This is a genomic window from Pseudomonas sp. GW821-FHT11G12 (genome assembly GCF_058808055.1).
Window position 1 is genome coordinate 578,529 of sequence record NZ_JBXARH010000003.1, and the last position, 57,671, is coordinate 636,199.

Annotated in this window: 42 protein-coding genes (2 of these 42 cut by a window edge); 7 read left to right on the forward strand and 35 right to left on the reverse strand. The window is 62.6% G+C overall.

Translation table 11 applies throughout. The annotated features are described in order from the left end of the window. The 11 genes from pgaD to AC1RR7_RS13985 form a co-directional block, all read right to left on the reverse strand. Positions 1–413 carry the 5' portion of a poly-beta-1,6-N-acetyl-D-glucosamine biosynthesis protein PgaD gene (pgaD, locus tag AC1RR7_RS13935; RefSeq protein WP_096821852.1) on the reverse strand. It extends 118 nt beyond the left edge of the window, so only the first 413 of its 531 coding nucleotides appear in the window; it begins with the start codon at positions 411–413; its stop codon lies beyond the left edge, outside the window. Further along, positions 410–1,765, reverse strand: a complete 1,356-nt coding sequence (gene pgaC / locus AC1RR7_RS13940; RefSeq protein WP_096821851.1) for a poly-beta-1,6-N-acetyl-D-glucosamine synthase — start codon at positions 1,763–1,765, stop codon at positions 410–412. The genes pgaD and pgaC overlap by 4 nt, the downstream gene beginning before the upstream one ends. 1 nt (position 1,766) lies before the next feature. Continuing rightward, on the reverse strand, positions 1,767–3,764 hold the full coding sequence (gene pgaB, locus AC1RR7_RS13945) for a poly-beta-1,6-N-acetyl-D-glucosamine N-deacetylase PgaB (protein ID WP_273539686.1): 1,998 nt from the start codon (positions 3,762–3,764) through the stop codon (positions 1,767–1,769). A gap of 12 nt (positions 3,765–3,776) precedes the next feature. Then, positions 3,777–6,260, reverse strand: coding sequence for a poly-beta-1,6 N-acetyl-D-glucosamine export porin PgaA (pgaA, locus tag AC1RR7_RS13950; RefSeq protein WP_493157728.1), 2,484 nt, complete (start codon positions 6,258–6,260; stop codon positions 3,777–3,779). 258 nt (positions 6,261–6,518) lie between these two features. Beyond that, positions 6,519–8,030, reverse strand: coding sequence for a YdgA family protein (locus tag AC1RR7_RS13955; RefSeq protein WP_493157730.1), 1,512 nt, complete (start codon positions 8,028–8,030; stop codon positions 6,519–6,521). Between the two features lie 200 nt (positions 8,031–8,230). Further along, entirely contained in the window at positions 8,231–8,866 is a 636-nt protein-coding gene (locus tag AC1RR7_RS13960; protein WP_096821847.1) for an NADH:ubiquinone oxidoreductase subunit N, read from the reverse strand. 93 nt (positions 8,867–8,959) lie between these two features. Next, a complete protein-coding gene (locus AC1RR7_RS13965) occupies positions 8,960–10,402 on the reverse strand; it encodes an efflux transporter outer membrane subunit (protein WP_096821846.1) in 1,443 nt (480 codons plus the stop codon). Next, on the reverse strand, positions 10,399–11,286 hold the full coding sequence (locus AC1RR7_RS13970; RefSeq protein WP_102620551.1) for an efflux RND transporter periplasmic adaptor subunit: 888 nt from the start codon (positions 11,284–11,286) through the stop codon (positions 10,399–10,401). Before AC1RR7_RS13970 ends, AC1RR7_RS13965 begins: the two co-directional genes overlap by 4 nt. Further along, positions 11,283–11,492, reverse strand: coding sequence for a DUF1656 domain-containing protein (locus AC1RR7_RS13975; protein WP_007957657.1), 210 nt, complete (start codon positions 11,490–11,492; stop codon positions 11,283–11,285). Before AC1RR7_RS13975 ends, AC1RR7_RS13970 begins: the two co-directional genes overlap by 4 nt. Further along, on the reverse strand, positions 11,489–13,552 hold the full coding sequence (locus AC1RR7_RS13980) for an FUSC family protein (protein ID WP_493157732.1): 2,064 nt from the start codon (positions 13,550–13,552) through the stop codon (positions 11,489–11,491). The genes AC1RR7_RS13975 and AC1RR7_RS13980 overlap by 4 nt, the downstream gene beginning before the upstream one ends. Further along, the gene (locus AC1RR7_RS13985; protein ID WP_173861332.1) at positions 13,549–13,977 is read right to left on the reverse strand and encodes a MarR family winged helix-turn-helix transcriptional regulator; all 429 of its coding nucleotides are present in this window, start codon (positions 13,975–13,977) and stop codon (positions 13,549–13,551) included. Before AC1RR7_RS13985 ends, AC1RR7_RS13980 begins: the two co-directional genes overlap by 4 nt. Before the next feature lie 203 nt (positions 13,978–14,180). On the opposite strand from AC1RR7_RS13985, the gene AC1RR7_RS13990 reads away from it, so the two are divergent. Together AC1RR7_RS13990 and AC1RR7_RS13995 are read left to right on the forward strand one after the other, a co-directional pair. After that, positions 14,181–14,459, forward strand: coding sequence for an antitoxin of toxin-antitoxin stability system (locus AC1RR7_RS13990; RefSeq protein WP_096821982.1), 279 nt, complete (start codon positions 14,181–14,183; stop codon positions 14,457–14,459). Next, positions 14,456–14,737 carry a type II toxin-antitoxin system RelE/ParE family toxin gene (locus AC1RR7_RS13995; RefSeq protein WP_096821842.1) on the forward strand — a complete coding sequence of 94 codons (282 nt, stop codon included), beginning with the start codon at positions 14,456–14,458 and terminating at the stop codon, positions 14,735–14,737. The genes AC1RR7_RS13990 and AC1RR7_RS13995 overlap by 4 nt, the downstream gene beginning before the upstream one ends. 3 nt (positions 14,738–14,740) lie before the next feature. Here the strand turns inward: AC1RR7_RS13995 and AC1RR7_RS14000 are convergent, their stop codons facing one another. Next, entirely contained in the window at positions 14,741–14,986 is a 246-nt protein-coding gene (locus AC1RR7_RS14000) for a DUF2789 domain-containing protein (protein WP_085712632.1), read from the reverse strand. Between the two features lie 130 nt (positions 14,987–15,116). After that, a complete protein-coding gene (locus AC1RR7_RS14005; protein WP_102620548.1) occupies positions 15,117–15,578 on the reverse strand; it encodes an aminoacyl-tRNA deacylase in 462 nt (153 codons plus the stop codon). A 195-nt stretch (positions 15,579–15,773) separates the two neighbouring features. Between AC1RR7_RS14005 and AC1RR7_RS14010 the strand changes: the two genes are divergently transcribed. Both AC1RR7_RS14010 and AC1RR7_RS14015 read left to right on the forward strand, forming a co-directional pair. After that, positions 15,774–16,304 carry an NfeD family protein gene (locus AC1RR7_RS14010; RefSeq protein WP_096821839.1) on the forward strand — a complete coding sequence of 177 codons (531 nt, stop codon included), beginning with the start codon at positions 15,774–15,776 and terminating at the stop codon, positions 16,302–16,304. 2 nt (positions 16,305–16,306) lie between these two features. Then, a complete protein-coding gene (locus tag AC1RR7_RS14015) occupies positions 16,307–17,065 on the forward strand; it encodes a slipin family protein (protein ID WP_007957673.1) in 759 nt (252 codons plus the stop codon). Here the strand turns inward: AC1RR7_RS14015 and AC1RR7_RS14020 are convergent. From AC1RR7_RS14020 to AC1RR7_RS14050, 7 genes are all read right to left on the reverse strand, one after another. Beyond that, positions 17,031–18,005, reverse strand: a complete 975-nt coding sequence (locus tag AC1RR7_RS14020; protein WP_493157776.1) for a sulfotransferase family protein — start codon at positions 18,003–18,005, stop codon at positions 17,031–17,033. The two genes, AC1RR7_RS14015 and AC1RR7_RS14020, sit on opposite strands and share 35 nt — an antisense overlap. Next, positions 17,993–18,778, reverse strand: coding sequence for an aspartyl/asparaginyl beta-hydroxylase domain-containing protein (locus tag AC1RR7_RS14025; RefSeq protein WP_493157735.1), 786 nt, complete (start codon positions 18,776–18,778; stop codon positions 17,993–17,995). Before AC1RR7_RS14025 ends, AC1RR7_RS14020 begins: the two co-directional genes overlap by 13 nt. Further along, the gene (gene cysC, locus AC1RR7_RS14030; protein ID WP_493157737.1) at positions 18,775–19,380 is read right to left on the reverse strand and encodes an adenylyl-sulfate kinase; all 606 of its coding nucleotides are present in this window, start codon (positions 19,378–19,380) and stop codon (positions 18,775–18,777) included. Before cysC ends, AC1RR7_RS14025 begins: the two co-directional genes overlap by 4 nt. Next, entirely contained in the window at positions 19,364–20,878 is a 1,515-nt protein-coding gene (locus AC1RR7_RS14035) for a TolC family protein (RefSeq protein ID WP_457381759.1), read from the reverse strand. Before AC1RR7_RS14035 ends, cysC begins: the two co-directional genes overlap by 17 nt. Positions 20,879–20,925: 47 nt before the next feature. After that, a complete protein-coding gene (locus tag AC1RR7_RS14040; protein WP_493157739.1) occupies positions 20,926–28,224 on the reverse strand; it encodes an Ig-like domain-containing protein in 7,299 nt (2,432 codons plus the stop codon). Positions 28,225–28,276: 52 nt separating this feature from the next. Beyond that, positions 28,277–29,113 (reverse strand): sulfotransferase family protein, encoded by an 837-nt coding sequence (locus tag AC1RR7_RS14045; RefSeq protein WP_282188249.1) that lies wholly within the window; start codon positions 29,111–29,113, stop codon positions 28,277–28,279. Between the two features lie 145 nt (positions 29,114–29,258). Further along, complete coding sequence (locus AC1RR7_RS14050) at positions 29,259–30,854, reverse strand: glycosyltransferase family 39 protein (protein WP_493157742.1); 1,596 nt, start codon at positions 30,852–30,854, stop codon at positions 29,259–29,261. Between the two features lie 242 nt (positions 30,855–31,096). Here AC1RR7_RS14050 and AC1RR7_RS14055 point away from each other — a divergent pair, with 242 nt between their 5' ends. Continuing rightward, the gene (locus tag AC1RR7_RS14055; RefSeq protein WP_102620539.1) at positions 31,097–31,684 is read left to right on the forward strand and encodes a phage tail protein; all 588 of its coding nucleotides are present in this window, start codon (positions 31,097–31,099) and stop codon (positions 31,682–31,684) included. A gap of 56 nt (positions 31,685–31,740) precedes the next feature. Next, entirely contained in the window at positions 31,741–32,052 is a 312-nt protein-coding gene (locus AC1RR7_RS14060) for a DUF6916 family protein (RefSeq protein ID WP_096823021.1), read from the forward strand. Positions 32,053–32,062: 10 nt separating this feature from the next. On the opposite strand, the gene AC1RR7_RS14065 is transcribed toward AC1RR7_RS14060, so the two are convergent. The 15 genes from AC1RR7_RS14065 to AC1RR7_RS14135 form a co-directional block, all read right to left on the reverse strand. Then, positions 32,063–32,557 carry a GNAT family N-acetyltransferase gene (locus tag AC1RR7_RS14065; RefSeq protein WP_273536316.1) on the reverse strand — a complete coding sequence of 165 codons (495 nt, stop codon included), beginning with the start codon at positions 32,555–32,557 and terminating at the stop codon, positions 32,063–32,065. An 11-nt stretch (positions 32,558–32,568) separates the two neighbouring features. Further along, the gene (locus AC1RR7_RS14070) at positions 32,569–34,665 is read right to left on the reverse strand and encodes a site-2 protease family protein (protein ID WP_493065921.1); all 2,097 of its coding nucleotides are present in this window, start codon (positions 34,663–34,665) and stop codon (positions 32,569–32,571) included. Then, positions 34,666–35,985 (reverse strand): efflux RND transporter periplasmic adaptor subunit, encoded by a 1,320-nt coding sequence (locus AC1RR7_RS14075; RefSeq protein WP_493157745.1) that lies wholly within the window; start codon positions 35,983–35,985, stop codon positions 34,666–34,668. Next, a complete protein-coding gene (locus AC1RR7_RS14080; protein WP_493157747.1) occupies positions 35,982–36,761 on the reverse strand; it encodes an efflux RND transporter periplasmic adaptor subunit in 780 nt (259 codons plus the stop codon). Before AC1RR7_RS14080 ends, AC1RR7_RS14075 begins: the two co-directional genes overlap by 4 nt. Before the next feature lie 83 nt (positions 36,762–36,844). Continuing rightward, positions 36,845–38,296, reverse strand: coding sequence for an efflux transporter outer membrane subunit (locus AC1RR7_RS14085; RefSeq protein WP_493157749.1), 1,452 nt, complete (start codon positions 38,294–38,296; stop codon positions 36,845–36,847). Further along, entirely contained in the window at positions 38,293–39,363 is a 1,071-nt protein-coding gene (locus AC1RR7_RS14090) for an HlyD family secretion protein (RefSeq protein WP_192559439.1), read from the reverse strand. The genes AC1RR7_RS14085 and AC1RR7_RS14090 overlap by 4 nt, the downstream gene beginning before the upstream one ends. An 18-nt stretch (positions 39,364–39,381) precedes the next feature. After that, positions 39,382–40,917, reverse strand: a complete 1,536-nt coding sequence (locus AC1RR7_RS14095) for an MFS transporter (protein ID WP_493157751.1) — start codon at positions 40,915–40,917, stop codon at positions 39,382–39,384. Positions 40,918–41,019: 102 nt separating this feature from the next. After that, positions 41,020–41,937, reverse strand: a complete 918-nt coding sequence (locus AC1RR7_RS14100) for a LysR family transcriptional regulator (RefSeq protein WP_011331856.1) — start codon at positions 41,935–41,937, stop codon at positions 41,020–41,022. Positions 41,938–41,995: 58 nt separating this feature from the next. After that, the gene (locus AC1RR7_RS14105) at positions 41,996–42,862 is read right to left on the reverse strand and encodes an ABC transporter permease (RefSeq protein ID WP_096823033.1); all 867 of its coding nucleotides are present in this window, start codon (positions 42,860–42,862) and stop codon (positions 41,996–41,998) included. 20 nt (positions 42,863–42,882) lie between these two features. Next, positions 42,883–43,743 (reverse strand): ABC transporter ATP-binding protein, encoded by an 861-nt coding sequence (locus tag AC1RR7_RS14110; RefSeq protein WP_085712610.1) that lies wholly within the window; start codon positions 43,741–43,743, stop codon positions 42,883–42,885. Between the two features lie 5 nt (positions 43,744–43,748). Next, positions 43,749–44,774: an ABC transporter substrate-binding protein gene (locus AC1RR7_RS14115; RefSeq protein WP_096823034.1), complete on the reverse strand. Its 1,026-nt coding sequence runs from the start codon at positions 44,772–44,774 to the stop codon at positions 43,749–43,751. An 18-nt stretch (positions 44,775–44,792) separates the two neighbouring features. Continuing rightward, entirely contained in the window at positions 44,793–45,689 is an 897-nt protein-coding gene (locus tag AC1RR7_RS14120; RefSeq protein WP_096823035.1) for a TauD/TfdA dioxygenase family protein, read from the reverse strand. A 287-nt stretch (positions 45,690–45,976) separates the two neighbouring features. After that, positions 45,977–47,344, reverse strand: coding sequence for an HlyD family type I secretion periplasmic adaptor subunit (locus tag AC1RR7_RS14125; RefSeq protein ID WP_096823036.1), 1,368 nt, complete (start codon positions 47,342–47,344; stop codon positions 45,977–45,979). Further along, positions 47,334–49,490 carry a type I secretion system permease/ATPase gene (locus tag AC1RR7_RS14130; RefSeq protein ID WP_096823037.1) on the reverse strand — a complete coding sequence of 719 codons (2,157 nt, stop codon included), beginning with the start codon at positions 49,488–49,490 and terminating at the stop codon, positions 47,334–47,336. The genes AC1RR7_RS14125 and AC1RR7_RS14130 overlap by 11 nt, the downstream gene beginning before the upstream one ends. A gap of 34 nt (positions 49,491–49,524) precedes the next feature. Continuing rightward, positions 49,525–50,877 carry a TolC family outer membrane protein gene (locus AC1RR7_RS14135; protein WP_096823038.1) on the reverse strand — a complete coding sequence of 451 codons (1,353 nt, stop codon included), beginning with the start codon at positions 50,875–50,877 and terminating at the stop codon, positions 49,525–49,527. 358 nt (positions 50,878–51,235) lie between these two features. On the opposite strand from AC1RR7_RS14135, the gene AC1RR7_RS14140 reads away from it, so the two are divergent. Then, positions 51,236–57,671, forward strand: the beginning of a protein-coding gene (locus tag AC1RR7_RS14140) for a LapA family giant adhesin (RefSeq protein ID WP_493157753.1). It continues 9,797 nt past the right edge of the window; 6,436 of the gene's 16,233 nt are visible here — the first part of the coding sequence; the start codon lies at positions 51,236–51,238; the stop codon falls past the right edge of the window.

Genomic DNA, 57,671 nt, shown 5'->3' on the forward strand with positions numbered 1-57,671 from the left:
TGCGGCACCACATGGCTGACGTCACCGTCCTGATTGTTGTGGATGGTGATGACGCCCGGGCTGCGAAGCTTCTGCAGGCGGTCATCGCACAGCTTGAAGCTTTTGCTCAGGCCATCATCGTCAACCACCGGAGCCGCCAGGCGACGCTGAGCAAAACTGCGGCTCTTGCGTTGTTGATAACGCGCCCAGGAAATCAGAATGACGGCGTTGACCAGCGCCACCCACAGGTAGATCTGCAAGGTCCCCAGCGCTTCGAACGCCGAGTTATCGATGCGCGGCCCGCCGGCATGGGTTTCGATCAGCGGCCACAGCCCGCGCACCAACAGATACAGCAGGCCAACCCAGGCCAGCACCGTGAGGAACACATCGACCACCACCAGGAATGGTCGCTGGCGGGTCCGGATGATTTTCATTTGATGACCTCCTCTTCGTCGTCCCCGACCGGTTTGATACCCCGGTCCGGGCTGACCCAACGCGCACGCTTCTGATGCTGGCCGAACAGCACCTTGGGAAAACTGACCAGCGTGGTCAGCAGGCTGATGAACCAGAACACCAATGGATACCAGACCACCCAGAACATGGTCTTGCCCAGACCCGGCTCGTAGCGCCGGTCGATGATGATGCTGACCGCGAACTGCACCAGGCAGACAAACGCCAGCAGCAACCCGGTAAACGCCGGCGGCATCAGGTGATGCACGGCGATCGCTTCAGGCATGACCATGAATTTGCCCATCACCCAGAAAATCACCGACAACAGGAAAGTGAACGCCCAGCCGGTCGACAGGCAGTATTCGAACAGCAGCGGCCACAGGTAACGGTGACGGTATTGCCAGATGCCGCGAATGTTCTTGAACAGCACTTCGGCACCGCCCTGGGCCCAGCGCAGGCGCTGCTTCCACAGCCCGCCCAGGGTTTCCGGCATCAGGATCCAGCACAGGGCGCGGGGCTCGTAGAAGATGCTCCAGTGGTCCAGTTGCAGTTTCCAGCTGATGTCGATGTCTTCGGTGATCATGTCCGGGCTCCAGTAGCCGACCCGGTTCAGCGCCGTGCGGCGAAACGCGACGATCACACCCGACACAGTGAAAATCCGCCCGAACACTCGTTGGGTGCGTTTGATCAGCCCGATGATCGACGAGAACTCGCCGACCTGAACCCGCCCGACCAGCGTCGAACGCGTGCGGATCCGCGGGTTACCGGTCACCGCGCCCAGTCGCGCGTTGTCGAGCATCGGCGCCACGAGGTAAGCCGCCGTGTTCGGCGCCAGCAGCGCATCACCGTCGATGCACACCAGATATTCACTGCGTGCAGCGATGGCGCCCATGCGCAGTGCCACGGCCTTGCCCTGGTTCTCCGCCAGGTGCAGCACGCGCAACCGTGGATCTTCCTTGGCCAGCGCATCCAGTACTTGTGCGGTGTTGTCCTTGGAGCCGTCGTTGATCGCGATGACTTCGATGTTCGGGTAATGCTGGGCCAGCGCCGCGTGAATGGTGTCGGCGGCGTTGTCGCCCTCGTTGTAGCAAGGGATCAGGATCGAAATCAGCGGTTCGCCTTCCAGCGGTGGCGGCAGCGTGTCGTCCTTCCACGGCCAGTGCCGCTCCCAGTGCAGCCAGAAATACAGGCCGCCGGAAATCCACAACCCGGACATGAACAGCGGGTAGAAGAACACGAAGTCCATCAGGAATTGCCCGGTGACCAGGAAGATCAGCCCCAGCGGGACGCCGAGGACAATCGCCAGAACAAGCAGGGCCAGCAGTCTATCCAGCATGTCATGGGTTCCATTTGTTGGAGAGCGCAGGCCGCACGGTTTTCAGGTCCGGCAGGTTCTCGAGGAAGTTGTCCGGGTAGTAGCCGAAACTCGTCGCGCCCTGACGCTTGAGGCGGCCCATCCAGTCGGCCAGTTGTGCACCTTCGATGTCGGCCTGGTCCTTTTTCGTCCAGTCCCGGGCCTGCAATTCGAACACCGTGCGATCCAGCGCACCGGGGCGCTGTTTGATCTTCGCCACCAGTTCTTCCAGCCACGGGCCGGATTGCGCATGGGTCTGCTTTTCCATGAGCGGCATGGCCATCGGCGCCGTCCAGTCGTAGCTCACGAGGAAGTCGTCGAGGTTCTGCGCGAACCACGCTTCGCTTTGTGGATTGAGCACCGGCTCGGCAAAGATGTTGCGTGCGGTCAGCACTTGCGGGCCGCGAATCGCGCGGACCTTGGCGGTCAGTTCGTTGGTGAAGTCGATCAGGTAGCGGCTCTTGAACCGTGTCCAGCGCTGCATGGCTGCCGGATCGTCGCGCAGGGCGGCAATCGAGCCCGGCAGACCGTGGGCGGCATAGGCCTTGAGAGCCTCGGGGCTGGCGTCCTCGAAGTCCGACAGCACGGCGTCGTCGTGGTAGAGGATGCCGTCGACCGAGGTCAGGCGCGCCACGTCTTCGTAGATTTCACCAATGATCCGCCGCACTTCGGGGTCGAACGGCGACAGCCGCTTGTACTGATCCGGGTCGACCGACGTGGTGCCGGTCTTCGGATCCCAGCGCGTGACCCGTGGCAGCTTCGAATCCAGCGCAAAACTCAGCACCGGCATCCAGGCGAACACTTTCACGTGAGCCCGAGTGCGCAACTGCCAGGCGACACGGTCGAAAATGTCGGCACGCATGGGCAGATGACGGTTGGGGAAGTACAGCGAATGCACTAGGCCATCGCCTTTCGGATCGGCGAAGGCTTGCAGGAACACCGTGTTGGCGCCCATGTCAGCCATGCGCTGGATCAGTTTGCCGAGGTTCACTTCCTGTTGCGCAGGATCCGGGTCGTAGACGTTGTCCAGGTCCACATGCACCACGCGCATGGCGAAATCGGACTGCACCGCCACGATGCTGTTGGCGAAATGCTCGCCGTCCGGGTCGGAGGCGACGAGGAATCGTGGGCTGCTCATCAGGTTGTCTAAGGCATCGAGACCGTCGTCGAGGGTCAGGGCCATTTCATAACCCTGCTCGCTCACCACGGTCAGCGAAGTGCCGTCCGCCGTACCGTATGGCCAGACCCAGATACGCGGTTTCTTGCCGGTGGCCTTGCGGATTTTCTCCGAAATGGTGGCCACGTCGGTGCGGATCCGCGCCTGGAAATCCGCCTCGGTTTCATAGCGTTTGGTCACCGGATCGTAGCGCCGGGTCGCGGCGGCCGGCTGCAGGTTGCCTTGCGGGTTGGCGAGGATGCCTTTGTGGCTGGCATCGGTGTGAGCGGCGATTTCCACGAGGCCGGATTGCGAGATTTCGCGCACCTGATCCCAGGTCAGGAAGTCAGAGCGCTGACGCGGAGTGCCGGCGAAATCCACCGGTTGATTCAGCGGTGTGTCGATCCACACGCCGACCGGCGCCAGCAGCGCATGCCAGTTGTAGGCACGCAGCACCGGCAGCACACGGGTGTAGAAGCTCGCATAACCGTCGTCGAAGCTGAGCAGGATCGCTTTGGGCGGCAGTTCCGGCCCGCCCTTGCGCGCGGCCATGATCTGATCGACCGTCACCGGCTTGTAGTTGTTTTCCCGCAGCCACGCCAGTTGCTCGATCATGCGCTCGGTGCGCACCGCCACCACCGCCTGATCGGGATCACGGTCTTCGATGTCGTGGTAGGCAATGCCCAGCACGTGGTTTTTCGGCCATGGTTTTTCATTGGCCGCCACCGGGCGCTCGGACGGCGGTGCGAAGGCCGGAGCTTGCTGGGCGCAGGCGCTGACCAGCAGCACTCCCAGCAGAAGGATGAAACGCGAAATAAAAGGCATCTTCAAACTCTTCTAGAAGCGGAAAGTGAGGTCGACGAGCAGACGCAGATCGGTTTCCCGGTCACCGTCGTAGGGCCGGTTGATCACACTGAACAAACCGCCCACCTCGAACACGTCGTTCCAGGCATAGCGCTGGCCGTAGCCCAGCAACGCCATGCCGCCGGTGCCGTGGTCACGCTGGCTGTACGTACCCGCGCCGGCCTGGAACTGCTGGCTCCAGGAGGTTTCGTAGCGGTGGTAGAGCACGTGGTTGACGTTGACCGTCGGCATCACGCTGAGATCCGCCTTCGGGTTGTAGTACGGCACGTCTTCGGAATTGGAGTTGTGGCTGGTGGCGACTTCCAGACCCGCGTCGACCTGCACGTGGGTGGTGCTGTAGACGCCTTCGCGCCCGGTCAGCAAGGCTTCGACGCGGTTGTTGCCGTCACTGAAATGCGACGGGCTGACCGACAGTTTCCACTCGCGGCTTTCGTTGGCGCGCCAACGGATGAAACCGCTGCCGCCGTTGGCCTTTATGTCGCTGTTCAACGCGCGCAACGGGGTGTCGGCCGACAGGTATTCAAGGCTGCCGCCGTACTGCCAGTTGTCGTTGATGTCCCGGGCAATTGCCAGACGAGCGCCTTGCTTGTCGCCGTAACCGTAGGAATGGTTGGAGACTTCGGCTTCAAGGGTCATGTCACGGGTGCGGCGCTCCAGGCCGACGCGCTGGAAGCGGTGGTTGCCGGTGCCTTCGGCGAAGTCGCCGGTGGCATAGCCGACCCCGGCGAACACACGCCAGTCTTCATCGATCGGCGGGCTGTACAGCGTGCTCTGGATGCCGAAGTCCCGACTGCCGCTGACCGCGCCGGCATTGCCGCCGCTGCCGCCATTGGCCTTGCCGCCGTAGGCTTCGACGCGCAGCTCGGACATGTCATGCACTTCGCGCTCGCGTGCGGCGCGCTGAACCTGGCGGTTGTCCGGGAAACGCTCGACGACGTCGTCGGTCAGCGCATCCATCTGCCGCCACTCTTGCAACGTCATGGCCGTGCGGGCCTGAGCGACTTCCAGGCCCATGTCCCGTGGTACCACGCTCTCGACTTCCTTGAGCTGGCTTTCTGCGCGACGCGGCCATTGGCGGGCCAGGTACAGATCGGCCTGGGACAGGCGCAAGCCGATGTTTCCCGGCGCCTGATCGACCAGCGTCTGCAAGCGATCCTCGCCGTGGGGCAAGTCCGCGCCGTAGGTACCGGCAGCCTGTGCCGAGAGCAATTGCGCGTCCATCCAGTCGTCGCTGGGGTTGCCGATTGGCAGGCCCTTGAGTTCGACGCGCGGTTTCTCGTTTTTGGCCAGGTCTTCGGCGACCTTGCGTGCCTCGTCGGCCCGGTCGCTCTCCAGCAGCGAGTAATACAGCGCGGTGGTGTCTTCGAGGCGATCGCCGGCATCGGCGTCCGGCGCCGAGAGCACCTGGCGATAGAGATCGGTGGCGACTTCCGGTTGCCGTCGATCCAGATAAGACGCGGCGACCCAACGCAAAGCGTAGGTCGGAATCTTCACGCCTTCCGCTTGCAGCTTCTGGTATTCGGTGATGACGTCGGCAGTGCGCGCCCGGGCCTTGAGGGCGCCCATGCGGTCGATGCGCCAGCGGGTCACATCGTCGTGGGCGCTGGCGTCGGGGGTCCAGGTGGCGAGCAGTTTGTCGTAGTCGGCCAACGCACGGTCGGCGATCACATAACGTTCTTTTTCGCTGCGGGTGGCGAATTCGGCGAGACGCACGCGTTCGGCGGCCAGATCGCCTTCGAGACGGCGCAGCGTCACCGGATCGATCAGCCCCGGACGCTGGTTGGCCAGGCGTAGCGCAGGCTCAGGCAGACGGGCTTTTTGCAGAGCGACCACGTACTCACGGGCAACTTCCGGTTTGCTGCCGGCACGAGAGAAGGCCTGATCGTATTCGAACAGCGCGTCGTATTGCTTGCCGGCGCGGGTCAGGGCATAGCCCAAGGCGAGACGGCGGGAAGGATCGTCAGGTTTGGCCGCCACCAGCGTCTTGGCGCGAGTGACTGCCTCGTCGGGTTTGCCGGAATCAGCCTGGGTCAACGCCAGACCGAGTTGCAGGTCGGCATTGTTCGGTTCCAGCGCCAGGGCCTTGGTGTAGACCTCGGAGGCCTGATCCCAGCGCTTGAGATTGCGATAGGCGCGGGCGGTGGCGGTCAGGGCCTGGATCGGCAATGCGCGGCCGCGTCCCTGGGTCTCGTAGACCTGCACCACTTCGGCGTCGAGCCCGGCCCAACTGGCGATTTGCAAGTGATCGCTGACCTGCCCGGTGGAAGCCTGGGCCGGCGGCACTTGACGCAAAGCGGTCAGCGCAGGCGTGTAATGCCCTGCCCGGGCGTCGAGCACCATTTGATCGTAGGCCGTATCGGCCAACGCGAGTACCGGCCAGAGCAACTGGCTGCACAGCGCGACTCGAAACAAAGGGCGTAAACCACGATGTAATACGGGAACATCAGTACGCGGCATTCGTCAGCATCCTTACATGGCCAGCCGGGTTGCAATGCCCCCCCTTGCCCAATTCGTAACGGAGGCCAAGTCAGAATCACTTGGCCAAGCTTATCCAAGCAGTCTTGCACGCAAGCGTAGACCAATATTCAGAACACAATATTTGTTCAGATTCGTGACCGGAAACGCTGGCGCGCGCCGCAAACGCAGAGTCCAGACAGCAAAACGCCCGGCGTCTGCGGGAAGCAAAGGCCGGGCGTTGAGGTGTAGCGAGGGGTTTTACTGTTCCTGGCTTACGTTGACGCCAGCGAATTTGCTCATCAGGAAACCGACGAACTGCTCGACGGTCATTGTCTGGCCGTTGAACTCCACCTGATTGGCGGCGTAATGCAACTTGGTCGTCACATTGGTGCCATCCAGCGTTGCCAGCTGCGAACCCACGGCCATGCCGGAGAACATGTCGGCAGCGGCGCTGGCCTGGTCAACGATGGCTTTGGCGTCGGTCTGACCATCGATCTGGGCCTGAACGCTGAGCAGGTCCACCAGCATCGGCTTGGACACCTGCACATTGACGTCGAGCAGCGCGATCAGCTGTTTGCCCAGTTGATCCGGCGGCAGGTCCATCGAGGCCGGTTTGGTCAGGTCGAGCACCAGATTGGCCCGGCTTTCACCGTTGGCGGTTTTCAGCGACAGGTCTTCCAGCGCCAGCTGCGGGCCGGCTGCCAGCAGTTTCTGCAGGTCAGCCTTGACCTGAGTGGACTCGGCTTCGGTCAGGTTCAGCTCGGGCGCCGGCAGACCGGCGGCGGTGGCTTCGGCGGCGGCTTTTTCGTACGGCTGCAGCTTGGTCTGGTAGATCTGCATCAGCGACAGGGCCGACGGGATGTCGAGGTTTTTCAGGCTCATGGCCAGATTGGCCGAACCGATTTTCTTGTCATTGAGGGTCACTTCACCGATTTTGTAGTCGGCACGGCCGGAAGCATTGGTGCCGTTTTCTTCGGTGAGGTTCTTCATTTCGAAGTTCTTCACACCCAGCACGGACTGCTTGGCGCCGAAAGTGGTCTTGCTGCTGGTCAGTTCCAGGGTGTTTTCGCCGGTGTAGTAGCCGTAGCTGCTCTTGGCGAGGTTGCTGGCCAGGGTCAGGCCGCTGAGTTCGATCTGCACCGGCGCCTGGTCTTCAGCCACGGTGGTCAGGTGCAGGCTGTCCATGTAGCCGTTGGCCTTGACCTTCTGCGCCTGGGCACTGGCGGAGATATCCATGTTCAGGCCGGAGAATTTCAGGCTCGACTGCTCGTCCAGTGCGGTTTCCAGTGGCAGCAGTTCGATGTTGCCGGTGGTGGACTGGTCGTAGCCGATATTGACCACACCTTTCAGTGGTGCGGCGCCCTTGGTGGCAGCGAACCATTTTTCGGTGATCGGGGTCTTTTCCAGCTCGTAGTGACTGGTGGCCATGACCGGCAGCCATTTCAGCGAGACCAGACGCGAGAACGGCAGCGGGCCATGTTCAATGTTATCGACGAACAACAGCTCGACCGGCGCCTCACCGAACATCTCGCCTTCGCCCTTGAGGCGATAGTGCGCGGTGCTGCTGAAGGTGTGACGTTCCAGCGACACCAGCTCCAGCGACGCACTGCCGTTGGAACCGGCCATGGCGGCTTGCAGCTCTTTGTTGGCGTCGACGACGGCGTTGTTGAGCACGCCTTCGATCTTGGTGCCGGTGTACCAGGCCCCGCCGACGCTGATGGCGCCGATGGCAACAACGATTCCGAGAAGCACGCCTGCTGATTTATTCATGAATGACCTGATCGATTTCCGTGGCTGAAAGTGTGGTCGTCTTCCGTGAACCCGTGACCGGGCCGTGGCTCGACTCCGCTGAATTTAGCGGTGGAGATTAGCACTGGCAGCGCGGGGCGGCCCAATGTTTAAAGGTTAAAGAGTGTCCACGGGACATGGACAAACAAAAAGATCGCCGGGTTCGGCGATCTTTCGGGAGATCAGGAATACTGCACCTCGATCTCATCGAGCTGATGATCGAAGCTTTTCAGGCGTGCGGTCCAGGTGTACACGAGCACCTCGAAGTCCCGGTCGATCACCGCCCCGCCCGGCCCGTCGCCGCGCGGGTCGCAGAAATCCAGTTGATAGCGCTCACGGGCCATGGCCGTGGCGACGTCGGACAATTCACGGGCATTGTTCAACCAGTGCCAGCCTTCATCGGCGACTTGTCTGTCGAGTGCCAGGCATTGTTTTTTCAGGGCTTCAAGGCTTTTTTCCAGCGGGGTGCCGGTGAGTTCGCCCATGACTTCGGCGAAGGTGCGCCCCGGTTGCCAGTAACTGCCCCAGAAGTAGCGGTCGAACACGGTTTCGACTTTGCGCAGCGCGACCTTGGTGTCCCAGATCAGCAGCAGGGTCTTGCTTTGTTCAAGCTGTCTTTTCTTGAGCTTTTGCACCTGCACCAACGACCAGGCCACCACCACGATCGCCATCACGGCGATCAACGCAGTCGCGCTGTCGAGGAAGACCATCGCCTTGTCGATCTGATGGGCCAGCATGATGCCGTAGAAATAGGTGGCCGACAGCAGCACCAGTGCGACCAGGGCGCACCAGAAGCCGAGAGCGTAAGGGTTTTTCATTATTGGTTTCCCCTAGACCTGCGCTAGCAATGTGCACTGAAAAGGCGCCTTGCTCAGGGCGCCCCTTCAATACTTCAAAGCATAGCAACGGCCTCAGGGTTTGCTGGCGCTCGAGGCTTGCGTTCGTCCGCTTTCCCAACCGCCGCCGAGGGCGAGGAACAAATCGATCTGGCTCATGGCAACCTGGGTGTTGGCGGCGGCCAATTGCGCGGTGACATCGGTGTAGGTGCGGGTGGCTTGCAGGTCGGCGAGGAACGACTCGCGGCCCGCCTGGAAGAAGCGGTGAGTCTGGTCAGCGGCCAGCTTCGCCGACTGCTCCGCATCAGCCAGCGCATCGCGGCGTTGCAACAGCGCGGTGTATTGGGCCAGACCGGTCTGGGTTTCGCGAATGGCGTTCAGCACCACACCGTCGAAATGCGCCAGTGCGCCCTGGGTCGAGGCTTCGGCTTCACGAATCCGCGCCCGGGCACCGTTGGTCGGCACCTTCCAGCTCAGCGACGGGCCGAAGCCCCAGCGGTTGGTCGACGGGTCGCCGAGGTCGGAGACAATGCCGACGGTGCCAATGGTCGCGCCAATGCTGATGTCCGGGTACAGCTCGCCGGTGGCAATGCCGATCCCGGCAGTCGCGGCTGCCAGTCGACGCTCGGCCTGGCGGATATCCGGACGGCGCTTGAGCAGTGCAGCGCCGTCACCGACCGGCACCAGTTGGGCGATTTTCGGCAATTCGGCGCAGGTCGCGGTGCCGGCCGGCAATTGATCGACCGGTTTGGCCAGCAGCATCGACAGGCGGAACAGCCCGGCCTGACGCGCCGCTTCATAACGCGGCATGTCGGCGCGCAAGGACTTGAATTGGGTCTGCGAGCGGGTGACCTGGGTTTCGTCCCCGCGCCCGGCATCGCGCAGACGCTGGATCAGCGTGGTGCTCTGGGATTGCAGGTCAAGGGAATGCTGGGCGATTTCCCGCTCTTCGTTGGCCGCACAAACCTGGGTGTAAGCCCGAACCACGTCGGCCACCAGGGTGATGCGCGCGGTGTCGGCAGCGGCCTGGGTTGCATCGGCGTTGGCTTTCGCCGCTTCGATCCCACGTTGCAGAACGCCCCACAGGTCGAATTGGTACGAGGCGCTGATGCCGATGTCGGCGACGTTGGCCACCGGGACTTTCTCCGGCAGCAGGAACGCCTGACCGGATTCCTGCAAGCGCTGGGCGCCCATCTTCACACCGCCACTCCAGCCACCGGCGGCCTCGGCCTCATCGACCTGGGCACGGGCCCGCGACAGGTTCGCCGCCGCCACCCGCAGATCGGTGTTGGACGCCATCGCCTGCTGCACCAGTTGATCCAGTCGCGGATCGCGATACAACCGCCACCAGTCCGCCGGCACCGGCGACGAGACCACCGGCTTGCCGGCCACCGCCAGATCGCCCTGAAAATCCTTGCGCTGGATGGCCGCGTCACCCGGCAGGTGATAGTCCGGCCCGACCATGGAACAGGCCGACAACATCACGCCCAGCCCGGCGATCATCAGGGCCCTGTTCATTGCGCGGGCTCCTGCTGTTTATCGTCGATGATCGACACCGTGGCGGTACGCCCGGCGATCATGCGGAAGTCATCCGGCACGTCATCGAAGGCAATGCGCACCGGAATCCGCTGCGCCAGGCGCACCCAGCTGAAGGCCGGGTTGACGTTGGGCAACAGGTTGCTGCCGCTCGAGCGGTCACGGTCTTCGATGCCGGCGACGATGCTTTCGACATGCCCGCGCAACCGTGCGCGGTCGCCGATCACGCGGATATCCACCGACTGGCCGACGTGGATGCCGTCGAGTTTGGTCTCTTCGAAATAGCCGTCGATGTGGAACGAATTGCTGTCCACCACCGACAACACCGGACGCCCGGCCGTTACGAATTCCTGGGTGCGCGGCGCGCGGTCGTTGACGTAGCCGTCCACCGGGCTGCGGATCACCGAGCGGTCGAGGTTGAGCTGGGCACTGTCCACTGTCACCAGCGCTTCGGCCAGTGCCGATTGCGCGCGAGCGACTTTCGACTGGCTCTCTTCCAGCTGTTCGGCCGGCACCAGATTGCCCAGACCACGATTACGCTTGGCTTCACGCTGGGCCTGGGCGAGGGTTTCTTCGCGGTCGGCAACGGCTGCCTTGGCCTGACGCAACGCCAATTTGAAACGGTCCTGATCGATGCTGAACAGCACCTGGCCGCGCTTCACCAACTGGTTATCCTTGACCTCGACCTGCTGGATCAGCCCGGACACGTCCGGGGCGATCTGCACGATATCGGCGCGGATGTGGCCGTCACGGGTCCAGGGCGCGAACATGTAATACATCACCATGCGCCAGACCACGACGACGGCGAAAGTCACGATCAGCAAGGTCAGCATCACGCGACCGATGGTCAAAAACGGTTTTTTCATGTCATCAGGTATCGACTGAGTGAGTCCACGCCGTACAGCATCACGGCGTAGAGAGCCACGTTGAACAATGCCCGGTGCCAGACCAGACGGTAGAAATGCAGGCGTGTAAGCACGCCATGTACCAGCACAAACAGCACATACGTGATGCCCATCAGCACCAGCAGGGTCGGCAGGAAAATGCCGCTGATGTCCAGGTCACCGATCATAGGGGCGCTCCCTCGGGCAGCGGTTCTTCGGGCTCGGCGCTGGAGACGAATTCGACGCCGGGCAACAGCGCCAGACGCAAACCGCTCAAGGCGTGCAACAGGTGTAGTCGGGTTTCTTCATCGCCGTGGCCGTTGAGCGCGCGACGGGTGCGGTCCATGGTCATCAGCAGCGGGCTCGGCGCCGGCAAGCGTTCGCCGGCCTTGAGGCAGGCCCGGAAGTAATCGCCGACCTCGGCCACCACTTGCTGCAACAACGCGTTCGGCCCGCCGGTCACGCGCGGGGTGTAGGCCAGCAGGTCGAGCAGATTCAGGCCAACGCGCACTTCGCGCATGGCGATGCCGGTGTCCTGGCCGGTCAGCGCCAGGCGCGGCAGGTGCTGCATCAGGCGGTCGAGCAGTTGCACGCCCAATTGCCGGTGCTCAGCGAGGTTCGCCGGCTCGGTCATGCTGACGATGTCTTTCCAGCTGAAACGGGTCAGGCGCTTGGCGGCGAGCTCGGCGCCGAACGGCCGGGCGATCAGCGTCCAGATAAACGCAAACAACAACCCCATCGGGCCCGCCAGGTTGGAGTTCACGAAGGCGAAGAAGTCCGCATCGTAAGCGCCCGAGATACTGATGAACGACGAGGTGTTCACCAGGGTCAGCAGCATGCCGAGGTAGAACCGTGGTTGTACCGTCAGGGTGCCGACGCAGATGAACGGGATGGCAAATGCCAGCACCAACATCGGGAAGTCATGCAGGTTTGGCAGCACCAGAAACAGGTACAGACTGGCGAACAGCACCGACATCCCGGTCCAGAAAAAGAACCGGTAAATCTGCGGTGCCGGGTCGTCCATCGAGGCAAAGAAACTGCACGACACCGCTGCCAGAATCACCGCGCTGCCGCCGTCGGTCCAGCCCAGCAGAATCCACAATGTCGAGGCGACGATGATCGCCAGAATGGTCGAGGCCACCGAATACAGCATCAGCCCACGGTCGAGAAACGGCGTCAGGCGTCCAAGGCGCCAGTGACGATAAACCGCGCGCCAGCTGTCCTGGCGCTCGCACAGGATCGCGTCCTGCAGGCTGCGGCAGTCCTGCCACAGATCGATGAATTCGCCGAGGCGGTACAGCGCGTTGGAAAACAGCAACTGTTTGCGATCTTCGAGGGCTTCGGCGCTGGGTTGCAGGGCTTCGAGCTGATCGCGCAGGGCTTGCCAGCGGTCGAGATCGGCGTCTTTATAGCCGAGCCATTCGCGGGTGGCGCTGAGCAGCGGCGCGAATTTTTCCACCAGTTCCGGCGTGCGCCGTTCGAGGGCGTAAAGCGAATCTTCCAGTGCGTCGATCACCGGTAGAAGGTGAATCATCCGCCCGCGCAGTTCCTTGGTGTTGCGCACCGTCTGCGGTCGTGCACCTTCGTGCGGCAACTGGCCGATCATCAATTCGAGGCTGTTGAAACTGCCGACCATGGCCATGCGCAGGGCGGTGACTTCTTCGGGCTGCACGTCGCGGCTGAGGAATTTCAGGCTGTAGGTCGTCGCATCGGCAAACCACTTGCCCACCGCATCGTTGAACACGGGCGCCAGGCGCCGAGGCCAGAACATCGCACCGACCACCGCCGCCACCGCGATGCCGAGGAAGATCTCTTCGGTGCGCGCTTCCGCCACATCCCAGACCGCCAGCGGGTTATCCACCGTCGGAAGGGCGATCAGCGGCAAGGTGTACCCCGCGAGCATCAGCGCGTAATTGTTGGCGGTGCGCAGGTGCAGCGACAGGAACAGCAGAATCCCGGTCCACAACGCGATGACCACCACCAGCACATACGGGCTCTGGACGAACATCGGCACGAACAGCACCGCCGCCGCAGCACCGAGAAAGGTCCCGATCGCCCGGTACAAAGCCTTGGAACTGGTCGGCCCTAGGAACGGGCTGGAAACGATGTACACCGTGGCCATCGCCCAGTAAGGACGCGGCATCTGCATCAGCAAGGCGATGTACAACGCGATCATCGAGGCTGCAAACGTACGGATCCCGTAGAACCAGTCCCGGGCCGGAGGAATGCCGGAAAAAAAGCCGTTCACGGATAGATCACCGCTGGCGGGCTGGCCGCCTCAAAAGCTCTCAGTACACGAAGCGTAGCCTCCAGATCACTCCGGTCGATGCCTTCGAGCACCTCATTACGCAGACGCACCAACTCGACTTCCACCGCTTGTACCAGCTCACGGCCGGTGTCGGTCAGGCTCAGGCATTTGGCCCGGCGATCCTGCGGATCTTCAGTGCGGCAGACGTAGCCGGCGTGGCACAACTGATCGAGCAGCCGCACCAGCGAAGGGCTCTCGATCCCCGCCGCCTGCGCCACCTGCACCTGATGCACGCGCTCCCCCAGACGCCCGATCATCAACAACGGGACGGCACAGGCTTCGGAAATTCCATAGTTGACCAGCGTGGTCTGGCAGATCTTCCGCCAATGCCTGGCGGCCACCACCATGGCGCTGCTGATGTTCATCTGGAGGGCGTCGAGGGTATTCGGCACGAGGGAATGCACACACTGTTAGTTTGCTAACTATCAATATGGCATTTGAGGGGAAATTCAGTCAAGTTTTGAAACAAATTGCCCCGTTGGTCGTTAGAGCGATCAGGTGGTTCCTAATTAGGAACTTACAATGTATATACCTTTTCAGTACGAACCCCCTTTCGAAGGAGTTGAGCATGTCAAAACAAGCCGTTTTCACAATGAAGCTGGAGCCGGAGTTGCGTGAGCAATTCATGGCCGAAGCTGAAGCAACGCATCGCCCTGCCTCGCAAATCGTAAGAGAAATGATGCGGCACTTCGTCCAGACTCAACGTGAGGCTCGCGAGTACGAGGCGTTTCTGCAGCGGAAGGTAGATATCGCACGAGCCTCTATACGCGACGGGGATGGCTTGTCGAATGAAGAAGTAGAAGCAGAATTCGCCGCAAGGCGCAGGCGGGCAGACAATCAAGAATGAGGATTATCTGGACGAAAACCGCCAAAAAGGATCGTGAAAAAATTTGGGATTATCTTCACTCCGTAAACCCAAAAGCCGCTGTAGATATGGATAACCGCTTCAGCGAAGCGGTTTCCCGAATTTCTCAGAATCCGGAAATTGGCCCAGTCGGTATCATTGCCGGCACGCGAGAAGTCATTCCACACCAAAGCTATCGGCTCGTTTATCAATTGGAACACGATGCAGCCTGGATTCTGGCACTGGTCCATACCGCTCGATTATGGCCGTTACCACGGTGACTGCTACCCCGCCCGCCCCTTCCTCAACATCACATCCAACTGATCCACCACCTCCGCCCAATCCGCATCATCGAGAATCTCGTCCCGCAGGAAATCCGCCTGGCTCTTGGTCCAGAAAAACGCGTCGCACAGGTGCAGTTCGGGCTTGAGCGGGGAATGGGTGGCGATGAACTGGTCGATGCTGACCGGGTCGTTGGGCAGTCCGAGCTGTTTGAACAGGGACGGGAGGCTGTGCGTCGGATTTTCCATTGTTCTACTCCTTCGAAGATTCAGTGGATGCAAACATTTCGCGAGCAAGCCACATTGCCACAGATTCATTGCAGAACCTGTGGGACCGGGCCTGCTCGCGATTGGCGTCGGCGCAGACGCTAACAAAAACCTACTGACTCAACTCCCGCACCTGGGCATGGGGCACCATTTTCAGGAACTCGGGCATGCTCATGTGCAGCAGGTTGTTGTGGTTGCCGGCCTCCAGGTAAATGTCTTTTTGCCGGGTCAACAACGGGTCGATGACCATGTCCAGCCCGTAGGAGTCGCCCAGCGGCGGCACCGCGCCGCGCTCGCAATCGTCGAACAGGTGCGCCAGGGTGCTTTCGCGGGTGATCTGCCACTCGCCGCTGGTGCGCACTTTGCTCAGGTCCAGATGGCGGCTGGCGGGCAGCACGGCCATCAGGTAATGCCCGTGGTGGTCGTCGAGGATCACCGATTTGGCCACTCTATCCGCCGGAATCCCCGAAACCCGCGCCGTTTCAAGGCTGCTGCTCGAGTGCGGATGGGAGAGGACGTCATATTCGCATTGCGCCCGGGTCAGGCTGCTTTGCACTTTTCTTGCCATACGCATGATGCACCTCGGTGCCCGCCGACGCTGCGCGGCGGGCGGTGATGAACATTGTTCCTGTCCTTGAAAGTCTAGTCGGGCACGCTGCGAGTGAAGGGAATTCCGCCCACTGGCGACACGGGCAATTTGATCAAAATTCATCCAGCTCCAGGCTCAACTAGACTGTAAAGAGAACCCCTGACTCTCCCGGAGGGTCACGTGAACACCCGTCGCTGTGCGTTTGTCCTGTTGATGCTGCTGAGCGGATCGGCCCTGGCTGTGGACACCCCGCTGCACGCTGTCGACCCCATCGGCCTGTGGCTGATCACCTTGGGCATCGCGTTCCTGATCGCCGAAGCCGCGCTGCCCAACTACGGCGTGATCGGCCTGGGCGGCATCGTCATGTTCGTGATCGGCGCGCTGATCCTGGGCAACGCCGAACTGCCGGTGCCGATGATGATCGGCCTCGGGCTGGTCAGCGCCCTGCTGCTGATTGCGCTACTGATCCGCGCTTTGAAGACTCGACCGCGCCATCCGGTCAGCGGCGACGCGGGCCTGCTTGGCAGCGTAACGGCCGTGACGGTCGTGCAGCCGCAGGACGCTCGCAACGGCTGGGTGCAATTACAGGGAGAACGCTGGCAAGTTCTGAGCGCGACGCCACTGCACACCGGGCAACCGGTGCGGGTGGTCGGGCGCAAGGGCTTGTTGCTGCAAGTGGCCGCGGCTGACGCGGCACCGCTCGGAGAGTGATCATGGGTCTGCAAATCGGTTTTGTCGCGCTGCTGCTGTTGCTCATTGCCCTGGCCGGCTCGACGTTCCGCATCCTGCGTGAATACGAACGCGGCGTGGTGTTCCAGCTCGGGCGCTTCTGGCAGGTCAAGGGACCGGGGCTGATCCTGTTGATTCCGGTGGTGCAGCAAATGGTCCGGGTCGATCTGCGCACCATTGTTCTCGACGTGCCGCCGCAGGACGTGATCACCCGCGACAACGTCTCGGTCAAGGTCAACGCGGTGCTGTATTTCCGCGTGCTCGACCCACAGAAAGCGATCATCCAGGTCGAGGACTTCCTCATGGCCACCAGCCAACTGGCCCAGACCACCCTGCGTGCGGTGCTCGGCAAACATGAACTGGACGAACTGCTGGCCGAACGCGAACGCCTGAACATCGACATCCAGCAAGTGCTCGACGCCCAGACCGACGCCTGGGGCATCAAGGTCGCCAATGTCGAGATCAAACACGTCGACCTCAACGAGTCGATGGTGCGCGCCATCGCCAAACAGGCCGAAGCCGAACGGGAACGGCGAGCCAAGGTGATCCACGCCGAAGGTGAATTGCAGGCCTCGGAAAAACTCATGCAGGCCGCCGAAATGCTCGGGCGCCAGCCAGGCGCCATGCAGTTGCGTTACATGCAGACCCTGAGTTCGATTGCCGGCGACAAGAGCTCGACCATCGTCTTTCCGTTGCCGATCGAATTGCTCAAGGGGATGGCGGATCTGTCGGCGAAATCGTGAGCGCGCGCAGGCGCTCAAGCGCTTCGTAGGGCGCCCGGGCACAACGTTCCACTTGCGTCTGCAACAGCGTGGAAGCTTCACGGCGTTTGCTTTCGCCATCGGCGACAAACGCCTGTGACGGCTGTTTCGCATGTTGTGCCGAGCCTGCCAGAGCCTGTTCACGTTGCGTGACGTTCAACCTGAAAAACCTTGCCAACCGCCCCGTCATCGCCTCGGGCAACTCGTTGTAATTCACTGCCAGCCCGCCGAAATCAGCGCAGTGCAAGCGCCCCGCCTCCAGCAGGCGTCCCAGCCTCCGGGCGATGAAATCCTCACGCCCTTCGAATGGCAAGTTGTCGTCCAGCACGCACTCGCCGAGCATGCCGGGCACCATGTGCATGCCCGGGCGCCGCAGATGCGAAACGGCGATTTCCAGCGGATCGCGGTAGACGAACAACCAAGGCGTATCGGAGAAGCATTCGTGAAGCAGAGGCCATTCACCGATGTTCCAGGCGTCGAGCTTGATCACCAGCCGTTGCTCCACACCGCGCCGGCGCTGACCGTAGGCCGAGAGCAACCCGGCGATGGCCGCACGGCGTTCGACGGCCGGTAGATCACTGCGTAGCAAGGCATCGAGGGGCGGCGGTTCCGAGATCACGATGTGATCGTCGAGGCGGGCGAACATCTGGCTGATCAGCGTCGATCCGCAACGCGAGGCGTGCAGGATGAAGGCGCTCGGCGCCAGGCCAGGACTGAGCGCCTGCCAATCCGTGAGTGCCGATAAGGGTGTTTGCCGGCGAAACGCCTGATTGAACGGCAGCCGCAGCGCTTCTTCCACCGCATCGCGAAAAAACGGCTGATGCAGCGGCGTATCGCCAAACCAGCACCAGTCCACCTGCCATTGGCTGGCGTCTTTCCAGATGCGAATCGGTAGCCAGCCGTCGAAATTCAGGCTCGCCATTGTTCGTTCCATGACCGGCGCCCCTTGCGCATCGCCGCCTCCAGCTCTTCCCGGGAGAATGACAAGCCGCGCTCGGCGGCCAATGCCAGTGTCTGGCTGATGAACACTTCGGGGTCGTGCAGTGCCTGCAAGGTCGCCGACAACGAAGGATCCACGGCCAGCAGACGATGAAACCGCTGCAACGCCGAGTCTTCGGCATCAGGCTGCGGCGTGTTCGGTAAACCCTCGGCAATCATCTGCTCCAGCCAGACGTCGGGACGGCAATCGAGTACCAGATGAATGCGCGCCGTACTGTCGCGATTGTCGACCCGATGCGGCCGCGCAAGGTCGAGAAACCAGCACTCGCCCGCCGACATCGGCATGCGCAGACCGTCGAGCCAGAAGTCCACGGCAGGTGGGCTGAGCAGCGGAATATGCAATCGGAAATCCGCGTCAGGTCCTTCGAGGTCGTAGTCGCGATGCTCGTGAATCTGACCACCCGGCCCCAGCCGCAGCAGCCGGGCACTGACGATATCCAGCGGCAGATCACGCAACGCCTGCTGCCAGCGGCGGTCCTTCAGCCATGGCACACGCTGTACAGGTTCGGCGGTTCCTGGGGACAGTTCAGTCAGCGCATCGGCAGCGGAAATCAGCGCCACGCCGCTCCAGTCGCCCGCGAAATAGGCCGTGTTGAAATGCCCGCGCCAGGCATCGTTTTCAATCGCCGCCAGCGCCTGCAACAGCAACGGCAGCTCCACCGTCACCGGCAGCCGCGAAAACGCCGGCCGGCTCATGTCCTGGGCAACACCGCGGATTCGCCGAGCCAGGTCAGCAAGCGGTCAAGGCAGGCCTCGACTGTCAGCGACCCGGTATCGAGTACCAGCGACGCCTGGGCCGGTGGCTCGTAAGGTGCCGACACGCCGGTAAACCCGGCCAGCTCGCCGCGTCGCGCCCGGGCGTAATGCCCTTTCGGATCGCGCTGTTCGCACACCGCCAGCGCGGCGCTGCACCAGACTTCGCGATAGTCATCGCCCAGGCGTTGAGCGAACACGTCACGCAACTCCACCAGTGGCGCGATCATCGCCAGAATCACGATCTGCCCGTTCTCCACCAGCAGCGCCGCCAGTTCACTGGCCCGACGGATGTTTTCCAGGCGGTCGGCATCGGTGAATCCCAGATCGCGGTTGAGCCCGACGCGCAAACCATCGCCGTCGAGCACCACACTTTGCAGACCTCGTTCGAAGAGTTCGGCATGCAGCGCCTGAGCCAGGGTCGATTTGCCCGCCGCCGGCAAACCGGTCAGCAAGACGGCCGTGCCGCGATGGCCATTGCGGGCCTCGCGTTGTGCACGGCTGATGCTGGCGGTCGGCGCCAGCACATCACTTCGCAGAGGCATGGGCCACCGGCACCGAAATATCCCCCGACGCCCACGCCGCTTCGCGGTTGGCCAGCGCCGTGGCGATCGACTGCACTTCGGTCGACTGCACCTGATCCGGTAACGGATCGAGCCCGGCACTGGCGAAGATCTGGCCATAGGCATTGCGCAGATCGGCGTAGGACAGGTCGCGACGCAAATCCGCTTGCAGGTTGTTCAGTTCGCCCTGAATCAGATCCAGTTCGCCGATGCCCGCCGCCTGATGACGGTTGCGCAGCTGACCGACGATTTGCCCGTCGATGTCCGACAGTTGCTGGTTGGTCTTGAACTGACGCAGCGCCTCCTGATAGTTGGCGTTGGCCACGTACAACTGCGCCAGCACTGCAATCGACATGGCCTGACGGCGTGCGGTGGCAACTTCTTCGCCGGCCTTGGCCACGTCGATGGCCGCCGGGGCGGAGATCACGTTGAACAGGTTCCAGGTCACTTTCACGCCATAGTCGGCCCAGCGGTCGTTCACCAGGAACGAGTTGCTGTCGTAGTGCCCGCCGGCGGAAAACTCCAGGCCCGGCAGCATGCGCAACATCGCCTTGCGGGTTTCGGCGGCGCTGATTCGGGTCTGGTAATCCTGCTCACGCAGTTCCGGACGGCTGGTCAGGGCTTCCTGTTCCAGTTTGGCGATATCGACCTTGAGTTCCGGGATCTGATATCCGTCGTCGGTGGCCAGCGTCAGGTTGGTGCCCATCGGCAGGTTGATCAGGGTCGCCAGTTCGGTTTTCGCCAGCGACAGCGCACGGCGCTGCTCTTCCAGCTGTCGGGTGGCTTCGATCAGCGAACGTTGATAACCGAGGGACTGCACCGGATCGCCGATACGCTGCTCGCTCATGCTTTCGCTGTTGCGCCGGGCAGCGTCGACCCGCGCCATCAGGCTGTCGATCTGCTTGAGCAGACGTTCGGCCGCCATCGCCCGCCAATAGGCCGAGCGCACATCCTGAACAATGGTGTTGATCACCTTGCGCCGACGTTCCTGAACGATCAGACGCTGGTCGCCCTGTTGTTTGGCGTTGATGTAGCTGACACCAAAATCGAGAACGTTCCAGACCATGGTCAGGTCCGCGACGTTGCGGTCGCGGTCCTGGGAGGTCGACGGTTCCAGAGACTGGGTGCCGGTGCGTACGCTCTGGCTGCTGGAAGCGCTGACGTTGTTGCGCCCGACGTAACCGGCGTCCAGCGCCATGCGCGGCAGCATGTCGAAACTGGCAAGGTCGAGCTGCCGTTTGGCCAGCGCTTCCTCCATGATTTTCAAGCGCCCTTCAAGGTTGTACTTCACGGCGCGGGCCATGGCCTGGTGCAGGGTCAGCGGACCGCGCAGCGGTTCCTGGCCCTTGTACATGGTTTGCAGGTCGGCTCGGGCCCGTTGCTCACTGACGCTGCGTTCGATCGGTTCACTGGTGACTGCACATCCGCTGATCGCCAGCGCCAGCAGGCTGGCGCCGAACAACTTCTGACTTTTCTTCATCCCTGGATCGCCCCTAGGTCCCGCACATATTGAGTTGTTGTGTGTTGTCAGGCCGGCATTTCGCTGATGCCGACCTGTTGCAGAGCCGCCGCCAGGTTGTCGACCCGGTGCTGCTCGCTGTCCTTGATCTGTTGCAGTTGCTGGCCCAGGGTCGGCGCGCCGAACACACCGCGCAGGCCTTGGGACACGTCGCCGCCCCGGATCGAGTGGCTGTCGAAAGCGTTCAGCGAACCCCGCTCGGCGGCGCTGTCCTGATTGAACAGACTCGACAGCGTGCTGCTGCCAAATACCCCGCCATCGCCGCCGCCGAATCCGAGGAAGCCATGGCCGGAACCGTCACCGCCGCTGTCGCTGCTGGTGAAGACCTGGGCAATGAAACTCGGGCTCAACGCACCTTGGTTGATGAAAATATCGCCCAGCGGACGGATGCCGTCGCCGATCACCCGCTGTTCGAACAACGGTGCGAAAGTCAGCGGTGAACCGAGGTTGCCGGTGGGCGGCATGAAGACGATCGGTTGCAGCGGGACGTTCGGCGGTGGCGGCTGCACGACCGGATCGCTGCTGCGGAACTCCGGATCCGGCGTCACCACGACTGACGGTGAAGTCGGTGACACTGCCGGCACTGTATTGATCACGTAGTTGCCGGAACTGCTGACACCACTGCCGCTGTTTCCGGACAGATCGCTGACCCCGGCACTGTTGATGCTGATCGCATTGCTGGCGCTGTTGACGTTGGCGTTCGGCGTCAGGGTCGCGGTCCAGGTCTTGCCGCCGTCGCTGCTGCTCAGGTTGGACAAGGTGCCGTTGGCCACGCTGAGATCCGACAGGTCGAAACCGGTCACCGCTTCGTTGAAGGTGATGATCACCTGCGACGTCTGGCCGACGCCCAGATTCGGGTTGGCGACCACTACCGTGGCGGTCGGCCGCTCACTGTCGAGGGCATAGTTGTTCGACACCGCCACCGTGCTGCCGACGTTGCCCGCCAGGTCGGTGACGTTGCTGGTGTCCAGGGCAATGAAATTGCTTGGGTCGGTGACATTCGCGGTCGGCGTGAAGGTCGCGGTCCAGGTCTTGCCGCCATCGCTGCTGGTCAGGTTGCTCAGGTCACCGTTGGTCACGCTCAGGTCGGACAGGTCGAAATTGCTCACCGCCTCGCTGAAGGTGAAGGTCACCGTGGTGCTCTGACCGATGCCCAGATGCGGGTTGGCGACCACGATGTTCACCGTCGGCCGGGTCGCATCGAGGATGTAGTTATTGGAGATGGCGATGCTCGCGCCAAGGTTGCCGGCCAGATCCTGGACACCTGCGGTGTCGATCAGGATCAGGTTGGTCGCGTCGTTGACGCCGGCTGTTGGCGTGAAGGTCGCCGTCCAGGTCACGCCGCCGTCGCTGCTGGTCAGGTTCGACAGCGCACCGTTGGCGACGCTGATGTCGGACAGGTCGAAACCGCTCACCGCTTCGCTGAAGGTGATGGTCACGGTGGTGGTTTCACCGATGCCCAGCCGGTTGTCGGCGACCACGATGGTGGCGGTCGGCAGCGCGGTGTCGATGACGAAGTTGTTGGAATCGGTGTTGCCGATGCCACTGTTGCCCGACAGGTTGGCCACCCCGGCGTTGTTCAGGGTGATCAGGTTGGTGGCGTCAGAGATATTGGCCGTCGGCGTGAAGGTCGCGGTCCAGGTAATACCGCCGTCGCTGCTGCTGACATTGCTCAATGTGCCGTTGGCGATGGTCAGGTCACTGTTGTCGAAACCGCTCACCGCTTCGCTGAAGGTGATGGTCACCAACGAGGTTTCCCCGGCCTTGAGCGAAGTGTCGGCAACCACGATGGTGGCGGTCGGCACCAGGGTCTGCACCTGGTAGTTGGCCGAACTGGTGGTGCCAGTGCCGGTGTTGCCGGCCAGGTCGGTGATGCCGGTGTTGTTCAGGACAATCAGGTTGGTGAGGTCGGTCACACCGATGTTTGGCGTGAACGTGGCCGTCCAGGTGATGCCGCCGTCGCTGCTGCTGACGTTGCTCAACGTGCCGTTGGCGACGCTCAGGTCGGAATTGTCGAATCCGGTCACCGCCTCGCTGAACGTGATGGTCACCAGCGACGTTTCACCCGGCCGCAGGCTGGAGTCGCTCATGACAATGGTCGCGGTCGGGCGCTGACTGTCGACCGCGTAGTTGTTGGAGTCGGTGGTGCCACTGCCGGCGTTGCCCGCAAGGTCGGCGATGCCGGTGTTGTCCAGCGTGATGATGTTGGTGGTGTCGGTGATACCGGCCGCCGGGGTAAAGGTGGCCGTCCAGGTGATGCCGCCATCGCTGCTGCTCACCGCACTCAGCGTGCCGTTGTCGATGGTCAGGTCGGCATTGGTGAAACCGGTCACCGCTTCGCTGAAGGTAATGGTCACCAGACTGGTCTGGCCGACGCCGAGTGCGGTGTCAGCCACTACGATAGTGGCGGTCGGGCGCACCGTATCGATCGAATAATTGTTCGAATCGGTGGTGCCGCTGCCGGCATTGCCCGACAGGTTTTGAACACCGGAGTTGTCCAGCGTAATCAGGTTGGTGGCATCGGTGATGTTGGTGGTCGGCGTGAAGGTGGCCGTCCAGGTGATGCCGCCGTCGCTGCTGCTGACGGCCGACAACGTGCCGTTGGCAATCGTCAGGTCGGCGTTGGTGAAACCGGTCACCGCCTCGCTGAAGGTAATGGTCACCAGCGAGGTCTCGCCGATCTTCAGACTGGGGTCGGCCACGATGATGGTCGCGGTCGGCAGCACGGTGTCGATGGTGTAATTGGCCGAGCTGGTGGTTCCGCTGCCGGCGTTGCCGGCCAGGTCGGCGACCCCGGCGTTGGCCAGGGCGATCACGTTGGTGGCGTCGTTGACGCCCACGTTCGGGGTGAACGTCGCCGTCCAGGTGATGCCGCCGTCGCTACTGCTCACGGCCGTCAGCGTACCGTTGGCAATCGTCAGGTCGGCGTTGGTGAAACCGCTCACCGCTTCGCTGAACGTGATGGTCACCAGCGAGGTTTCACCGGCGCTGAGGTTGCTGTCGGAAAGCACGATGGTCGCGGTCGGGCGCTGGCTGTCGATCGCATAGTTGTTGGAATCGGTGGTACCGCTGCCGGCGTTGCCCGCCAGATCGGCGATGCCGGTGTTGTCGAGTGTGATGATGTTGGTGGTGTCGGTGATACCGGCCGCCGGCGTGAACGTTGCAGTCCAGGTAATGCCGCCATCGCTGCTGCTCACCGCACTCAGCGTACCGTTGGCGATGGTCAGGTCGGCGTTGGTGAAACCGGTCACCGCTTCGCTGAAGGTGATGGTCACCAGGCTGGTCTGGCCGATGCCGAGCGCGGTGTCGGCGACCACAATGGTGGCGGTCGGACGCACGGTATCGATCGCGTAATTGTTCGAATCGGTGGTGCCGCTACCCGCGTTGCCCGACAGGTTCTGTACGCCGGTATTGTCCAGGACGATCAGGTTGGTGGCGTCGTTGATGTTGCTGGTCGGCGTGAACGTTGCCGTCCAGGTGATGCCGCCGTCGCTGCTGCTGACCGCCGTCAACGTACCGTTGGCGATGGTCAGGTCGGCGTTGGTGAAACCAGTGACCGCCTCGCTGAATGTGATGGTCACCAGCGAGGTCTCGCCGATTTTCAGCGAGTTGTCGGCAATGATGACGGTCGCGGTCGGCACCACGGTGTCGATGGTGTAGTTGTTGGAGTTGGTCGTGCCGCTGCCGGCGTTTCCCGCCAGGTCGGCGATGCCGGTGTTGGCCAGCGCAATCAGGTTGGTCGCGTCGTTGATGCCCACGTTCGGCGTGAACGTTGCTGTCCAGGTGATGCCGCCGTCGCTGCTGCTCACGGCAGTCAGCGTACCGTTGGCAATCGTCAGGTCGGCGTTGGTGAAACCGCTCACCGCTTCACTGAACGTGATGGTCACCAGCGAGGTTTCACCGGCCGTGAGGTTGCTGTCAGCGACCACAATGGTCGCGGTCGGACGCTGGGTATCGATGGCGTAGTTGTTGGAATCGACGGTGCCGCTGCCGGCGTTACCGGCCAGGTCAGCGATGCCGGTGTTATCCAGCGTAATCAGGTTGGTGGCATCGGTGATGTTGGCGCTCGGGGTGAACGTCGCGGTCCAGGTAATGCCGCCGTCGCTGCTGCTGACGGCCGACAACGTGCCGTTGGCGATGGTCAGGTCGGCGTTGGTGAAACCGGTCACCGCTTCGCTGAAGGTGATGGTTACCAGCGAGGTTTCGCCGATTTTCAGAGCGTTGTCAGCCACCACGATGGTCGCGGTAGGACGCTGGGTGTCGATCGCGTAATTGTTTGAATCGGTCGTGCCGCTGCCGGCGTTGCCGTTCAGGTCAGCGATGCCGGTGTTGTTCAGGGTGATCAGGTTGGTCGCGTCAGTGATGCTGGCGGTCGGCGTGAACGTTGCCGTCCAGGTGATGCCGCCATCGCTGCTGCTGACCGCCGTCAACGTGCCATTGGCGATGGTCAGATCAGCGTTGGTGAAACCGGTCACCGCTTCGCTGAAAGTGATGGTCACCAGCGAGGTTTCGCCGATTTTCAGAGCGTTGTCAGCCACCACGATGGTCGCGGTCGGCCGCGCGGTGTCGATGGCGTAGTTGTTCGAGTTGGTGGAGCCGCTGCCGGCGTTGCCGGCCAGATCGACGACCCCGGTGTTATCCAGGGTGATCAGGTTGGTGGTGTCGGTGATGCTGCCGGTCGGCGTCAGCGTGGCGGTCCAGGTAATGCCGCCGTCACTGCTGCTCAGACCGCTCAGGGTGCCGTTGGCCACCGTCATGTCGGCGGTGGTGAAGCCGCTGACCGCTTCGCTGAAGGTAATGGTCACCAGCGAGGTTTCACCCGCCGCCAGATTGGTGTCGGCAACGACAATGGTCGCCGTCGGCCGCACGGTATCGATCACATAATTGGCCGAATCCGTCGTGCCGCTGCCGGCGTTGCCGGCAAGGTCAGCAATACCGGTGTTGTCCAGGGAGATAAGGTTGGTGGTGTCGGTGATGCTGGCGCTCGGGGTAAATGTTCCGGTCCAGGTGATGCCACCGTCGCTGCTGCTCACCGCCGTCAATGTGCCGTTGGCGATAGTCAGGTCGGCGTTGGTGAAACCGGTCACCGCTTCGCTGAAAGTGAAGGTCACCAGCGACGTATCGCCGATCTTCAATGCCGTATCGGACATCACGATGGTCACGGTCGGCCGTGCGGTATCGATCGCGTAGTTGACGGAATTGGTCGTGCCGACGCCCGCCACGCCGTCGCTGATCGCGGTCACCCCGGTGTTGTCGAGGGTGATCAGGTTGGTGCTGTCGGTAATGTTGTTGGTTGGCGTGAAGGTCGCGGTCCAGGTCAGACCGCCGTCGCTGCTGCTGACCGATGTCAGCGTGCCGTTGGCGATGGTCAGGTCGGCGTTGGTAAACCCGGTGACTGCCCGGCTGAAGGTGATGGTCACCAGCGAGGTCTCGCCGATTTTCAGGGCTGTGTCCGACATCACGATGGTCGCGGTCGGTGGTTCCACATAGGCGGTATTGAGCGTGCCGCCATTGTTGTAGATCGCCGCGAAGGCCAACGGTACAGAGCCCGTCACGCCGCCGCCCAGTTCCGTACCGCCGGCGCCGCTGCCGGCCGCGTTGCCGCTGATGGCGCTGAAGTTGGCGGCGGTGATCAGTACCGTGCCGCCCTGGTTCCAGATCGCACCGACACCCCGACCGCCGTCGCCGCCGTTCAGGTTGTTGCTGCCCTGGCCGCTGCCGCCACCACCCCCGCCGCCTGCACCGATGTTGTTGCTGATGACCGAGGTGCCGACGATTTTCAGGGTGCCGGTCGAGGCGTTGTAAATGCCGCCGGCCGCGTTGCCGCCGACGCCGCCGACCTTGTCCCAACCGGAGCCGCCACCGCCGCCGCCAATGGAAATGGTGCCGTTGTTGGCTGTGCCGCCGTTGCCGCCGTTACTGTAATAGGACACGCCCACACCGCCGGCGCCGCCGGTGGTCGAGCCGCCGCGTCCGCCCATGTGCGTTGCGTCATAGCCACCGCCGTAGCCGCCGACACCGCCACTGCCGGCCTGGCCGCCCAGCGTACCGGTGCCTGGCCCGGCCGTGCCGCCATGGCCGCCGCCCTGACCGCCTAGGCCACCGCCACCGCCACCACCGCCGCCGTAGTTGGCGCCCGTGACACCGCCGCCGCCACCACCGCCGGCCGCCGCGTTACCCGTGACCGAAACGTTATTCAGGGTCAGGATGCCGGCGTTGAAAATCCCGCCGCCCATGGCGCCGGTTGCGCCGTAGCCGCCATTGCCGCCGTTACCCGAGACCAGGCCCCGGGTAATGACCAGGCCATCGAGCGTTACCGTACTGCCGGAGGTGATTTCCACCACCCGGGTCTTGTACTGGCCATCGAGCGTGACGTCGGCGACACCGTCGTTGTTCAGGTCGCCATCGACCGTGATGTTCTTGTTGATCAACAATTCCGAAGTGAGCTGCACCGTCATGCTGGTGCCGAAGGTCACGATGTCGCCGTTCTGCGCCGAGGCCAAAGCTGCTCGCAGCGAGCCGACCCCGGTGTTCGCGTTGTTGGTGGCGGTCCAGGTGGCGAGGCCCCACTGGTATTCGCTCATCGACAGGGTCGACAGCACGTTGGCGCTCTCGATCTTGCCCGTGGCGATTTCCAGATCCCAGTCGCCGCCCACACCGGTGCGGTTGTTCGATGCCGCCACGTCGCGGCCGGTCAATTGCGCCAGCGAGTCGACGAAGCTCAGGCCTCGGTCACCCTCGGCGGTGTAGCAGCCGTAAATGAGGATGTCGCCGCCGACGTTCATGTCCTTGCCGATTTCCGCCAATACCGCGCTGCGCTGCGCGACGTTGTCCGCCGACAGGTAACTGTTGCCGAGCCACAGGTCACCGGCGTTGCCGTGGGCGATGATCTGCACCGAGCTGACGCCCGAGTGCTGGTCGAGATAATCGGCGATCTGCTGCAAACCATCCTTGCTGGCATCGAGCTTGACCACTTGCGTGCCGGGAGCGACGCCTTTGAGCAGGCTGTCGGCATCCTTGACCCGGGCATCGACGAACACCACGCTCTGGCCCGGTACCGCGACAGGGCTGGCGGCAGGCGTGGCATCGGCCTGGCCGTGGGTGTCCTTGCTGGCGACCGGATGATCGGCCGTCGGCGCCTTGGCTGCATCGGCGGTGGGGTGGCTGTCGGCCTGGGCGGCTGTATCAGCGACAGTGGCCGCGACGGCACCGTCGAACAGCATGCGCGGTTCCAGCGACATGATCAGCGGCGCAGCCAGCGTCCGTTGCCCTTCGGTTACCCGCGACTTTTGCTTGCTCCACCACATGTTGCTCACCCGGACTCGAACAGTTGTAACGCATCAATGAAAAACGCCGCGATCAGCTGATCGCGGCGTCGGACTTCATACGAATGACATTGGCAGCGCTGGCTGAGCCATCGAGCCAAAAGGACAAATCGGCGTATTGCTTGAACAGGTCCGGCGGCAGAATCGTGCGCCGGGACTGCAGGGCGACCTTGGGTTTGACCTTGTGCAGGCCGGCCACGCCAAGGGCCTGGTCGAACTCTGGCGCGTCATAGGCCAGGTGTTCGAAATCGTGTTCGAACCAGGGTTCGCCAATGAAGTCGTAGACCAGCCGCAGCACGCGCTCCGGGGCTTGGGTCAACAAGTCGTAATCGACGATCAGCAGCGAATCGGCGTGCTCGCCGTAATAGGCTTCCTTGAGCGCTGCCCAGGCGAATCCCACCAGACGGTTGCGCTGGGCCAGGGTTTCGCAGCGGCTGTAGACCGTGTTGCGCTCGACGGCATCGCCGAACAGCTTGGTGTTTTCATAGGGATTGGCGCGGTACAGCCGTTCCAGGCTGTCCATCACCCAGGCAACGTTGCGCACGCAGGCAATGACTTTCGCTTTGGGAAACAGGTCGCTGATGGCCGGCAGGCGTGAGCTCCACTGCCGATTGGTGTCGAACACCACCGGTTTGTCGGCCTTGTCGGCGTAGTAGGAATCGAAGAGCCCGCGCAGCAGGCGACGGCGCATCTCGGTGTCGATCACCGCGCCGAATTCGCTGCCGGCGCTGCATTGTTCAAGGACACCGGAGAACAGTGCGCCGACCGGGCTGGTCATGCCGGCATGAAAGCGCGGATTCTGCAGAAGGATCGCAGAAAGCAGGGTCGAGCCCGAGCGCGGCAAGCCGGAGATAAAGTGGAACTGCTGCATCCCTTCACCGTATTTGTAAGTCCCTTTGTCCGACGAGCGTAGTCCAACAATACCCTTTCGACTAGTAGTGTTTTGATATCAAAATAGAGCAAAACGGATTATTAAAATCCGTTTTTATCGCGAATAAAAAGGTGAAGCGTTTAAGTCATCTGGCTTCTGTTCCTTGCGCTGTTTTCAACGAAAAAAGTCGCGCTTTCGCTCCACCGGCATGGGTCTGATCACGCAATTCCCAGGTCGGCGGCAAGGGTACGAATGGATCGGGTACATCCACGTCCAGATCACCGACCAGCCAGACTCGAGCGCTGTCCTTCGGCAGATCCCCCAGCCGATCCAGATAGACCTCATCGGACACCAGCGTGCCGAAACCATAGTGGTTCGGACGCGTCGAACGGCCATCGGCGGCGGGCGGTGTATACAAGCGGATCTGGGCATCCGTGCGGTTGTAGTAGACGTAGCTCAAGTACCAGAGCATGTCGCTGGTGACGATCCGGTCGCCGCTGACGAAGTGGCGGTTGATGTGATCGACCATGACATTGAACTGGTCGTTCGGATCGACCGTGGCGTTGGTGTTCACCCCGATCATCTCGACCCCGATCAGCGATACCAGCACCGCTATCGCGAGCACACGAACATGGCTGTACAAACGATCGATGGCCAGCCCCGCCAACATCGGCAATCCCAGCGCATAGGCTGTCAGATAACGTTCGATAAACACCGGGCTGATGAAAGACACCGCGAACACCAGCAACAACGGCACACCGGTGTAGAGCGCCAGCAGCACACTGCCATGATTCACACTGCGGTCGCGGGCAACGGCCACGCCCGCCAGCACCAGCAAGGCCAGCGGCACACCGCCGAACAGCAACAGCGGAAGATGGTCACCATCGTTCTGGATCAACCACAGCCAGATCATCGACGGCAGGGAAGACAGGGTCACCGGATCTTCCCAGCCGACATCGCCACCGGCCTTGAGCTCTTCCATGTGTTGCATCAGACCGAGCAGGTTCGGCAGCCACGGCAGGTAGAGCACGACAATGGCCAGGTTGGCCAGCCACCAGTCCTTGCGCTGGAGATGCCGCAGGCGATAACCCGGCAGCAAGCGGATCAGCCCCAGATATAGCCAGTGGCTCAGCGCCGCCAGCACGGCGAAATAATGGGTGTACAGCGCGGCGGTCATCAGCAGCGCATAGATCAGCAGATACCGGCGACGCTGCGGGCGCCTGATCCAGCAGATCAACGCCAGGGTGGTGCCGATCAGCAGCAGGCCGAGCAGTGAGTACATGCGCACTTCCTGGCTGTAGCGCACCGCTGTCGGCAGCAGCGCCAGCAGCACCCCGGCGATGATCGCGGCGCGGCGGGTGGCCAGACGGTCGACCAGGCAAACACCCAGCCCGACCGTGGCGATGCCGGCCAGGGCGCTGAGGCTGCGGATCGACAGGATGCCGTCGCCGAACAACCCGATCCAGCCATGCAGCAGCATGAAGTAAAACGGCGGATGCACATCGAACGCCGCATGCTCCCAGATGCCGCCCAGCGAATAGTTCGCCAGCAGCAGGCTGGAGCCTTCGTCGCCCCAGATCGCGGCAGCGGTCAGGTCATAAAAACGCACGACCGTCGCCAACAGCAAAATCGGTATCAGCCACTGCTGGCGAGCCCAGCGCAGCAAACGCCGGACACCGGCATTCGGTGCGGCAAACGGGTCCTGGGTATCCCCCAGCGGAGTCTCGCGACGCGCTTCCATCAACCTTCCCTTACGGTATTCCGAGTAAAAAAACAGCGCCATTCATTGCGCACACTGTAGGCCAGAGCTGAAGCCGACGCGCGGCCACGACGACGTCCGGCAAGTCCGTCGATCCGGGTCTACGCTACGGCTTGGCGTGACCTGCCCGCGCAAATGGAAGGAGTCAGTAAAGCGTTTCGACCTGCCCGGCAGTAGAGGCTACCGCGCGGCGCGCCGACCACATAACAGAAGGATGAGGAACCATGGAAGTCTTTATGGGTACGATTCAACCGTTCGCCTTCAACTTCGCTCCCAGCGGCTGGGCCTTGTGTAATGGACAAATCCTGGGCATCTCGCAATACCAGGCGTTGTTTGCCTTGCTGGGTACCTACTACGGCGGTAATGGCACGACCAACTTTCAGTTGCCCAATCTGCAAGGGCGCACGATGGTCGCTCAGGGGGCCGGGCTGGGGCTGACGCCGCGTGTCATCGGTGAAGTGTCCGGCACCGAGAGTGTCACCGCCACCATTGCCAACATGCCCAATCATACGCACGCCATGACCGGTCTCACCGCCAATACGGCCTTGAAACTGGCCGTACCCGCGAGCAATCCGGCGACCACGCCAACCGCCACCAACTCCTACATCGGCGCCTCCGGTGGCGGCCCAGGCTCGGCGAATATCTACTCCGACGCCCAAGGCGCCACGCCGGTTCCAATCCAGGGCCTGACCACCACCGTCACCGGGGACATTTCCTCCACTGGCGGCAGTCAGCCGCTGGGCATCATGAACCCCTTCCTGGTCCTCAACTTCAGCGTTGCCCTGAACGGCCTCTTCCCTTCGCGCAACTGAACAACTGCCGGGGGCTTCGGGCCCCCGGCCGTTTCTCTCGTCACTGGAGTCAGACCATGCTGCAAGCGGTTCAGATCCAACACGCCCAGGCATTGCTGGGACAACAACACACGCTGCACCTGCCGGACGGCACAGCGCTGCCGATTCAGATCGAATACCTCGAAGAAGTCCCTGCGGCGAAAACCCGCTTCAGCGAACGCATGCCCTTCTGCCTCGAATTCAACAGCCTGGTGCCGACCGAGTTTGTCGACGGCTTGTGCGCACTGGAGCTGCCGGAACTCGGACGGGTAGAGGACATTTTTGTGTCGCGGGTGCCGGCGATGGGGCGGGATCCGCAGTTGGGCTACTTCTGTATTTCCTTCAACTGAGTTCCCGGGCTCACTGCGGATACCACACCAACCGCTCCGCCGCCGGATTGCGCTCTTCCACCGCAAAGCCCAGCGCCAGGTAATGCTGGCGTGCATGGGGATTGTTGGCCCAGACCACCGTCGTCACCGGGCAGCGGACTTGTTGCGCGGCCTTTTGCACGCCTTGCAACACCGCACGGCCGTAACCCTTGCCCCGGGCCTGGGGGATGAAGGCGATGTACAACACGCGGATTTCGTTGGGGCCGAAGTCAGTGCTCAACGCGCCGATAGCCGTGCCGAGCTTTTCCACGACGTAGTGCATGGCATTGGGATGGTTTTCACCCACACCCTGCTCCTGCACCTGAAATTGCTGCGCGACCACGTGCTGCACCACTTCCTGCTCGCCGTCGATCCATTGCAGATCCGGGCGCGCCGACTGATAGAGGCTTTGCAAAAACGGTCCGTCGGTGGCTCGTGAAGGCCGCACCACCAATCCGTCTGCCGACACTGCTGCGTTGTCCGCCATGTTCACGCTCCCTAGAAACCGCTTTCCCTGACCCCCAGCGCCGCCAACCGACGCCAGGCCACGCCGAGCACCGACTCGCCACTGCCCTGCAACACCACCACACCGCGCAACGGTTGCACCGGCGTCGGTGGCTGATCCAGCGTAGTCAATCGCGCGCCGTATTGCGCCTGCACCGGTTCCGCCCGTTGCTGTTGATCGCGGCGCACGGCAATCGGCCCGTGGTGATCGGACGTCAGCGCTTCCTGATCGACATAGGCCACGCCATTGGTATCGATTTCATCGAGTTTCACTGTGATCGCCGGGTGCATCGGATCATCGGCGATAAAGCGCCCGGTTGCGCCCGGTTTGACCCGCCACAGTTCAGCTTCGGCGACATAACCACGCAGGCGCGAACCGTCCTCGACCACCCGCGCCAGCGCATCCTTGCTCGACAGCCAGCGGCCCGGTGTCAGGTTCGGTAGCAAATCACGCACGGTGCCGGCATGGGGCGCACGCAGCAGCAGGCGTTCGCGGCGGGCGCTCAGGCCACGGTATTCCGCCACGGCTTCGGCGAGGCGTTGCTCGACGATGCCGGCGTCGGCAGCCGTTTCGCTGCGACCGGCCTGACGGCGCATCAGCAACTGTTGAATCTGGATTTCCCGGCGGACGATCGCCTGCCGCGAATCAAGGTCCGGCGACTCAAGCTCGATCAGCACGTCGCCCTGAGCGACCTTCTGGCCGTCCGTGACCTTCACCGTTTTGACCCGCGCCGCCACCGGCGCGTGCAACGCACTGGCTCGACCGCCCTCAAGCATCGTCGGCAGTTCGACCGCGCTGCGCCACGGCACGATCAGCACCAGCAGCAGACCCAGCACCGCCAGGCTGCTGAGCAGCACACGGGGGCCATGCGCCTGTTCGCGGCGGCTCCACCACTGGCGCCACTCACTCATGATCGGCAAAAAAATGAACCACACCAGTTCCACCAGCATCAGGAAGATCCCCAACACCTTGAAGAACAGGTGATAGACCGCCAGCGCGATCCCGAAAAACAATGCCGCACGCCATAACCATGAGCCATACCCCCAGATCAGCAAACGCCGTTGCATCGCCGGCGACCAAGGCTCTGGCGCCGGTGCGCCATAGCCGAACAAGAATTCACGCAGGCGCCAGCGGCAAAAGGCAAAGGCCCGGCCCTGAAGGTTGTCGACCTCCCACAAATCGCTGAGCAGAAAGTAGCCATCGAAGCGCATGAACGGGTTGAGATTGACCACCAGCGTGGTGATCCAGGTTGCACTGGCGAGCATGAACGCCGCCGTGCGCGCCGGGCCGTCGGGCAGCAGCGACCAGATCAGCAACGCGATGCACGCCAGCAGCAATTCCGCCATCACCCCGCCAGCGCCGATCAGCAGCCGCGCACGTCGGTCATTGACCCGCCAGGCATCGCTGACGTCGGTGTAGAACATCGGCAGCAAGACCATGAACGCCACGCCCATGCTCTGCACCCGACACCCGGCGCGCTTGGCCATGAACGCGTGGCCGAACTCATGGCAGAGCTTGGCGAAGAACAGCGCCACACCGAATGAAATCGCCCCGCCGAGGCTGAACAGGTGCGGAAAGGTGCCGACAAATCGCTGCCAGTCCCGCGAGACCAGAAACACCCCGAGCGCCAGCGTCGCCGGCAAGCCGAAGCGCAGCACCCTTGGCCCGAAGCGCTCCAGCCACGGCCACGCCCGATTGAGAAACGCATCCGGTCGCCACAGTGGAATGCGGAAAAACAGGTATTGATGCAGCAGGATTTTCCACAGGCTCTGGCGTTGCGCGAGGGCCTTGAGCTGGTAACTGGCGCGTTGCTGATCGTCGAGGGCGCTGATCAGGTCATGCCCGCGCAGAAACGTCAGCAATTGCTCCAGCTCGACGCCGTCCAGCGGCAAGCCGGGTTCGCGGTTGGCGGCGCGCAGCACTTGCTCGGGATCGCCCAACGACCAGTGGCGCAACAGGCGCATCGCCGCCGTGCCGAGTTTGAAATAGCGCCCGCGCACCGGGTCGGCCAGGGTCCAGCGCGGCGAGCCGTCCAGTGCCGGCGCCGCGGGCGACAGTTGCAGGTCGGCACGCAGGCTCGGCAGGTTCATTTACAGGCCTACGCTCTGGCGTAGACCGGCCAGCGGGCGGCGCAGCAGATACAGCGCCAGAGGCGCGCGGTCGCCGAATATCTTTGCCGTGCCGCGCAGACCGATACGCGGCGGTACCTCGGTGAAATTCGCATCCAGCCGATAGGCCAGTTGGCCGCCGGCGGTGGGCTGCGCCTCATAAGCCGAACGCTCAAGTCTGGCGACATGGCGTTGCAGCGGATCGCTGTCGAGGAACAGCGCAATGTCGGCGCCCGGCTCCAGCGAAATCGCATCGCCTACCGCCAGTTCGATGCGCAGTTCGGCCTGGTTTGGGTCGGCGATTTCCATCAATCGCTCACCGGTCTGCACCGGTTTGCCGGTCCAGCGCTCGGCGTCGGCGAACACCGCAATGCCGTCGCGCTCGGCACGCACTTCGCTGCGGTTGAGCAGTTCGCGAGCGTAGTCACGCTCGGCGCGTTTTTGCTCGACGCGGGCGGCCAGCAGATCCACCCGTGAACTGGATTCAGCGTCGGCGAACGAGCGTTGGGAGTTGGCTTTGAGTTCAGCTTCGGCTACCCCAAGCGCCCGTTCGGCAACATCGGCCTGGGCCTTGAGGGTGGTGCTTTCGAAGCGCAGCAACAGGTCGCCGCTTTTCACGGTTTGATTGGGTTTGACCAGAAACTCGGCGATCACCCCGTCCACCGGCGCCGCCACCACACGACCGCCCTGCGGCACCACTTCGGCCGGGGCCAGCACCGACTGGCGCACCGGGATCAACAGGCCAAGCAACAACACCGCGACCAGCGCCACCTGGCGTTTGCGGGTCCAGCGCAGCCGCCACGGCTTGCGCGGTTGCAGCGCCAACCAGGCGTGGCTGTAGGTGTCGCCCAGTTGCGACAGCAGCACTTGTTCGGATGGATTCCACGGCACGTCGCGGGCCAGCCACAAACCGCCGAACACCTCGCCCTCGCGGTCGATCAGTGGCAGCCAGAACACCTGAGCGGCGGACAGGCTGCGCCAGTCGGCCTGAATCGATTCGCCCACAAGCTCAGGCGCGATCACCCGCGCAACCTTCAACACATCCTGCTTGAACAACTGCGCCACCGCCTGCTCGACGAACGCCACGAACGGCGCGTTCGGTTCCACCGCGCTGACGCCGGTCACGGCCTGCACCTTGCCGGCGATCAGCAATGCCGCATGGCGATAACCGAACAGCGACTGCCCATCATTGACCAGGCTGTAGGCCAGTTGCGACGCATCGCGGGCGGCGCGGGTCTGCCGTTCGAGATCGAGAAACCGCGCGAACACCTGCTCGGCGGCGCCGCTCACCGGGGCGTTCACTTAAGCTCCGGAAAACGCGCGGTGCCGCTCATGCCGGCGAGCAGGCCTTTGGCTTCGGGAAGTGTGGCGACCAGCAACAGGGTCTGACTGCCTTCATCGATCCGCGCGCCAAGGCGTTTGACCGTGGCGTCGATTGGCTGGCCGGTCTCATCGGGGACGAAGCTGAACGTCTGGCCGGGCTTTAGCCTGGCCATCCAGCGCGAGGGCACCAGCAGATGGATTTCCAGCGTGCGGTTGTCGACCACATCGAGCAGCGGAGCCCCGGCCGACACGCTTTCGTAGCGTTGCACCTTGCGCTCGACCACTTGCCCGTCGAACGGTGCAACCACGCTGCAGCGTTTGACCTGAACTTGATAAACCTGAGATTGCGCCTGAGTTTCGCTGACCTTGGCCTCGGCCCGGGCCACCTCGAAACGCCCGACGGAATTGAGCGCCGCCAGTTGCCGGTTGTGCGCCAGTTCTTCACCGGCGCCACGACTGGCGGCTTGCGCGGCATTCAACTGGGCCTGATAGGCCGAACAGTCGAACCGCGCCAGGGTATCGCCCTTCTTGAACGGCTCGCCCTCGCTGAACGGCAACTCGACAATCCGCCCGGACAACTCACTGGCGAGCGTCGCCTGATCCCGAGCCCGCAAAACACCCCGTGCTTCGCTGCTGGCCGACGCATTGGCCGCCCCGCCACTATCCTGCAGCGGATCGTCTGGCGCGGGCGTTTGAGCCTGAACTGCACACGTTACTAAGGTCAATCCGACAACCCAACCACGAAAACGCCGCATAACCGTTACTCCCTGACGGATGCTCGGAGTCTACGACAGCGGGGGTTAGCGTCAAGCGAAAGGCCATCATTCAAGTGCGAGAATCAACGCTGCGCCATCTCCCCCACCGGATACACCGACTCCCATCCCCCGCCCAACGCCCGGTACAACCCGACCATCGCCAGTGAAACGCCGGTGGAGCTTTCCACCCATTGTTCCTGGGTTGCGAGCAGTGCGCTTTGCACGGTCAGGACGTTGACGAAGTCGACCACGCCTTCGACGTATTGCTGTTGTGCGGTGCGCAGGGCGATCTGGTTCTGGCGCACGGCTTCGGCGAGGCTGTCGCGGCGGCGCTGGCTGGCGTTGTAGGCGGTCAACTGGTCGTCGATTTCGTGCCAGGCGCGCAGAACGGTCTGTTGATAACCGATGGCGGCTTCCTGCTGCTGGGCTTCGCGCAGTTGCAGCACGCCACGCAAGCGACCGCCGTCGAACAGCGGCAAGCTGAATTGCGGACCGATGCCGAAGGCGCGTGAGCCCCAGGAGCCGAAATCGCTGAGCTGCATGGCTTGCGAGCCGAGATTGCCGGACAGAGTGATGCGCGGATAGAAATCCCCCTTGGCCACGCCGATATTGGCGGTGGCGGCGTGCAACCGGGCTTCGGCCTGGCGGATGTCCGGACGGCGTTCGGCCAGTTGCGACGGCAGGCCGATGGCGACTTCCAGCGGCGACTGTGGCACCGGCGCGTCTGTGGATAACTCTTTACTCAGGGCTTGCGGTGGTTCGCCCATCAACAGGCTGATGGCGTTGATCAGTTGCGCCTGACGCTGCTCCAGCGCCGGCAGCCGCGATTCGATGGCCGCCACTTGCGCGGCCGCTTCGGCCACGTCTAGATCGGTGGCCACGCCGTCGTTGAGGCGCAGTTGCGAGAGTTTCAGGCTGTGCCGCGCGACATCGAGGTTCTGCTCGGTGACGGCGCGGGTGTTCTGCACGCCGCGCAACTGAATGTAGTTCTGCGCGGTGTCCGCGAGCACCGCCAGCAACACGCCGCGACGGTCGTTTTCCGCGACTTCGAGATTGGCATCCGCCGCTTCGGCTTCCCGACGCACACGGCCCCAGAAGTCCAGTTCCCAAGAGGCGGAGAAACCGGCGTCCCACAGGTTGAAAGCGGAATCGCCGTTGTGCCCGGACGGGTCGTTCAAGCCTTCGCCGCTGTTGCGTTTGCGGGCATAACTGCCAGTGGCAGCGGTGGTCGGATAACGATCGGCGGTGATTACCTGGCGGGCGGCGCGGCTTTGTTGCAGGCGGCTGCTGGCCAGTTGCAGGTCGAGGTTGCTGCTCACGGCGCGCTGGGTCAGGGCTGAGAGTTGCGCGTCGTGAAAAACCTCCCACCAACGCTCGTTCAGGGGTTCGCTGACGGCCTGGCTTGGTGCGGATTTGGCGGGCTTGGCCCAGTCGGCAATCTGCGTGGCTTCGGGCTTCTGAAAGTCCGGGCCGACGGTGCACGCCGCCAACGCCGACAGACTGAGAACAACCGTCAGAGATTGAAAGCGCTTCATCGCTGCGTCACCTCACGCACCGACGTCGCCGAGCTTTTGGTATCAATGCTCGCCTCCACCGACATCCCCACGCGCAGGCGCTCGGCCAGCGGCTGGCCCGGTTCCAGCAGGATTTTCACCGGAATCCGCTGCACGACTTTGGTGAAGTTGCCGGTGGCGTTGTCCGGTTTGACAGCGGCAAAGGTCACGCCGGTGGCCGGGGCGATGCTTTCGACGCGACCGCTCAGGGCTTCTCCGCCGAGGCTGTCGACCCGCACTTGCACGTCTTGTCCGGGCTGTACGTCGGTGAGCTGGGTTTCCTGGAAGTTGGCGACCACATAAGCCTGCTTCAACGGCACCACCGCCAGCAGTTTGCTGCCCGGTGTCACGTAGGCGCCCACCCGCACGGCGCGTTCGCCGATCATGCCGTCCTGAGGCGCGGTGATGCGCGTATAGGACAGCTCGAAACTGGCGATTTCCAGCGCCGCCTGTGCCTGTTTCAGACTGCCTTCGGCGGCATCGCGCTGCGCCGTCAGAATCTCGACCTGTTTGCGTTCCGCGGCCAGTTTTGCCGTGGCCGTGTCCAGCCGCGCAGAAGCCTGATCAATCCGGGTGCGCGCCTGTTGCGCGTTCTGCACGGTGCCGGCACCGACGCCGGCCAAGTGGTTGTAGCGGTTCAGTTCCTGCTGGGCGAAGGCCATTTCAGCCTTGGCCGAAACCACCGACGCCTGCGCCTGAGCGATCACCGAGGTCTGCCGCTCCAGCGTGGCCTTGGCGTTTTGCAATTGAGCGCGGGCGACCACGGTGTGCGCATCGGCGGCTTCGGCGGCGGCGCGCAGGTCGCGGTCATCGATCAGCGCCAGCAACTGCCCGGCCTTGACCTGCTGGTTGTCTTCCACCAGCACTTCCTTGATGAACCCCGCCACACGCGGCACCACCAAAGTGAAGTCGGCAGAAACGAACGCGTCGTTGGTGCTCTGCTGGGTGCGCTTGCCGAACAGGCCGGGCATCGCCAAATACACCAGCACACCGACCGCCAGAGCGGCGGCCACGGCCACCGCGAGTTTTTGCTTTGCTTGAGTCGTCATAAAAACCTTCTGTTCCAGTCAAGTCGGCGCGCGCGGCGGAAAGATCCGCGTCGGCAGCCAGAAAATCAGCAGGATCAGCGTCACTGCGACGCCAGCCATGCACAGATAAAGATCCGAAGAAGTCAGCACCACGGCCTGTTCGTGCAGGCGATGGGCGAGGCCCGGGTCGTTGCTCGCGGCCAGCGGCGAGTTGCCGAGGCGATCCACCAGCATCGTCGAGTGAAAATGCAGGCGAGCCGTGGTCAGCGCCTCGATGGCCCCGGTGGCGACCACCGCCGCCAGGCCTTTCACGGTGTTGAACCACGCCGACGCGAATGGCCCGTCCTGTGGCTGGATGCTGCCGGTCGACAGCATCAGCAACGGCAGCACCGCCATCGGCTGGCCGAAAATCTGCAGCCATTGCAGGACGTAGAAATCGTCGCGAATCCATTCCGAGGTCAGCTGCGAGCCGCCCAGGCACGACAGCGTCAACATGCTCAAGCCGATGCCGAGCACCCAGCGACAATCGACCCAACGCAGGTTGCACAACGCCGCCACCAGCGGCAGCGCGATCAGTTGCGGCAACGCCGCGAGCAACATGATCGGCGCGGTCTGCACCGGCCGGTAACCCTGCACCTGAGCCAGGTAACTCGATGGAATCAGCACCACTGCCAGCAGCACCACCAGCACGCCAGCCAAGGTCATCAGGGCGAACGACAGGTTGCGAATGCCGAGCATCTGCAACTTGAAAAACGGGATCGGCTGCGACCATTCATTGATCAGGAACGCCACCAGCAACAGTGAACCGGCGCCGAGCAAACCGCAGATCAGGTTCGACTCGAACCAGTCCAGACGATTGCCCTGCAACAGACCGATCACCAACATGCAGATCGCCGGAAACCCCAGCAACAGGCCTTTCCAGTTGAACGACTTGAAGCGCTCCAGACGCAGCGGATCCTGCGGCAGGCCATACGCAACAGCGGCCATGGCGATCATGCACGGCACGATGATTTGCCAGAACGTCCACTGCCAACCGGCGTACTCGGTCCACAACCCGGCCAGCGGTGTTCCGAGGCCTGGGCCAAACGTGGCGGTCAGGGCGTAACCGGCGAGGCCGTAAAGCTTGAAGTTGGGTGGCAGAAACCGCAGCGCAACAGTCATCAGCATCGGCGGCAACGCGCCGCCGGCCAGGCCTTGCAGGATGCGCATCAGCAGCAGGCTTTCGTAGTTCGGGGCGAACGGACAGAGCACCCCGAGCAGGGTGAACACGCCGATGGCGCACAGGGTGAAGCGACGCAGAGAAAAGGTCACCGAGCACCACGGCGCGAACGCCATGGCCGCCACCGAAGTCGCGGTATAGCTGGCGACCAGCCAGGTGCCTTCGTCGTAGCCGATGCTCAGGGCGCCGCGAATGTCGGCCAGGGCGACCTTGGTCACCATCTCGTTGAGGCCCGACACCAGCACCGCCAGCAGTACGCCGACCAGGCCAATGATGATCCGCGCCCCGAACACCGGGGGCGCGGCGGCCATCGGAGCGGCAGCGGCAATCGGCGCCGTAACCGTCAGGGATGTCATGCAGGCAAACTCCGGAGGGAAAAATACCGGAGCATCTTAGTAAGGCTTAGAGCTGACGAAAATTGACTTGTTGGCAGCTTATAAGTGCGTCAGACGCAATCGTCAGGGCTGCGCCGCCAGCCAGGTTTCGTCGCAGCAGGTCTTGAGGGTTTCCCGCAGCCAGCGGTGGGCCGGATCCTTGTCGAAACGCGGGTGCCAGGCCTGGGTCAGCATCAGCGTCGGCAACGGGATCGGCAGGTCGAACGAGCGCAACTTCAATCCCAGTCGCCGCACGCTGAGCAGCGCTTCCTTGGGCACCGGCAGGATCAGGTCGGAGTCCGGCAGGGCGAACATCGCCGCGTGGAAACTTGGCGCGATCACCGCGACTCGCCGCTCCAGCCCCAAGGCATTCAACGCGGTGTCGATAGGCCCACGGGCGATGCCCCGGCGGGACATGCTGATGTGGGAAAACCCGGCATAGCGTTCAGCGGTAATTTCGCCATCCAGCAGCGGATGATCCTCGCGCACCAGACCGACGAAGTGGGTGGAAAACAGGTTCTGCACTTTGACTTCCGGGGTCACCGGACGGGTGTTGCTGACACTCAGGTCGATTCGCCCTTCGCGCAAGGCTTCATCGTCGCCGTCACCCTCGGGAACGAAGCGCAATTCACAGTGCGGCGCCAGTTGATCCAAGGTGTCGAACAGCTTGCCGCCGTACACGCCGACGAAAAAATCGTTGGCGCGAATGCTGAAACGCCGGCGCAGGGTGCCTAGTTCCACCGCATCCGCCGAGCGAAACAGCAGCGCCGCCTGCTCGACCACATCGCGCACCTGTTCGCGCAGTTCCAGCGCCTTGGGCGTCGGCACCAGACCCCGGCCGGCACGCACCAGAATCGGATCGCCAATGGCTTCGCGGATTCGCGTCAGCGTGCGGCTCATGGCTGCCGGGCTGAGGTTCATCCGCCGCGCGGCGCCGACCACGCTGCCCTCGTCGAGCAAGGCGTCGAGGGCGACCAACAGGTTCATGTCCGGGAGTTGCATGCTGAGCACTCGTGACCGATCAGGATTGATTCGCACGCAATGCTAGCAGATCAGAAAATCAGCGCTGCATTCCCCAGCGTTTCACCGTCACCCGCTCCAGCGTGTCGAACACCAGGTTCTCCACCAGCAGACCGATGAGGATCACCACGGCCAGACCGGCAAACACCTTGTCGGTATACAGCTCGTTGCGGTTCTGGAAGATGTACCAGCCCAGACCACCCTTGCCGCTGGTGGCGCCGAACACCAGTTCGGCGGCGATCAGGGTACGCCAGGCGAAAGCCCAGCCGATTTTCAGACCGGCGAGGATCGACGGCAGCGCCGCCGGAATCAGGATGAACAGCACGAAGCGCATGCCCTTCAAACCGTAGTTGCGCCCCGCCATGCGCAGGGTTTCCGAGACGCCGAGAAACCCGGCGTAAGTGTTCAGCGCCAGCGCCCACAACACCGAATGCACCAGCACGAAAATCAGGCTGTTCTGGCCCAGGCCGAACCACAGCAACGCCAGCGGCAACAGCGCAATCGCCGGCAACGGGTTGAACATCGAGGTCAGGGTACTCAGTAGATCCCGGCCGAATTGGGTCGAAACCGCCAACGTGGTCAGGGCGAAGGCCAGGACGATACCAATCAGGTAACCCTTGAGCAGCACCACCAGCGAGATCCACACCTTGCCCAGCAGTTCACCGCTGAGCAGGCCGTCGTACAGCGCATGACTGGTCTGCAAAAAGCTCGGCAGCAGCAGGTCGTTGTTCTGCACCCGGGCGACTACTTCCCAGAGCACTGCGAGCAAAATCAGGATCACGCTTTTGCGCAGCCAGCCCTGCTGCCACAGGCGCTGGCCCAGCGGTAATTCGCGCTCCACCGGCACGCTGGTCAGCGGCTGCAAATCAATTTCGAATTCTTGACGTACGGATGATGAATGGCTCATCGGGCGATCCTCCGGGTGGCTCAATAAGCGATGCGAATGTCGTTGAAATCGTGCTCGCGCTCGGTTTCCGGCGACTGCCCTTCATCGAACAGCAGCCGATGAATGCGCCGCGCCGATTCCTGGAACGCCACACCGCCGAGGCTTTGCAGATCGTATTGATGACTGTGCACTTCCGCCCTCACCCGCCCCGGATGCGGCGACAGCAGCAGGATGCGATTGCCGACCACCAGCGCTTCTTCAATCGAGTGAGTGACGAACAGCAAGGTGAAACGCACCTCCTCCCAGAGCAGCAGCAATTCCTCCTGCATCTTGCGCCGGGTCAGGGCATCCAGCGCAGCGAATGGCTCGTCCATCAGCAGGATTTTCGGCTGCATCGCCAGCGCCCGGGCAATCGCCACCCGCGCCTTCATGCCGCCGGACAAGGTGTGCGGATAGGCATCGGCGAACGCCGCCAGACCGACTTTTTCCAGATAATGCAGGGCGCGCTCCTCGGCTTCCTTTTTCTTCAAGGTGCGCGAGGCCAGCAGCGGAAACATCACGTTCTGTTTGACGGTTTTCCACGGTGGCAGTTGATCGAACTCCTGAAACACCACGATCCGGTCCGGCCCCGGCGCGTCGACGCGCTGACCTTGCAGACGGATCTCGCCCTCGCACGGCGCAATGAACCCGGCGACGGCTTTGAGCAAGGTTGATTTGCCGCAACCGGACGGGCCGAGCAACACGAAGCGGTCCTGTTGATCGACTTCGAAACTGACTTGGTGGGTAGCACGCACGACGCGTTGCGGCGTGCGGTATTCGAGGCTGACCTGGTCGACCGCCAACAGCGCCTGCGCCGTGGCGATCGGGTTGCTGGCCGCGTGGCCTTGCAAGGGGGCGTTCATGTCGATCAGCTCCCTTGCAGCGGTTTGGCGTCCTGGAAGAAGTAGTCCTTCCACGATTCAGGTTTGTTCTTGATCGCGCCGACGCGGTAGAGGAACTCGGCGAGCGGGTAGGTGTTTTTCGGTGTGACGCTGAACTCGAACTGCGGGTTGTCGATGATTTTCAGCAGCTCGGCGCGGTCGATCTTGGCCTTGGTCACGCGGATATAGGTGTCCGCCGCCGCGCCTTTATCGTTCTGCGCAAATTGCGCGGCTTCAGTCAGGGCTTCAACGAACGCCTTGTAGGTCTTCGGGTTGTCGTTGCGGAATTTCTCGGTGGCGAACAGCACGGTCGGCGAGTTCGGCCCAAGCACGTCATAGGAGTTGAGCACCACGTGCACGTTCGGGTTCTGCAGCGCCTGATCCTGGAATGGCGGATTAGAGAAATGCCCGGTCAGCTCGGTGCCGCCGGCGATCAACGCAGCGGTGGCGTCCGGGTGCGGGACGGCGATGGTGTACTTGTCGAGGCGATTGAATTCCTTGTCGCCCCACTGCTTGGCGGCCGCGTATTGCAGGAAACGCGACTGCACCGACACCCCGACCGCCGGCACCGCGATGCGATCCTTCTCGGTGAAGTCGGCGATGGTCTTGACCTTGGGATTGTTGCTGACGAGGTAGTACGGGAAGTTGCCCAGCGAGGCCACGGCCTTGACGTTCTGCTTGCCATGGGTGCGATCCCAGATGGTCAGCAACGGCCCGACGCCAGCGCCGGCAATGTCGATGGAACCGGAAAGCAGCGCATCATTGACCGCCGCGCCACCCGACAACTGAGTCCAGTCGACCTTGATGTCGAGCCCTTCCTGCTTGCCGTACTTCTCGATCAGTCCCTGATCGCGCACCACATTGAGCAATAAATAGACAATGCCGAACTGTTCGGCGATGCGGATTTCACCTTCGGCGTGGGCCACGGTCGGCGCCACCAGGCTGCCGGCGATCAGGCTGAAACCGAGGCCGATGGCCGCCGCCAGCGGCGCAAATGGAAGACGTTTGGACATGATCGGATCTCCGGCAAATCAGAAAGGCGCATCGCCCTGGATGGTGGTGCGATACAGCTTGCGGCGCAGGTGCGCAGGGCAACCGGCGGCAAGGTGGATCAGCGAACGGTTGTCCCAGAACACCAGGTCGTGGGGCTGCCATTGATGGCGATAGATGTTCTGCGGCAGCACGCTGTGGGCGTAGAGCTCATCGAGCAGTTGTTTGCTCTCGTCCTCCGGCAGGCCGACGATGCGGGTGGTGAAGCCTTCGCTGACGAACAACGCCTTGCGGCCGTTTTCCGGGTGGGTGCGGACCACCGGGTGCACGACCTCGGCGACTTGGGCCAATTGCTCCGGGGTCAGGGTCGGGCGCCAGTTGCCTTCGAATTTGGTTTCGCTGTAACGCGCAGTGTAGGAATGCGCAGCCGAACGGCCTTCGACGGCTTTGCGCAGCGCGTCGGGCAGGCTGTCCCAGGCTTTGTGCATGTCGGCGAACAGGGTGTCGCCGCCTTCGGACGGCAGCTCCTGGGCGTGCAGCATCGAGCCGAGGCTCGGCAGCTCTTTATAGGAGAGGTCCGAGTGCCAGAATTTGCCGGCATCACCGAGGCCGATGTTCTGGCCGTTCTCGACGATGTTGGAAACTATGAGGATTTCCGGGTGATTGGCCAGCAGGAACTGCTTGAGCACGTGGATCTGCAACACGCCGAAGCGGCGGCTGAAATCGATTTGCTGTTGCGGGGTGATGCGCTGGTCGCGGAACACCACGACGTGGTGATCGAGGTGCGCGCGGTGGATGCGGGCGAAGTCTTCATCGTTGACCGAACGGGTCAGGTCGAGGCCGATGATTTCGGCGCCGACGGCACCGCTGAACGGGCGGATCTCGAAGGTTTGCGGCGCGACAGTCGCGGCGCTTGGGGTAGCAGTAGCTGCGGACATCAATCAATCTCCCACGCACGGCACGCTCAAGGGCGCGCGCGTCGATCAGAAACTCACGCTGGATTGCGTGTGGGTTCGTGTCGTGCGGCGCGCCGATTGGTCGGCAGGTACGCAGGAGGTCGACTTTATAGCTATAAGAAGCGGAATTTAAATACCGTTAGCGAATAACGATATGGCGATTGCTTTGGAATGGACTGGATGGTGAGTGACCATTTGTGTCACTTCTGGACGGGATACGTTGTTGCGACGGACGCCTTCGCGAGTCCCGCGAAGGCGTCCGTGAAGGCTTATCGCTCGTGCAACGCCTCAGCCCGCGCCCGGATGATCGGTTTGAGCAGGTAGCTCAGCACGGTCTTCTTGCCGGTGATGATATCCACCGACGCCACCATCCCCGGGATGATCAGCAACGGCTTCTCGTCAGTGCCGAGATGGCTGCGATCGGTGCGCAGCTTGATGATGTAGTAGGTGGTTTTCTTGTCTTCGTCGGTGATGGTGTCGGCACCGATTTGCTCGAGCTTGGCCTTCAGACCACCGTAGATGGTGTAGTCATACGCGGTGAATTTCACCGTGGCTTCCTGGCCCGGATGCAGGAACGCGATGTCCTGCGGACGGATCTTCGCTTCGACCAGCAAGGTGTCGTCCAGCGGCACGATTTCCAGCAAATCGCTGCCTGGCTGGATCACACCGCCGATGGTGTTGACCAGCATCTTGTTGACGATGCCGCGCACCGGCGAGGTGACGAGCGTCCGGCTGACCCGGTCTTCCAGCGCCTTGCCGGTGGCCTGGGCCTTGTTCAGGTCGGTGCGGGCTTCGTTGAGCTGAGTCAGGGCTTCGCTGCGGAATTTGCCGCGAGTTTCGTCGATCTTGCGCTGCACTTCCTTGATCGCCGATTCGGCACGCGGGATCGCCAGTGTGGTGGCGTCGAGCTGACCACGGGTTTCCACTTCTGCACGCTTGAGTCGCAGCACTTCCACCGGCGACACCGCGCCCTGGGCCACGAGCGGCTCGGACATGTTGATTTCCTGGCGTTGCAGGCCGAGTTGCTGGCGGTACTGCGCCTGCTTCGAGGTGAACTCGCGCAACTCTTGCTGACGCTGGATCAACTGCTCCTGCAAGCCGCCGACTTCATCGTGCAATTGCTGACGACGGCTGACGTACAGCGATTCTTCGCTCTTGGCCTGACCCGGCACGGCTTTGAGCACGTCCTCCGGGAAATTCAGCGGACGGTCATCGACTTCGGCGCTCAGGCGCTCGACCCGCAGCAGCATCGACAAGCGATCGGCTTCGGTTTCGCCGACGTTGGAAGCGAATCGCGTGTCGTCCAGGCGAACCAGCGGGGCGCCGGCTTCGACAATCTGGCCTTCCTTGACGAACAGCTCAGAGACGATACCGCCCTCAAGGTTCTGGATTTTCTGGATCTTCGACGAGGGAATCGCCTTGCCGTCGCCCTTGGTCACTTCGTCGATGACGGCGAAGTTGGCCCACAGCATCAGGAACACGAAGAAACCGATGATCGCCCAGATCGTCAGCCGCACCACACGCGGCGCGTCCTCGATCAAGGCCTTGTTGACCTCCGGCAGCGGTTGGCCCTGCAGCGAGGCAGAGCCTTTGAAGTAGCGACGGATCGAATCCTTGAAACCCGACTTAAGCAACACTGATCTGCCCCTTCTTCAACGCTTCCATCACGGCGGCTTTCGGGCCATCGGCGAGAATCTGCCCGCGGTCGATCACCAGCAGACGATCCACCAGCGACAGCAGCGACGCCCGGTGCGTCACCAGCACCACGGTCTTGTTTTCAACGACTGCAGCCAGGCGTTGCTTGAGGCGCTCTTCGCCGGTGTTGTCCATGGCGCTGGTCGGTTCGTCGAGCAGCAGGATCGGCGGATTGAGCAACAGCGCCCGGGCCAGGGCGACGTTCTGCCGCTGGCCGCCGGACAGGTTCTGCCCGCGCTCGCCGACTTGCAGTTCATAACCCTGCGGGTGCAGGCGGGCGAATTCATGCACGCCGGCCAGTTCGGCGGCTTGCAGCACCAGCTCGTCCTCGACGTAACGGGCGCCGGAAATCAGGTTGTCACGCAGGGTGCCGGCCAGCAGTTGGATGTCCTGCGGCACGTAGCCGATGTTGTAGCGCAACTCGCTGACGTCGATCTGGCGGATATCGACGCCGTCCACCAGCAACGCGCCATCGTCCGGCTGATACAGGCCGACCAGCAGTTTGGCCAGCGAGCTCTTGCCCGAACCGCTGCGGCCGATGATGCCGATCTTCTCGCCGGGACGGATCACCAGGTTGATGTTTTTCAGCGCCGGGTTCTGTTGATCCGGGTAGGTGAAGTTGAGCTGACGGCATTCGATCGCACCTTGCAGCACCTTGCGGCTCAGCGGGCGCTCTTCGAAATTGCGCTCCTGCGGCAGCTCCATCATCTGGTCGACCGAGGTCATGGTCACCCGCGCCTGCTGATAACGAGTCAGCAAACCGGACAGCGATGCCAGCGGGCTCAGTGCGCGACCGCTGAGCATGTAGCAGGCAATCAGACCGCCCATGCTCAGGTTGCCGGCGATGATCTGGTACACGCCGAAGACGATCATGATCACCCCGGCCAGTTGCTGGATCAGCAGGGTGATGTTCATCGCCAGGCCGGAGAGCATTTTCACCCGCAGCTCGAGGCGGCTGAGAGTGCCAATGGTTTGTTCCCACTGATACTGGCGTTCGCTTTCGGCGTTGTTGACCTTCACCGCGTCGAGGCCGGCGAGGGTTTCGATCAGGCTCGACTGACGCTCGGCCCCCAGCGCCATGGTGCGTTCCATGGTTGCCACCAGCGGCTTCTGCAGTGCGTAGCCGATCAGCAGCGCAATCGGGAAGGCCAACACCGGAATCCACACCAGATGCCCGCCGAGAATCGCGATGACGATGAAGATCAGGAGGGTGAACGGCAGGTCGATCAGGCTGGTCAGGGTCAGCGAGGCGAGGAAGTCGCGCAGGCTCTGGAACTCATGGATGTTCTGGGCAAAGCTGCCGACCCGCGCCGGGCGGTATTTCATGGCCATGCCGACAATGCGTTCGAACAGCGTGGCGGAGATGATCAGGTCGGTTTTCTTGCCGGCCAGATCCAGGCACAGGCTGCGCAGGCTCTTGAGGATCAGGTCGAAAATGTAGGCGCCAGTGATGCCCAGTGCGAGGACCCACAGGGTCGCTTCGGCCTGGTTCGGCACTACGCGGTCGTAGACGTTCATCACGAACAGCGGCGCGGCCATGGCGATGATGTTGATCAGGAAACTGGCGGCGATGGCGTCGACGTACAGCCAGCGCGAGCGCTTGAGGGTGTCGCGGAACCACGAGCGTGCACGCGGGATCAGCGTGCCATGGTTGACGTCGAATTTGTGCTGGGGTTGGGCGAAGAACACTTTGCCGAGGTAGTCGTCGGCCAGCAGCTCACGGTTGACGAGGGACTCGCCGCCGTCGGTTTCGCTGAGCAACACCCGGGCTTCGTTCTCACCCTGCCAGCCGAGCAGGACAGCGCTGCGACCATCCTTGAGCAGCAACAGCGCCGGCATGGCGATGGCCGGAATCTCTTCCAGCTTGCGTTGCAGCACCCGCCCCTGCAGTCCGGCGCGCGCCGCCGCACGGGGCAGCAGCTCGACACTCAGGCGTTGCTTGGGCAGCGGCAGACCGGTGGTCAGCATCGCCGCGCTGGCGGGTTTCTGGTGCAGCATGCAAAGGGCGAGCAGACCATCCAGTAACGGATCGTCGTGCAACGCGCGTGGATCATGACTGAGATGAACTCGACTGACTTCTGATTCCACGCTCGACACTCTTTAACAGTTGAAAAGGGACAACTCAATTCATCCCGGGCAGTTGGACCTTGGGCTTCACGTCGTTCTGCACAACGGATGCCATCGGTGCGACCACTCCCTGGCTCTTGAGCAACTCGCCCATGGTCGCCTTGATTCGGTACTGAGTAAATAACTGAATGTTTTTGATCTCGGCCAGACGGCGCGAAGCGGTGAACAGTTCGTTTTCACTGTCGAGCAAATCCAGCAGGGTTCGTTCGCCGAGGCTGAACTGACGCTGGTAAGCGGTACGCACCGAGGTGCTGTGATCAACGTACTGCTGAGCGATCGGCACCTGGGCGTTGGCGTTGTTCAAGGCGTTCCAGGCCAGGCCCAGTTCTTCGTTCAACTGACGCAGGGCGTTGTTGCGGATGTCCAGCGCCTGATTCGACAGGTAGGACTTGGATTCCAGGTCAGCCTTGTTGCTGCCACCGGAGTACAGGTTGAAGCGCATGCGCAGCATCGCCTGCCATTCATTGTTGTGACCGTTCTGACCGTCGAGGTCGTTGTCGGCGGTGCGGCCCAGTTCGGCGTCGAAACGTGGGTAGAAGGTCGACTTGGCGGTTTCGTACTGCTTCTCGGCAGCAGCGATGTCGGACTCGGCCGAGCGCAGGATCGGGCTGTTTTCCAGCATCTGCTGGCGCGCTTCATTGAGGTTGGCCGGCATCATCGCCATGAACGGCGCCGGACGCTCCAGTTGATCGGGCATCTGGCCGACAGCGCTGAGGAAGTTGGTTTCCGAGTCGGCGAGGTTGGTCTGCTCGGTCAGCAGATTGTTGCGGGCCTGGGCCATCCGCGCTTCGGCCTGGTCGAGGTCGGCACCGCTGCCGACGCCGCGCTGGGTGCGCAACTGGATCTGGTCGTAGATACGCTGGTGGCTCTTGAGGTTTTCCTCGGCCAGACGCACGAATTCGCGACGGGTCAACACGTCCAGGTAAACCTGGGCCACGGTCAGCGCGGTGCGTTCGGAGGTGCCCAGCAAGGAGTAGGCGCGGGAGTTGACGGTGGCTTGTTGACGCCCGACTTCGCTGGACGTCGCAAAACCGTCAAAAACCATTTGCGACAGGCGCACACTCGACTCGCCGCGATTCAGGGTTTCCCAGTGATTGCCGCCGCCGTTGGCACGGGTGGTGACGCTGTCGGTGCCTTCACGGCCATAACCGCCGAGCAGATCGACCTTGGGCAGGTATCCACCTTTGGCAGCCTTTAACTGATAATCCGCAGCCAATCGACTGTTGACCCCTGCCTGTATTTCCGGATGGACATCCAGTGCCTGTTGCATGGCTTCCGGTAAGGATTGTGCTTGTGCAAAAGAGGCGGCGAGAGCGAAGGGTAGAGCCTTGAGCAGGTGCGAACGCATGGTAAAGATTTCCCAGAACTTCTTGTCTTGAATCACAGCAAAATGGCGAGCTGCGTCGGAAGATGGCAACCGGAATGACCGTATGTCGGAAAGTTTAAAACCGGAACTGGATCACACGCTGAAGGCAGGTCGCCGCATAAATATCAATGTGACATTACTGGGGCGATTGTTTAGGATGGCTCCCAGAAGGTCAATAGTTTGGCATAAACTTAATAGCGAAAGAATCTAGCCAAAATATTGACGAAGATCAGCGTCAAACTTGATTCACATTTTTTTAAAAGTACGTCCAGACTGAATCGGCGCAGAAAGCCATCAGGTCTATGGAAGTCAACTGAACGTGACACCCGGAGAGTCTTCAATGAGCAGTGTTGTTGCCATCGTCAAAAGCATTGTCGGTCAGGTTTTCGTGGTGTCCCCAGAGGGCGTCCGTCGCGTACTCGTTGAAGGCGACCGTTTGTTCGTCGGTGATCAGGTCGATACCGGCGTTTCCGGCGCGGTGTCCCTGGAACTGGCCGATGGTCGCACCCTGGACCTGGGCCGCGACACGCAGTGGAGCGCCAGCACTCCGGACTCCAGCACCGATCTGGCCGAGGCCACTGCGCAAGCCGCGCCGTCCGTTGCAGAACTGCAACAAGCCATCGCCGCCGGCGCTGACCCGACCACCGCTCTTGAAGCCACCGCTGCCGGCCCAAGCGCCGCAGGCACTGGCGGTGCTGCAGGTGGTGGCCACAGTTTCGTGATGCTCGATGCGACCGCGGGTCGTGTCGACCCGACCATCGGCTTCCCGACCGCGGGCATCAATTCCGCCGGCCAGGCCGCCCAGAACATTACCGGTGGCCAGACCACCGACACCACCACCAACGCCCTGCGCGACTCGACCCTGAGCCTCAGCGCCACGCCGACCATCACCGAAGCCGGCGGCGTGCTGGTGTACACCGCGACCCTGACCCAGGCGCCGCTGACCGACCTGACCATCACCCTGTCCAACGGCTCGGTGATCGTGATTCCGGCAGGCTCCACCACGGGCACCGTCAACGTGCCATTGGCACCGAACGACACGGTCTACAACGACCCGACCCAGATCAACGTGACCGTCACCGGCACCACCGGTGGCAACGGCATTACCGTCACCGTGCCGACCACCCCGGCCGTGACCCAGGTCACCGATACCATCGACACCACCACCGTCACCCTGACGGCGGGCAACAGCGTCACCGAAGGTGGCCAGATCACCTACACCGCGACCCTGACCAACCCGGCGCAGACACCGGTCACCGTCACCCTGTCCAACGGCTCGACCATCACCATCGGCGCCGGCCAGACCACCGGTACCGTCAACGTGCCGACCGCGCCGAATGACGTCTATAACAACGGCAGCACCGTCACTACCACGATTACGGGCGCAACCGGCGGCAACTTCGAAAACCTGGTACCGAACCCGACGCCGGCCGTCACCACGATTGTGGACTCGATCGACACCACCGGTTTGACCCTTACAGCCACCGGCACCGTGGTCGAAGGCGGCCAGATCACCTACACCGCGACCTTGACCAACCCGGCACAGACGCCGGTGACCGTCACCCTGTCGAACGGCTCGACCATCACCATCGAAGCCGGCAAGACCAGCGGCAGCGTCAACGTGCCGACCGCACCGAATGACGTCTACAACAACGGCGGCACCGTCAGCACCACGATTACCGGCGCTACCGGCGGCAACTTCGAAAACCTGGTACCGAACACGACACCGGCGACCACCACGGTCACCGACTCTATCGACACCACCAACCTGTCGCTGAGCGCCACCGGTTCCGTGGCTGAAGGCGGTTCGATCGTCTACACCGCGACCCTGACCAATCCGGCCGGCACCCCGGTGACCGTGACGTTGAGCAACGGCTCCGTCATCACCATTGAAGCGGGCAAAACCACTGGCACTGTGACCGTTCCGGCGCCTGCCGATGACGTTTACAAGGATGCGGGCAAAGTTGAAGTCAGCATTACCGGTACCACTGGCGGCAATTTCGAGAACCTGGTGCCGAGCACCGTTCCGGCCGTCACCGAAGTCACCGACACCATCGATACCACTACGGTCAAACTGACCGCGACCGAGTCGGCGGCTGAAGGCGGTACTGTCACTTATACCGCTACGGTGGGCGCGCCAGTGACCGGTTCGCCGGTCACCGTCACTTTGGCCAACGGCCAGACCATCACCATCGAAGTCGGCAAAACCACCGGCACCGTCACCACTACCGCGCCAAACGATGCGTTGAACGGTCATGAGCCACTGAGCAACTCGATCACTGGCGTAACGGGTGGCAACTACGAGAACCTCGTAGCCGACAAGACCCCGGTCAGCACCACCGTGACCGATACCGTCGACACCACCAACCTGACCCTGAGCGCTACCGGCTCTGTGGCCGAAGGCGGCTCGATTGTTTACACCGCAACCCTGACCAACCCCGCAGGCACGCCGGTGACCGTGACGTTGAGCAACGGCTCCGTCATCACCATCGAGGCCGGTAAAACAACTGGCACCGTAACGGTTCCTGCGCCAGCCGATGACGTCTACAAAGATGCCGGCAAAGTCGAAGTGACCATCAAGGACGCTTCCGGTGGCAACTTCGAGAACCTGGTGCCAAGCACCGTTCCGGCCGTCACCGAAGTCACCGATACCATCGACACTTCGACCGTCAAACTGACGGCTGATACGTCGGTCGCGGAAGGCGGCACTGTCACCTACACCGCCACGGTGAGTGCACCGGTCACTGGCTCGCCAGTAACTGTCACTTTGGCCAACGGCCAGACCATCACCATCGAAGTCGGCAAGACTACCGGTACCGTGACCACCACGGCGCCAAACGATGTGCTGACCGGCCAGGCGCCGCTGAGCAACTCGATCACCGGCGTTTCCGGCGGCAACTACGAAAACCTCGTGGCCGATAAAACGCCGGTCAGCACCACCGTGACCGATACCGTCGACACCACCAACCTGACCTTGAGCGCCACTGGCTCCGTGGCCGAAGGTGGTTCGATCGTTTACACCGCTACATTGACCAACCCGGCCGGTACGCCGGTGACCGTGACCCTGAGCAATGGCTCGGTGATCACCATTGAAGCGGGTAAAACCACCGGTACCGTGACGGTTCCAGCCCCTGCCGATGACGTCTACAAAGATGCCGGCAAAGTCGAAGTGACCATCAAGGACACTTCCGGCGGCAACTTCGAGAACCTGGTGCCAAGCACCGTTCCGGCCGTCACTGAAGTCACTGACACCATCGACACGACGACCGTGAAGCTGACCGCTTCCGAAACCGCTGCTGAAGGTGGCACTGTCACCTACACCGCGACCGTGGGCGCGCCTGTGACCGGCTCGCCAGTGACTGTCACTTTGGCCAATGGCCAGACCATCACCATCGAAGTCGGCAAGACCACCGGCACCGTGACCACCACGGCACCGAACGATGCATTGAACGGTCATGAGCCACTGAGCAACTCGATCACTGGCGTGACTGGCGGCAACTACGAAAACCTCGTGGCCGACAAGACGCCGGTCAGCACCACAGTGACCGACACTGTCGACACCACCAACCTGACCCTCAGCGCCACTGGCTCTGTGGCCGAAGGCGGCTCGATTGTTTACACCGCGACCCTGACCAACCCGGCCGGCACCCCGGTGACCGTGACGTTGAGCAACGGCTCCGTCATCACCATCGAAGCGGGTAAAACCACGGGCACCGTGACGGTTCCGGCACCAGCCGATGACGTCTACAAAGACGCCGGCAAAGTCGAAGTGACCATCAAGGACGCGTCCGGCGGCAACTTCGAGAACCTGGTGCCGAGCACCGTTCCAGCCGTCACCGACGTCACCGATACCATCGACACCACCACGGTGAAACTCACCGCGACCGAGTCCGCTGCTGAAGGCGGCACCGTCACCTACACCGCCACGGTGGGCGCGCCAGTGACCGGTTCGCCGGTCACCGTCACTTTGGCCAACGGCCAGACCATCACCATCGAAGTCGGCAAAACCACCGGTACCGTGACCACCACCGCGCCGAACGATGCACTGAACGGTCATGAGCCACTGAGCAACTCGATCACTGGCGTGAGCGGCGGCAACTACGAAAACCTCGTGGCCGACAAGACGCCGGTCAGCACCACCGTCACCGATACCGTCGACACCACCAATCTCTCGCTGACCGCGACTGGCTCCGTGGCCGAGGGCGGTTCAATCGTCTACACCGCGACCCTGACCAATCCGGCCGGCACCCCGGTAACCGTGACGTTGAGCAATGGCTCCGTCATCACCATCGAAGCTGGCAAGACCACGGGCACCGTGACCGTTCCGGCTCCGGCCGATGACGTCTACAAGGACGCCGGCAAAGTCGAAGTGACCATCAAGGACGCTTCCGGCGGCAACTTCGAGAACCTGGTGCCAAGCACCGTTCCGGCCGTCACTGAAGTGACCGATACCATCGACACCTCGACCGTGAAGTTGAGCGCCGATACGTCCGTAGCCGAAGGTGGCACCGTCACCTATACCGCGACCGTTGGCGCCCCCGTCACCGGTTCGCCTGTGACCGTGACCCTGGCCAACGGCCAGACCATCACCATCGAAGTCGGCAAAACCACCGGTACCGTCACCACCACCGCGCCGAACGATGCGTTGAACGGTCATGAACCGCTGAGCAACTCGATCACTGGCGTTTCCGGTGGCAACTACGAAAACCTCGTGGCTGACAAAACCCCGGTTTCGACTACGGTCACCGACACTGTCGACACCACTAATCTGTCGCTGACCGCGACTGGCTCGGTGGCCGAAGGCGGTTCGATCGTCTACACCGCGACCCTGACCAACCCGGCCGGCACGCCGGTGACCGTGACGTTGAGCAACGGCTCCGTCATCACCATCGAAGCGGGCAAAACCACCGGCACCGTGACCGTTCCAGCCCCTGCCGATGACGTCTACAAAGACGCCGGTAAAGTCGAAGTGACCATCAAGGATGCAACCGGCGGTAACTTCGAGAACCTGGTTCCGAGCACTGTTCCTGCCGTGACTGAAGTCACTGACACCATCGACACCACCACGGTCAAACTGACCGCGACCGAGTCGGCAGCTGAAGGTGGCACAGTCACTTACACCGCGACTGTGGGTGCACCCGTGACTGGTTCGCCGGTCACCGTGACCTTGGCCAACGGTCAGTCGATCACCATCGAAGTGGGCAAGACCACTGGCACCGTCACCACCACCGCGCCGAACGATGCGTTGAACGGTCACGAGCCACTGAGCAACTCGATCACTGGCGTCAGCGGCGGCAATTACGAGAATCTGGTTGCTGACAAAACCCCTGTTTCGACTACTGTCACCGACACCGTCGACACTACCAATTTGACCCTCAGTGCTACCGGTTCTGTGGCTGAAGGCGGTTCGATCGTCTACACCGCGACCCTGACCAACCCGGCCGGCACGCCGGTGACCGTGACGTTGAGCAACGGCTCCGTCATCACCATCGAAGCGGGCAAAACCACCGGCACCGTCAGCGTTCCGGCGCCGGCCGATGACGTCTACAAAGACGCGGGCAAAGTCGAAGTCACGATCAAGGATGCAACTGGCGGCAACTTCGAGAACCTGGTGCCAAGCACCGTTCCGGCCGTCACCGAAGTCACCGACACCATCGACACCACCACGGTCAAACTGACCGCGACTGAATCGGCAGCTGAAGGCGGCACCGTCACTTACACCGCCACCGTCGGCGCGCCTGTCACCGGTTCGCCTGTGACTGTGACCCTGTCCAACGGACAGTCGATCACCATCGAAGTCGGTAAAACCACCGGCACCGTCACCACCACAGCACCTAACGACGCGCTGAACGGTCATGAGCCACTGACCAACTCGATCACCGGCGTAACCGGTGGCAACTACGAAAACCTCGTGGCTGACAAAACCCCGGTCAGCACCACCGTCACCGACACCGTCGACACCACCAACTTGACCCTGAGCGCCACCGGTTCTGTGGCCGAGGGTGGTTCGATCATTTACACCGCGACCCTGACCAATCCGGCCGGCACCCCGGTGACCGTGACCCTTTCGAACGGCGCCGTGATCACCATCGAGGCCGGCAAAACTACCGGCACCGTCAGCGTTCCGGCACCGGCCGATGACGTCTACAAAGATGCAGGCAAAGTCGAAGCAACCATTTCGACCGCCACCGGCGGCAACTTCGAGAACCTGGTGCCAAGCACCGTTCCGGCCGTCACCGAAGTGACCGATACCATCGACACCTCGACCGTCAAACTGACCGCGACCGAGTCGGCGGCTGAAGGCGGCACCGTCACTTACACCGCAACGGTTGGCGCACCTGTGACTGGCTCGCCGGTCACCGTGACCCTGGCCAACGGTCAGTCGATCACCATCGAAGTCGGCAAAACCACCGGCACCGTGACCACCACCGCGCCGAACGACGCACTCAACGGTCACGAACCGCTGACCAACTCGATCACTGGCGTGAGCGGCGGCAACTACGAGAACCTCGTAGCCGACAAGACACCGGTCAGCACCACCGTGACCGACACCGTCGACACCACCAACCTGACCCTGAGCGCGACGCCGGCAGTCAACGAAGGTGGCCAGATCACCTACACCGCGACCCTGACCAACGCCGCCGGCACCCCGGTGACCGTGACGTTGAGCAACGGCGCCGTGATCACCATCGAGGCCGGCAAAACCACCGGCACCGTGACCGTCGATGCACCGAAGGACGACGTCTACAAGGACGCCGGCACCGTCGAAACGACCA

What these genes read in the sequence shown, in the direction of transcription:
- AC1RR7_RS14110 (WP_085712610.1), bottom strand. Translation starts at nt 43,743, where the DNA reads ATGAACGCCCCCTTGCAAGGCCACGCGGCCAGCAACCCGATCGCCACG.
- AC1RR7_RS14120 (WP_096823035.1), bottom strand. Translation starts at nt 45,689, where the DNA reads ATGTCCGCAGCTACTGCTACCCCAAGCGCCGCGACTGTCGCGCCGCAA.
- AC1RR7_RS13985 (WP_173861332.1), bottom strand. Translation starts at nt 13,977, where the DNA reads ATGAACATCAGCAGCGCCATGGTGGTGGCCGCCAGGCATTGGCGGAAG.
- AC1RR7_RS14000 (WP_085712632.1), bottom strand. Translation starts at nt 14,986, where the DNA reads ATGGAAAATCCGACGCACAGCCTCCCGTCCCTGTTCAAACAGCTCGGA.
- AC1RR7_RS13995 (WP_096821842.1), top strand. Translation starts at nt 14,456, where the DNA reads ATGAGGATTATCTGGACGAAAACCGCCAAAAAGGATCGTGAAAAAATT.
- AC1RR7_RS14085 (WP_493157749.1), bottom strand. Translation starts at nt 38,296, where the DNA reads ATGAAGCGCTTTCAATCTCTGACGGTTGTTCTCAGTCTGTCGGCGTTG.
- cysC (WP_493157737.1), bottom strand. Translation starts at nt 19,380, where the DNA reads ATGCCTCTGCGAAGTGATGTGCTGGCGCCGACCGCCAGCATCAGCCGT.
- AC1RR7_RS13960 (WP_096821847.1), bottom strand. Translation starts at nt 8,866, where the DNA reads ATGAAAAACCCTTACGCTCTCGGCTTCTGGTGCGCCCTGGTCGCACTG.
- AC1RR7_RS14100 (WP_011331856.1), bottom strand. Translation starts at nt 41,937, where the DNA reads ATGCAACTCCCGGACATGAACCTGTTGGTCGCCCTCGACGCCTTGCTC.
- AC1RR7_RS14060 (WP_096823021.1), top strand. Translation starts at nt 31,741, where the DNA reads ATGCTGCAAGCGGTTCAGATCCAACACGCCCAGGCATTGCTGGGACAA.
- pgaB (WP_273539686.1), bottom strand. Translation starts at nt 3,764, where the DNA reads ATGCCTTTTATTTCGCGTTTCATCCTTCTGCTGGGAGTGCTGCTGGTC.
- AC1RR7_RS14025 (WP_493157735.1), bottom strand. Translation starts at nt 18,778, where the DNA reads ATGAGCCGGCCGGCGTTTTCGCGGCTGCCGGTGACGGTGGAGCTGCCG.
- AC1RR7_RS14095 (WP_493157751.1), bottom strand. Translation starts at nt 40,917, where the DNA reads ATGACATCCCTGACGGTTACGGCGCCGATTGCCGCTGCCGCTCCGATG.
- AC1RR7_RS14070 (WP_493065921.1), bottom strand. Translation starts at nt 34,665, where the DNA reads ATGAACCTGCCGAGCCTGCGTGCCGACCTGCAACTGTCGCCCGCGGCG.
- pgaA (WP_493157728.1), bottom strand. Translation starts at nt 6,260, where the DNA reads ATGCCGCGTACTGATGTTCCCGTATTACATCGTGGTTTACGCCCTTTG.
- AC1RR7_RS14045 (WP_282188249.1), bottom strand. Translation starts at nt 29,113, where the DNA reads ATGCAGCAGTTCCACTTTATCTCCGGCTTGCCGCGCTCGGGCTCGACC.
- AC1RR7_RS13955 (WP_493157730.1), bottom strand. Translation starts at nt 8,030, where the DNA reads ATGAATAAATCAGCAGGCGTGCTTCTCGGAATCGTTGTTGCCATCGGC.
- AC1RR7_RS14065 (WP_273536316.1), bottom strand. Translation starts at nt 32,557, where the DNA reads ATGGCGGACAACGCAGCAGTGTCGGCAGACGGATTGGTGGTGCGGCCT.
- AC1RR7_RS13975 (WP_007957657.1), bottom strand. Translation starts at nt 11,492, where the DNA reads ATGATCGGTGACCTGGACATCAGCGGCATTTTCCTGCCGACCCTGCTG.
- AC1RR7_RS14035 (WP_457381759.1), bottom strand. Translation starts at nt 20,878, where the DNA reads ATGAAGAAAAGTCAGAAGTTGTTCGGCGCCAGCCTGCTGGCGCTGGCG.
- AC1RR7_RS14005 (WP_102620548.1), bottom strand. Translation starts at nt 15,578, where the DNA reads ATGCGTATGGCAAGAAAAGTGCAAAGCAGCCTGACCCGGGCGCAATGC.
- AC1RR7_RS14105 (WP_096823033.1), bottom strand. Translation starts at nt 42,862, where the DNA reads ATGAGCCATTCATCATCCGTACGTCAAGAATTCGAAATTGATTTGCAG.
- AC1RR7_RS14040 (WP_493157739.1), bottom strand. Translation starts at nt 28,224, where the DNA reads ATGTGGTGGAGCAAGCAAAAGTCGCGGGTAACCGAAGGGCAACGGACG.
- AC1RR7_RS13965 (WP_096821846.1), bottom strand. Translation starts at nt 10,402, where the DNA reads ATGAACAGGGCCCTGATGATCGCCGGGCTGGGCGTGATGTTGTCGGCC.
- AC1RR7_RS14050 (WP_493157742.1), bottom strand. Translation starts at nt 30,854, where the DNA reads ATGGAAGCGCGTCGCGAGACTCCGCTGGGGGATACCCAGGACCCGTTT.
- AC1RR7_RS14115 (WP_096823034.1), bottom strand. Translation starts at nt 44,774, where the DNA reads ATGTCCAAACGTCTTCCATTTGCGCCGCTGGCGGCGGCCATCGGCCTC.
- AC1RR7_RS13990 (WP_096821982.1), top strand. Translation starts at nt 14,181, where the DNA reads ATGTCAAAACAAGCCGTTTTCACAATGAAGCTGGAGCCGGAGTTGCGT.
- pgaC (WP_096821851.1), bottom strand. Translation starts at nt 1,765, where the DNA reads ATGCTGGATAGACTGCTGGCCCTGCTTGTTCTGGCGATTGTCCTCGGC.
- AC1RR7_RS14135 (WP_096823038.1), bottom strand. Translation starts at nt 50,877, where the DNA reads ATGCGTTCGCACCTGCTCAAGGCTCTACCCTTCGCTCTCGCCGCCTCT.
- AC1RR7_RS14015 (WP_007957673.1), top strand. Translation starts at nt 16,307, where the DNA reads ATGGGTCTGCAAATCGGTTTTGTCGCGCTGCTGCTGTTGCTCATTGCC.
- AC1RR7_RS14080 (WP_493157747.1), bottom strand. Translation starts at nt 36,761, where the DNA reads ATGCGGCGTTTTCGTGGTTGGGTTGTCGGATTGACCTTAGTAACGTGT.
- AC1RR7_RS14055 (WP_102620539.1), top strand. Translation starts at nt 31,097, where the DNA reads ATGGAAGTCTTTATGGGTACGATTCAACCGTTCGCCTTCAACTTCGCT.
- AC1RR7_RS14090 (WP_192559439.1), bottom strand. Translation starts at nt 39,363, where the DNA reads ATGACGACTCAAGCAAAGCAAAAACTCGCGGTGGCCGTGGCCGCCGCT.
- AC1RR7_RS13970 (WP_102620551.1), bottom strand. Translation starts at nt 11,286, where the DNA reads ATGAAAAAACCGTTTTTGACCATCGGTCGCGTGATGCTGACCTTGCTG.
- AC1RR7_RS14020 (WP_493157776.1), bottom strand. Translation starts at nt 18,005, where the DNA reads ATGGCGAGCCTGAATTTCGACGGCTGGCTACCGATTCGCATCTGGAAA.